The following is a 57,671-nucleotide window of genomic DNA, read 5'->3' as shown; positions in this document are numbered from 1 at the left end:
CAAGGGGATAATTTTAACTGGCAGGAATGGGAAGATCGTCATGAAGCTTTCTATAGTTCTTTGCTCAGCGGATGCTTCTCTAAGAACATGCTCGACTTTTTTAATGACATCATCAGACAAGTCAAACGCTATCGCCGCATCTCACTAAGTCACTCACCTAAAGCTTTCTCTGAGCTGTTTAACCTTGAAGAGCACGAGAAGATGATGAAGCTGACCCTCGATAAAGACATCGACGGAGCTCGTCAGCAACTGACCCAATATCTCAATGATATGATGAAAGACATCGAACCAACGGTCAGCGAAATCGAAATGAATTAAACAAAAAATCGGGGCTAGCCCCGATTTTTACCATCCAAAGAATTCTTTGTGATGCGTGTTGAGCAGAAGCACCATAGGCAAAAAGTATAATGCGCTCAACTTGATGCCCAGTACGACCAAAGCGCCGACGGTGAGCCTTACCAAAAAGTGATTGTACATAACAAACCTCTATCACCTAACTCATTGACATCCAAGTGAATACTGTCCAATCAAAAGTAAATTCCATTCTTGAGGAAGGAGAAAATGTGAACCCAAAAGTGTGACCTTACTCCAAGAACGCCTAGTTTACTGATTACACTTAACAGGTCAAGTTTTAATCAGCATTAGACTAAAGTCTAATACAGTGGCACGTTTTTTACACGTCTCAAAAGCAAGAAGACAGTCGCTGTTAGCGATAAGATGAGAAAAAGGTAAGGTGTTAGAGGTACAAAAAAGCCGCATATCAATGCGGCTTTTTGCTATTTGACTACACGAAGACTTGGTCGCCCTTTTGGTTTAGGCGGTTCATCATCTCCGTTAGGCTCTTCACTGCTTAGCTCTGGCTGCTCAGTTTCTGCGGCCACGGACAAACCGGTCACCACTTCTGGCTCTGAGATGTCTTCTTCCTCAATAGAAAGATACGCATCTTCAGGTTCGAACATAGTGCCTGCACCGTTTTCACGAGCATAAATCGCTTGTACCGAATACAAAGGAGCAATCACAGAGTGCGGCTTACCACCAAATCGAGCATGAAACGTAATCGCTTCATTACCCAACTCAAGCTGGCCGACCGCTCTTGGAGCAATATTAAGAATGATCTGACCATCTTGCACGAATTCTAAAGGAACTCGCACACCCGGCATATTTGCATCAACAACAATATGCGGGGTTAAATCATTCTCGACTAGCCAATCATAAAATGCACGAAGCATATATGGTCGGCGAGGTGTCATTTTTTCAATATCCATCGTCTCGAGAGAAACCTATAAGGACTAGCGAACCAAACGCATCTCACGCTCAGCTTCTGTTAGAGAAGCTAGGAATGAATCACGTTCAAATACACGGTTCATATACACTTTGATTTCTTTTGAGCCAGGACCAACAAGCTCGATGCCCATCTCTGGCAAACGCCATAATAATGGAGCTAGGTAGCAATCAATTAGGCTGAACTCTTCGCTCATGAAGTACTCGTACTCAGCAAAAATAGGCGCGAGAGTCAGTAGGTCGTTACGAAGTTTGTTACGTGCCGCTTCTGATTCTTCTGCAGAACCCTTCATTACCTTCTCTGCAAGCGAGTACCAGTTACGCTCAATGCGATAAATCATTAAGCGGCTGTTACCACGAGCTACCGGATATACTGGCATTAGTGGTGGATGAGGGAAACGCTCATCTAGGTATTCCATGATGATCTTTGAGTCGTAAAGGGCTAGCTCACGATCGACCAAAGTTGGAACAGTCTTGTATGGGTTTAGCTCAGCAAGCTCAGCTGGGATGTTCACGTCATCCACTAACTCGACTTCAACACTAACCCCTTTTTCCGCAAGAACGATTCGAACCTGGTGGCTATATAAATCAGTAGCACTGGAAAAAAGAGTCATCACAGAACGTTTATTGGCAGCTACAGCCATGGAGCCCTCCGGGATACTTACAAAAAACAATGGAGGCAAGGCCTCCATTGTGAACAAATTGGAATTAACGCGCTATTATAGCACAATTAGTGAACATCACGCCAATACTCTTTCTTGAGCAGCACTACAACGATAGTGAAGATGACTAGGAACGCCATCACCCACCAACCTAGTGCATGACGCTCGAGTTTCACAGGGTCACCTGAGTACTCAAGGAAGTTAACTAGGTCACGTACCGCATCGTCATATTCGCTTGAACTGAGTTCACCACGACCATCAGTTTCAGTACCAACAATCACCTGAACTTCTTCACCATCAACCACTTTCGTTTCGAATATCGGCGTTGGGATACCTTGTAGCTCTTCAAGAACATGCGGCATACCAACATTTGGGAATGTGGTGTTGTTCACACCAAACGGACGACTTGGATCGGCGTAGAACGTACGTAGATAAGTATATAACCAGTCCACACCACGAACACGAGCAACCAAAGTAAGATCTGGTGGCGCAGCACCAAACCAAGCTGCTGCTTGTTTCTGAGGCATTGCGTTAACCATCAGGTCACCGATCTTTGCTTCTGGATCGAAAACTAGGTTTTCTTTAGCGAGATCAACAGGGATACCCAAGTCAGTTGCTACACGTTCATAGCGCTGATACTGCGTCGAGTGACACGCAAAGCAGTAGTTCATAAACAGCTTAGCACCGTTTTGAAGCGACGCTTTATCCGTCAAATCATTATTTGCTTTATCAAGATTTACATTACCACCAGCGGCTAGTGCTAGAGATGGCAGCAATGCGAAAAGTACTACAATCCACTTTTTCATTTGAATGTCACCCTCTCTGGCAATGGCTTGGTGTTTTCATTCTTACTGTAGAAGAACAGCAGAACGAAGAACATGAAGTAACCTAAACTGAAGATCTGAGCCAGTAGCGTGTACGTTGGCGTCGCTGGTAGCGCACCAAGAATACCCAAAGCAATAAAGCTAATGGTGAACTGGATGATGTTGATTAGGTGAATCTTACTTCTGTAGCGATAAGAGCGAACTTTACAACGGTCGAACCAAGGAAGTAGGAACAGGAATACAATCGATAGTCCCATTGCAACAACACCAAGTAGCTTGTCTGGTACCGCACGCAAAATCGCGTAGAACGGAGTGAAGTACCATACTGGAGCAATGTGCTCAGGTGTCTTCAGCGGGTTCGCAGCTTCAAAGTTAGGTGGCTCAAGGAAGTAACCGCCCATCTCTGGGTTAAAGAACAACACATAACAGAACAGGAAGAAGAAGCCAGCTACACCAACGAGATCTTTTACCGTACCGTAAGGGTGGAAAGGAATCGAATCGATGATGTCGTATTTCTTGCTGTAGTAGTCGTGGAACTTGAACTGCGTCTTGTAGTCATCGCCCATGCTGCCTTTCGGAAGCTTAGTCTCAATACCATCTGGGTTGTTTGAACCCACTTCGTGTAGAGCGAGTACGTGCAGCACAATCAGCAGTAGTAGCACGATTGGTAGCGCTATCACGTGCAGTGCGAAGAAACGGTTTAGCGTTGCACCAGAGATGATGTAGTCACCACGGATCCAAAGCGTTAGGTCATCACCGATAACTGGAATCGCACCAAATAGCGAGATGATTACCTGTGCACCCCAGTAAGACATTTGTCCCCAAGGCAGTAGGTAACCCATGAATGCTTCTGCCATCAACACAAGGAAGATCAGCATGCCGAACACCCAAAGCAGCTCACGCGGCTTCTGATAAGAACCATAGATAAGACCACGGAACATATGTAGGTAGACAACAACGAAAAAGGCCGAGGCACCCGTTGAGTGCATATAGCGGAGTAGCCACCCGTATTCCACATCACGCATGATGTATTCAACAGAGGCAAATGCACCTTCACCAGAAGGTACGTAGTTCATTGTCAGCCAAATGCCGGTTAGGATTTGGTTGACCAACACTAGCATCGCTAGTGAACCAAACAGGTACCAAAAGTTAAAGTTTTTTGGCATTGGGTATTCGGATAGATGCTTTTTATAAGCATTCATCGCAGGTAGACGTTTTTCTACCCAATCAAGTAACGCTTGCATTATGCATCCCCCTCATCAACACCAATAAGGATTCTGGTATCACTCAAGTACATGTGTTTAGGAATGACTAGGTTGAGTGGTGCTGGTACGTTCTGGAAAACACGACCAGCCATATCAAACTTAGAGCCATGACATGGGCAGAAGAAACCCGATTTCACACCCTGAACTTGTTCACTAAAGGAATCAGCAAGATAGGTAGGCGAACAACCTAGGTGGGTACAGAAACCAACAGCGACAAAGTACTCCGGTTTAATGGAGCGGTACACGTTTTGTGCATACTCTGGTTGCTGTTCTTCCCCTGAGTCTGGGTCTCGCAATTGAGCGGCTAGGTTATTTAGGTTGTCCAAAACAGACTGTGCGCGGCGCACAACCCATACCGGCTTACCCTGCCATTCAACACGAACCATTTGACCTTCTTCAAGCTTGCTGACGTCCACTTCAACAGGGGCACCAGCGGCTTTCGCTTTGGCACTTGGGTTCCAAGATTTAATAAAAGGAACGGCGACTGCAGCTGCTCCCAAACCACCGACAACCGCAGTTGTCGCAGTAAGGAAACGCCTGCGACCGTTATTTAAAGGCGCATTGCTCATCCAACATTTCTCCCATTTGCTCCTTTGGGTCAATACTGAGCGAATCCAAGTTGCTCTTTTAGATGGAATAACCCATTGGGGAACCATTCCTTGGGCTATTTTCCTTCAAATTGAACGAGCCAATAGTACTAATTATTTTTGGCTACTTGAGTCTGCTCAGACATCGATTCCGACCAGTAGAGCATGGCTAACAAAATACGAATTTTAGTTGTATTTATTTGATAGCAAATGATAAAGAAAACCCTACTTTTTGACAAGATAAAGCTACCTTTTCGTAACATCTATAGCAGGAATTCGCTTGCTAGTTCACAAAAGGAGGGAAAAGGAGAGAGTGAAGATCAGAGTTTCTGAATTTAGTAGGGTTATTGGACGTATAAAAACAAAAAAGCCCAGCCGGAGCTGAGCTTTTTGAATCCACATTCCAACATAAAGTTGGAAAGCATAATCTTCTCGGTAAGGAGAAAATTAACGCTTAGAGAACTGTGGACGACGACGTGCTTTACGTAGACCAACTTTCTTACGTTCAACGCAACGAGCGTCACGCGTAACGTAGCCAGCTGCACGTAGAGCAGGACGTAGAGTTTCATCGTATTCCATTAGCGCGCGAGTGATACCGTGACGGATAGCACCTGCTTGACCAGAAATACCGCCACCTTTTACAGTAACGAATAGGTCTAGCTTCTCAGTTAGTTCAGTTAGCTCTAGAGGCTGACGAACTACCATGCAAGAAGTTTCGCGACCGAAGTATACTTCTAGTTCACGCTTGTTAACTACGATATTGCCAGTGCCTGGTTTGATGAAAACACGAGCAGCTGAGCTTTTGCGACGGCCAGTGCCGTAGTATTGATTCTCTGCCATTTTCGAAATCCCCGATTAGATGTCTAGTACTTGTGGTTGTTGAGCAACATGGTTGTGCTCAGCGCCAGCGTAAACTTTAAGCTTACGGTACATAGCACGGCCTAGAGGACCACGTGGTAGCATACCTTTAACCGCTAGCTCAAGAGCCATTTCAGGCTTACGATCGATCAGCTTTTCAAAAGTGATTGATTTTAGGCCGCCTGGGAACTCAGAGTGACGGTAGTAAACTTTGTTCTTAGCCTTGTTACCAGTTACAGTAACTTTCTCAGCGTTAACAACGATGATGTAATCACCAGTGTCAGTGTGCGGAGTGTATTCAGCTTTGTGTTTGCCACGTAGGCGAGATGCAATTTCACTTGCTAGACGGCCAAGAGTTTTACCTTCAGCGTCTACAACGTACCAGTCGCGTTTTACAGTTTCTGGTTTAGCAACGAAAGTTTTCATGCTAATAATAACCCGTTAATTTAATTTACACTTAAGGAGCTTTCGCTCCCACTGTCTAAGAGCCCATACATCACCCCTTCGAGTGTTGAAACTCTCGGCATCGTTCCTCAAAAAGTTTGAAGAAACTCGCCTGCAGTAACGGTGGGTCGCAGGATTATAGAGAAGCTCGCGGAAAAAATCATCTATTTTTTGGACAAATTGGCCAAAAACATCAAGGGAGGTGCTCAGAAGCCAAATAGTCGTGACTTTGCATCTCGGTGAGTCGCGAAATACAGCGCTTAAACTCAAACTCCAATTGACCGTGAGTGTACAACTCCTCTAGAGCGACTTCGGCTGAAATGATCAGTTTTACCCGTCTTTCATAAAATTCATCCACTAACGCGATAAAGCGCCTAGCGGCATCATCCAGTTTAGCATCCATCTGCTTTACATCAGCCAGCAGCACCGTGTGATAAATTCTAGACATCTCTATATAGTCGTTTTGACTACGCATGGTTTGACACAACTGTGCGAAACTTGCGAACAAGACATCGTCAGCGGCGGCAAACACGTCAATATCACGGTGATTAATCTCAATACTAGCCTCATGAACGCGGTCGTCCATTACCAACTGATTGAAATAGCGCTCAAGGTTTTGGTTAGCCGCCTCGTCGAGTGGGAAATGGTAAATCTCTGCCTGCTCAAGCGTTCGTAGTCTATAATCAATACCGCTGTCAACATTTAGCACCACACACTGACTTTGAATCAGCGAAATGGCCGGCATAAATCGGGCACGCTGCAAGCCGTTGCGATACAAATTTTCCGGCGGGATATTGGACGTTGCGACAAGAACAACCCCACGCTTAAACAGCTCTTGTAGCAAGGTCGCTAGAATCATCGCATCCGTAATATCAGAGACAAAAAACTCATCGAAGCAAATAATTTTAGCTTCGGACTCAAAGATGTCTGCGACTTTCTCTAACGGGTTTTCAACGTCTCCGAGTCGTTTTAGTTCATCATGTACGCGATACATGAAGCGGTGGAAGTGGACTCGCATTTTTCTCGATGTCGGCAAACTATCAAAAAATGCGTCCATCAAATAGGTTTTTCCTCGCCCTACTCCACCCCAGAAATACAGCCCCTTCGGAGGTACTGCTTGTTCTGGCTTCTTTCCTAGCAGCTTTTGCATCATTGAAAGCGGAGGCGCTTCAAATTTTAAATAGTCACTAAATTGATGGTGTAATTTGTCTAAGGCTTCCACTGCAGTGCGTTGGGCAGGGTCTGCCTGGAAACCATTTGTTTCAATATCGTGTTCATATCTTTCTATGGGCGTCATGGATTACTCGCAACACTGATCCAAGGGCTAAAGAGCGCGTATTTTTGCTTTATTGGCTCGAAATCTCATAGTAACATGGCTATACGACGTGTGTAACCACTTGGTAACGTACATGTTAATTATCATTATAAAGGAGCTGTTATGCCTTGGATATATGCCATTGTCGGCTTGCTAGTTGGTGCTATTCTAGGAATTGTGATTTCCCGACTGACTACTCCACAATACAAGAAACAAAAGACGCTACAAAAAGACCTCGAGTCCGCTAAGTTTGCATTAGAACAGCAAAGACAAGAACTGTCGGATCATTTTGCGCAAACCGCAGAAATGCTCGACACGCTGGGCAAAGACTACACTAAGCTTTATCAGCACATGGCTAAAACCTCCACAGAGCTAATGCCTAACCTGCCTGAGCAAGATAATCCATTTGTGAAGAAAATTGCTGAACACAACGTAGAAGTCATTGACGCCAACGATTCTGCCGATCAGCCACCTAAAGATTATGTTAACGGTGCAACCGGTCTGTTGAGAGAAGAGAAAAAAGAAGTGGTCGAAGCCCCTTCGGCAATCGCTCAAGAGCCCGCAACCACAGCCAAAGCTTCTTAATTAGAAACCTCATAATCGGCCAGCCATTGAATCTATTGCTGGCCGTTTTTGTATTAAGGCTGAACTTTACCACAATCGTTGAGTCATAAACCTTACTGATCCTATGAGGAGTTTTATGATGAAAAAACCCGTACTTGCGTTAACTGTTCTTTCGTTAAGCCTAAGTGCAATCATCGCCCCACTACCTGCGACGGCCGCTTTACCATTGTCTGTTAATGGCGAGCAACTACCAAGCCTTGCACCTATGCTAGAAAAGGTCACCCCAGCGGTGGTCAGCATCGCTGTAGAGGGGACTCAAGTTTCTCGACAACAACTGCCAGACCAGTTTCGCTTTTTCTTTGGTCCTGACTTCCCTACTGAACAGCTTCAAGAGCGCCCATTTCGTGGGCTAGGCTCCGGTGTCGTTATTGACGCTAAGAAAGGCTACATCGTGACGAACTATCACGTCATCAATGGCGCAGAAGAAATCCGCATCAAACTTGGTGATGGACGTGAGTTCGATGCTGAACTCGTTGGCGGCGATGAAATGTCTGACGTAGCACTGCTAAAAGTAGATGGCGCTAAGAACCTTACAGAAATTAAAGTGGCTGATTCAGACGGGCTTCGTGTCGGTGACTTTACCGTCGCGATTGGTAACCCATTTGGTCTAGGACAAACTGTTACTTCCGGTATTGTATCCGCGCTAGGGCGAAGTGGCCTCAACATTGAAAACTTTGAAAACTTCATTCAGACCGATGCGGCTATTAACAGCGGTAACTCTGGTGGTGCCTTGGTAAACCTCAACGGTGAGCTTATTGGTATCAACACTGCCATCTTAGGACCAAATGGTGGCAACGTTGGTATTGGTTTCGCCATCCCATCGAACATGATGACCAACCTTACCGGTCAAATCATTGAGTTTGGTGAGGTGAAACGTGGCATGCTGGGCGTTCAAGGTGGCGAAGTCACCTCAGAGCTTGCAGAAGCACTCGGCTATGATTCAAGCAAAGGTGCGTTTGTCAGCCAAGTCGTACCTGATAGTGCAGCAGACAAAGCTGGGCTGGAAGCTGGCGATATCATCGTCTCGGTAAATGGTAAGAAAATCTCCACCTTTAGCGAGCTACGTGCCAAAGTCGCCACTCTCGGGGCGGGCAAAACGGTCACGCTTGGCGTGGTTCGTGATGGCAAAGAAAAGTCTTTCGAAGCGACGCTGAAAGAGTCCACACAATCAGCAACTAAAGCGGACAAGCTTCATGAAGGACTCACTGGAGCAGAGTTTGCCAACACGACCAGCAGTGATGCCATTGAAGGGGTCAAGGTGACATCGGTTGCAGAAGGCTCTCCTGCCGCTCAATACGAGCTGCAAAAAGATGACATCATCATCGGCGTGAACCGTACTCGAGTGAAAAACGTCGCACAGCTGCGTAAGCTGCTTGAGAAAAAACCTGGTGTATTAGCACTGAACATTCAGCGCGGAGACAGAACCATCTACCTAGTCGTTCGATAATCACGACTCAACTTGGTTAATTTTGTGTCATAGAGCAGCCCTATTGAGGCTGCTCTTTTATTCTCAGCGGTATAAATGATATCCTTTCGAACTCTGCTGTACGTCTTTTACTTTTTCGGTTGATTTCAAAAAATCATCTCGTTTTGCGAGTTAGTTAATACTAACTTAACAAGGTAACCGTTTGCTAAGTCTGACATTGCGGCTATATTTTCGATTCAACTCGAGGGAAAAATGCTGAACTTTTTAATCCGCTCTGTATCTATGGGTCTTATTACAGCGCTCTTAGTGCTACTAGCGGTACCTTCCCTCAGACAAAACGTCATACCGAATAATATCGTCTCGCAACCTGAATACGACCAATCTCAGCAAGTCTCATTTAATCAAGCGGTACGCAAGGCGGCGCCTGCAGTCGTCAATATTTACAGTCGTCAGTATAAAGAGAGCGATCGCACCACACTGTCAACACAAGGTCTAGGCTCAGGCGTAATCGTCAGTGATAAAGGCTACATCATTACCAATTATCACGTCGTCGCCAATGCTGACCAGATCATTGTCGCACTGCAAGATGGGCGCGTTGCTGCTGCCCAGCTTGTTGGTAAAGATCAGCGCACCGACATTGCGGTACTGCGCATTGAAGGGGGGAACCTCCCTGTAATCCCACTCAATCCAAATTACTCACCAAAAGTTGGCGATGTGGTACTGGCGATTGGTAATCCATACAACTTAGGACAGACCACCACCTTCGGCATCATCTCTGCCACTGGACGCTCATCCATTAGCGCTGGCGGTATTCAAGCCTTCATCCAAACCGACGCAGCTATCAACCAAGGTAACTCAGGGGGTGCATTGGTAAATACGCTTGGTGAGCTTGTTGGTATTAACACCGCCTCATTCCAGCAAGCAACTGATTTAGAAACCTACGGTATTTCATTTGCTATTCCTTATCAGTTGGCAAGTAAAATCATGGAAAAAATCATCGCTGATGGACGCGTTATCCGCGGCTACATTGGCATTGATGGCCAAGATATTAACTCCGTCACTGCTCGCCTACTCGGCAATGAACACATTGGTGGCATCATAGTGCTAGGGCTTGATCCTGAAGGGCCGGCCGCCAAAGCAGGTATTGAAGTGCAAGACATCGTCCTAATGATTGACGGCAATAAACTGAATGGCCGTCAAGGCGTTTTGGATTTAGTTACCGACCTGAGACCCGGCACTACGGTTGACGTGAAACTGCTGCGGGACGGCAAGGAGCTTATCTTACCGGTCACTGTGGGTGAAGACAGCCGAGACTAGCGCATCGCTAGACTTAGTACTTTACAGCAGATATAAAAAAACCTCCGACACTGTCGGAGGTTTTTTTTTATTCGCTTACTCTTCTTCGATAGCAGCTTCTGGTGCGTTACCAGTATCTACCTCAATACGAGTCACACGCTGAAGACCTCTTGGTAGTAGCCCGCCACGACGCCCACGCTCACCACGGAAGTTATCCAGATCACTCGCTTTCAGTCCAAGCTTGCGCTTACCCGCATAAAGGGTAATGGATACACCTTGTGGCAATGCCATCAAGTGAGAGACAAACTCCTCACGCGCTTTAGCCTTAGCCGATGGAATGTTGATGATCTTGTTCCCTTTACCTTTGCCTAACTGCGGCAAATCTTTAATCGGGAACAGTAGCATACGGCCTTGGTTGGTGATCGCTAAGATTTCGTCTGACTCAAGATCGCCAACCGTTGCTGGCGTCATCACTTCAGAAGCTTGTGGCAGAGTCACCAACGCTTTACCGCTGCGGTTCTTCGATAGCAGATCACTACCTTTACACACAAAACCATAACCCGCATCTGAGCCAATCAACCATAGCTGATCTTCTTCACCCATCACGACTTGGCGCACTGTTGAGCCAGCACTGATGTTGAGTCGACCTGTAATTGGTTCACCTTGGCTACGAGCCGATGGCAAAGAGTGTGACTCTAACGAGTAACTACGACCATCACTGCCAAGGAATACCGCTGGCTGACTACTCTTACCTTTAGCGGAGGCTAAGAATTTATCACCCGCTTTGTAGTTGAGCCCGCTCGCATCCACATCGTGGCCTTTCGCGTGACGGATCCAACCTTTCTCCGAAAGCACAACAGTGATTGGTTCGCTTGGTACCAAGTCACGCTCGGTCATCGCTTTCGCTTCTGCACGCTCAACGATTGGAGAGCGGCGATCGTCACCGTATTTCTCAGCGTCAGCTTGGATTTCTTTCTTCAATAGCGTGTTCATACGACGCTCAGAGCCAAGTAGCTTTTCAAGCTTCTCACGCTCTTTCTCAAGCTCGTCTTGTTCACCGCGGATCTTCATTTCTTCCAGCTTCGCAAGGTGGCGAAGTTTGGTGTCCAGAATCGCATCCGCTTGAATATCCGTGATGCCGAAGCGCGCCATCAGTACGGCTTTTGGTTCGTCCTCAGTACGGATAATCTCAATCACTTCATCAAGGTTGAGGTACGCCACCAACAAACCTTCAAGGATGTGCAAACGAGCAAGGATCTTGTCTAGACGATACTGAAGACGCTTGCGCACTGTCTCACGGCGATACTCAATCCACTCTGTTAAGATCTGTATCAGACCTTTCACTTGTGGACGGTTATCGAGACCAATCATGTTGAGGTTCACACGGAAGTTCTTCTCAAGATCGGTCGATGCGAACAAATGATTCATAAGCTGGTCGCAATCAATGCGGTTTGAGCGCGGCACCACAACGATACGCGTTGGGTTTTCGTGATCAGACTCATCACGAAGATCGTCTACCATAGGCAGCTTCTTCGCTCGCATCTGGTTTGCAATCTGCTCCAAAAGCTTAGCGCCAGAAACCTGATGTGGCAGCGCAGTGATCACAATCTCCGAGCCCTCTTTGTGCCACACTGCACGCATCTTCACGCTACCACGACCCGTACGATAGATTTTCTCTAGGTCGGCTTGCGGTGAAATGATTTCAGCTTCAGTCGGGTAATCCGGCCCTTTAACAAACCCCATCACCTCAGCAAGCTCAGATTTTGGCTTATCAATAAGATGAATTGTCGCGTCGGCAATCTCACGCATATTATGCGGTGGGATATCAGTAGCCATACCAACTGCGATACCCGTAATGCCATTAAGCAAGATATGGGGCAATCGTGCCGGTAAGATCTTCGGCTCTTTCATCGTGCCGTCAAAGTTTGGCTGCCACTCAACCGTGCCTTGGCCAACTTCACCCAGCAAAACTTCTGCAAACTTAGACAGCTTGGCTTCGGTATAACGCATTGCCGCGAACGATTTAGGATCATCTGGGGCACCCCAGTTACCTTGACCGTCCACCAATGGGTAGCGATATGAGAATGGCTGAGCCATCAATACCATGGCTTCATAACACGCAGAGTCGCCGTGTGGGTGATATTTACCCAACACATCACCAACGGTACGTGCAGATTTTTTGTATTTCGCCGATGCGGACAGACCCAGCTCAGACATCGCATAGATAATGCGGCGTTGCACGGGTTTTAATCCATCACCGATGTAAGGCAATGCACGATCCATAATCACGTACATTGAGTAATTCAGATAGGCGTCTTCAGTGAACTTTCGCAGAGGCAGCTGTTCTACACCATCAAAAGACATTTCAGTCGACATTGTTATACCTCAGCCATGTCACCGTTGTTTTGTAGCCAGCTACGACGATCGTCAGCACGCTTTTTACCAAGCAGCATATCCATCATCTCATTGGTGGCTTCGTCATCATCAATGGTCAACTGCACCAAGCGACGGGTATTTGGATCCATCGTGGTTTCACGCAGCTGCAATGGGTTCATCTCACCCAGACCTTTAAATCGTTGGACGTTGATCTTCGCTTTTTTCTTACTCAGACGTTCAAGCACGCCATCTTTTTCATCGTCATCAAGAGCGTAGAACACCTCTTTACCACAATCGATGCGATACAGTGGTGGCATTGCGACATAGACGTGCCCGGCGGCAACCAATGAACGGAAGTGTTTAGTAAATAGCGCACATAGCAGCGTCGCAATGTGCAGACCATCCGAGTCCGCATCGGCAAGGATACAGACTTTACCGTAGCGAAGACCATCAAGGTTTTCGGTATCTGGGTCAATACCCAAAGCCACGGAGATGTCGTGTACTTCTTGCGACGCCAAAACTTGGTCTGCCGATACTTCCCATGTATTGAGGATTTTACCACGCAATGGCATCACTGCTTGGAACTCACGATCGCGTGCCTGCTTGGCACTGCCACCCGCCGAGTCACCCTCCACGAAGAAAATTTCGGTGCGGTTAAGATCTTGTTGTGAACAATCCGTCAGCTTACCCGGTAGTGCAGGACCAGAAGCTACCTTCTTACGCACCACTTTTTTGCTGGCACGCATACGACGATGCGCGTTGGCAATACAGACTTCTGCCAATTGCTCAGCAAGCTGAGGCTTTTCATTTAGCCATAGGCTAAACGCATCTTTAACCACGCCAGAAACAAACGCAGCACACTGACGAGAAGAGAGGCGCTCTTTAGTTTGTCCTGCAAACTGCGGATCTTGCATCTTAATAGACAGTACGTATGAGCATCGCTCAAATACGTCATCACCGGTTAGCTTAACGCCACGAGGAAGCAAATTACGGAACTCACAGAACTCGCGCATCGCATCCAGTAAGCCTTGACGCAGACCATTAACGTGCGTACCGCCTTGAGCTGTTGGGATCAAGTTAACATAGCTTTCGGTGATCATCTCACCGCCTTCTGGCTGCCAGATCACAGCCCAGGTTGCCGCTTCAGTCTCTGCGGTAAATTCGCCGGTAAATGGTGCTTCAGGTAGGACTGCGTAACCTTTTACGCCTTCCGCTAGATAGTCTTTTAGACCATCTTCGTAGTACCAGTTATAGTCTTTGCCATTTACCTTATCGGTAAAGGTAATTTCCAGACCCGGACACAACACCGCTTTCGCACGCAGGTTGTTCACCAGACGAGTGACCGAGAAGTTCGCCGAGTCAAAATAGCTCACATCAGGCCAGAAATGAACGCTGGTACCGCGATTACGGCGACCACAAGTGCCAGTGACTGTCAGCTCCTGAACTTTATTACCGTGCTCAAAGGCCATTTCATACACTTGGCCGTCGCGACGCACTGCAACTTCAACGCGTTTCGAAAGTGCGTTAACCACGGAGATACCAACCCCGTGCAAACCGCCGGAGAATTGATAGTTTTTGTTCGAGAACTTGCCACCCGCGTGGAGCTTACAGAAAATAAGCTCAACACCTGAAATCTTCTCTTCAGGGTGGATATCGACTGGCATACCACGACCATCATCAATCACTTCTAGCGATTGGTCGGCATGCAGAATGACTTGTACCTTAGAGGCATGTCCGGCTAGCGCTTCATCGACACTGTTATCGATAACTTCTTGGCCCAAATGGTTTGGGCGCGCTGTATCCGTATACATCCCTGGTCGGCGACGTACTGGCTCAAGACCATTGAGAACCTCAATGGCTCCAGCATTATATTGTTCTGTCATAATACGGAAATTTTACTCAAATAATGATTGATACTTAGCAGCAAAAATAGAGATTGCGACTTAAAGTCGCTGGCCCGTTTGTTCAGTCGTGCATGGTTGACTAGTGCACCACTGCGGGCTACGCGTAAGTACAGACACATCATAGTCTGGCCCAACGCAGGTGTTGTCAAGTTTCACGCAGAAGTTGGAGGGAAAATTATGACTGTCTCCTCAAGGGGAGACGAAAAAAGCGACGATTACAGGCCTAAGAAGCGGATAATCTGTTCAGGGAATCGTTCAAAACCGACAAAGCTATGATCGCCATTTTCCTCGACGGTTTGCATGCATTGGCGATACTTGTCGACTGCCTGGCGATAATCTAGAACTTCATCGCCCTCTTGCTGCAACAGCCAAAAATCATCAGGTGATTGAATGGTCTCGACATCGAGTGCTTTTAGATCATCAATGTGTTTCGCTTCCAACGTGTAACGTTCGTTAGTATACGGGTTTTGCTGTTCACCGAGGAAGTCGAGCAATAACTCGTAAGGTTTAACCGCTGGGTTTATCAATACGGCTTTAAAGCCATAATGATGATTGAGCCAGGTTGACAAGTATCCCCCCAGTGAGCTCCCAACCAGTGCTATCTGGTAGTCCGCTTGGTATTGCGTCACGATCTGCTCAAGGTAACGGGCAGCCTGCTCTGGAAAGCACGGCATTTGCGGTACGACAACTTTGATATCGGGTCTCGCCTGCTGACAATACGCCAACATGGCTTGCGCCTTAAACGACTTGGGTGAGCTGTTAAAGCCGTGGATATAAAGAAGCAGTGGACGCTTTGCGCTCATTAGTAACCTTCCGCGTTAAAGTCAGGACGAAATGCGCCATGCGGCAGCCTTTTTACCGTTGTTTTTACCTCTCCATCAGCACAAAGCTCTAACTCGCGCCAACCTGGTGAGCAAGTATCAAGCGCAAACTCATTAGAGTTTGGTTTAAACTGCACACACGTTGATGGTGTTGCAAGCACGCGAACATCATTGCGAAGGTGATCCAACTCTTGATGGATATGGCCACACAATACAGCGCGTACATTGTTGTGCTTTTCAACTACCTGCCAAAACTCGTGCGCATCTTTGAGCGAGTGTTGGTCAAGCCATGCACTATTCACAAGCATCGGGTGGTGATGCAATAGCACTAATGTATGTCTGTCGCTGTGCTCGGTCAGTTTACGATCTAAAAAGTCCAACTGACTGTCACTGAGCCTACCGTGAGGCACACCAACCACTTGCGAATCAAGCAACAATACTTGCCAATGCTCACCGAGCAATGCGTAAGTCACATCTTGAATAAGCGGTGCGCTCACGACACTGTTCATGCACGGCTTATAGTCATGGTTGCCAGGCAGCCAATAACAAGGCAAGCCCAACGGTTCGATACCATCGACAAATTTTTGATACGACGCTTCGGTATGATCCTGAGAAATATCGCCCGTCGCAAGCAAGGCATCAAACGGTATGCCTTGCTGCATAACTTCCGCTACGACGGCGTGAAAACTATCTTGGGTATTAACACTCAGTAAGCAACCATCATCAGGCGCAAACAGATGCGTGTCCGTTAATTGCAGCAACCTAACGCTACTTAACTGAGATTCATCACTGGGTGTTGTGTTCAAAATATTAAAAACCTGAAATTATAATTCTTGTTAGCTGCGATACATGATCGGAGCTCGACTAATGCCATTTTTTAAACAGAACGTCAGCCAATCACTTAAAAACTGATTAAACTGAAATTTTTCGTCCTTTTGATGCATTTTTGCGTTGGGGTAATCGTACCTTGCTTGGACACGAGACGCGTTTTCACAATCACTTACCTCTGCCACTTTTGCATCGTGATAGAGCCTAACGGTCATTTTAGGCAATGGGAAAACAGGAAGCTCATCATCTTGGAAAATTTCAACCAATGTTGTGTACTTCGTCACTTCTCGCACTTCTAACTGGTAAGTCAGTGAGCCCGCTTGATAACAGCGTACATCCCCAACTTCTGGCTGTGTCGGGATCAAGCGATTGAGCTTAGCGTAGTTGGTTTCATAGACACGCATTAACTCAGCAAGATCAACATGATACGTATTAGTATCGACAACGCGAGCCATAAAAAATTCCCTCTACCATTGCTGCTTGAGCTTTTGGTAATTCAGTTGTAGCCATTGTAAGGCGATAATGGAGGCGCCATTTTCAATCTCGCCACTCTCCACCATTTGGTATGCACGTTCGCGAGATACCACGCTTACGCGAATATCTTCACCTTCACTTTCCAGACCATGTACGCCAGACGCTTGCGTCGCATCAACATGGCCAACAAACACGGAAATACGCTCATTACAGCCACCTGAAGATGGGTAATAGCGCGTGATCGGCACCAATTGCTTTACATCAACGCCCGCTTCTTCCACTGCTTCACGGCAAACCAGCTCTTCGATACTCTCTTGCTTATCGACAATGCCGGCAACAATTTCTATTTGCCACGGATTAGGATGCTCGAGAGCGCCAACACGGATTTGTTCAATAAGCACGACTTGGTCAGTAATCGGATCATAAGGCAGCATAGCGGCTGCATCACCACGAACAAACATTTCTCGGTCAATTAATGCACTCCAGCCCCCTTCAAAGCGCTTATGCTTGAAGCGAAACTGAACCATTTCAAAAAAACCTTTAAATACGGTTTGTTTTGACACAACCTCTACGTCTTGCGACGTATACTGTTCGTTTGGCTGTAATCCGTCTTTCATCATCGACCTCTGGCTTCCGTGAACCTTATAGTTTACTCAAGTAATAGAGCGACTACCAAGGACACGGCTCAATTTTTCACGTAAAAATTCAAAATTAATTTGATTCTGGTTAATTATTTGTCTCAACTTTTGGTGAGCTTGCGTAAAAAAGTGCAAAGTTTCGAGTGAATTACGGCCAATTTAAGTTAAACTGTGAATCATACCTTTATTAGTATTAGGCAGGATTAGGACAAATGAAAAAACTGCTTCCACTCTTTATTACAGCTGCATTAGGAAGCGTAAGTGCAGCGGCATGGGCCGACTCCCTAACCGAGATCTACGATCAAGCAAAGCAAAACGATCCTCAGTTGCTGCGTGCAGCTGCTCAGCGTGATCGTGCATTTGAAGCGATCAATTCTGCTCGTGCAACACTTCTACCACAAATTAATCTTACTGCTGGGTATAACGCGGTAAGAAGTGACGTTGATACTGCTGATAGTGATCGACTAAGCGCTGGTATCGGTTTCTCGCAAGAGCTTTACAACCGTACTAGCTGGATTACGCTTGATTCTGCTGAGAAAACAGCGCGTCAGGCAGACTCTATCTATGCAGCGGCGCAACAATCCCTAATCCTTCGTACCGCGCAAGCATACTTTGAAGTACTGCGTTCTAAAGATGCTCTTGAATCGGTTCGCGCCAACAAGGCCGCGGTAGCTCGTCAGCTAGAGCAAACCAAACAGCGTTTTGAAGTAGGTCTTTCAGCAATTACTGACGTACACGATGCGCAAGCTCAGTATGACCGAGTACTTGCCGATGAAGTGGTTGCAGAAAACAACCTATTGAACCAATACGAAGCACTGCGTGAAATCACGGGTCAAGAGCACAATAATATTGATGTCCTTGATACAGACCGTTTCGCTGCGGCTCGCCCAGAACAAGGCGTTAACGTCTTCCTAGAAGAAGCTCAAACTAAAAACTTAGACTTGTTATCAGCGCGTATCGGTCAAGATATTGCAAAAGACAACATTACATTGGCAAGCTCTGGTCACCTACCAAAATTGACTTTGGATGGTGGTTATAACTATGGCAATGAACGTAATCAAAATAACCCATCAAGCGTTTTTGATTCCAACAATGCGTTTAACGCTGGTATTAACCTCTCAGTGCCTCTATACACTGGTGGTAACATTACCTCACAAACCAAACAAGCAGAATTTGCGTACGTTGAAGCAAGTGAGCAGCTAGAGCAAACATACCGTTCGGTAGTTCGTAACGTTCGCGCAAATAACAACAACATCAACTCTTCTATCGGTGCAATCCGTGCATTTGAGCAGACAGTAATTTCTGCTGAATCGGCACTGGAAGCAACCAAAGCAGGTTTCGATGTGGGTACGCGTACTATCGTTGACGTACTAGAAGCAACTCAGGCGCTGTACGACGCAGAAAGCAACCTTTCTGATGCTCGTTACGACTACATTGTGAGTGTTCTAAACCTACGTCAATCCGTAGGTACATTGAGTGAGCAAGATATCGTTGATATCAATGCTGGTCTTAAAAAAGCAAACTAACTCGCAGTGAGCAATCACGAAAAAGGGACGCCTCGGCGTCCCTTTTGTTTATCTTGTTATGGAAAGACCTACATTAGCCTCTGCCACCTTTAATCGCTTCAATGATTTCTGTGGTTGAGCAGCCATCCTCGAAGTTAAGCACCTTCACTTCACCGCCCGCAGCAATCACTTCCTTACCACCAGCAATCTCTTCTGGTTTGTAGTCGCCGCCTTTCACTAAAAGTGTAGGCAATACTTCAGAAATCAAACGACGTGGCGTCTCTTCTGAAAACGGAACCACCCAATCCACGGCACCGAGACCTGCAAGTACTGCCATACGGCGATCGGTTGGATTCACCGGGCGACCTGGGCCTTTCAGTTCACGCACAGATTCATCAGTATTCACCGCGACAATCAAGCGATCGCCAAGCTCTGCTGCGTGATTCAGATAAGAAACATGGCCAGCGTGTAAGATATCAAAGCAGCCATTGGTCATGACTACTTTCTCGCCTTTCGCGCGCGCTTTAGCAACCGCTTCGATAAGTGCTTGCTCACTAATCACGCCATAGTCGGTATCTTGACTACCGTGAATAGCTTCCGCAAGCTCAATAGTTGAAAGCGTTGACGTACCCAGTTTACCCACAACCACACCTGCCGCTGCGTTAGCAAGTGCACACGCTTCATCCATCGGTTTACCTGCTGCAACCGATGCCGCCAATACTGATATTACCGTATCGCCTGCGCCTGTTACGTCATAGACTTCTTTAGCCTGGGTCGGTAGATGGAATGGCTCTTGGCCACGGCGCAGTAAGGTCATACCGTGCTCGCTTCGCGTCACCAATAGCGCCTCAAAGTCGAACTGTTCGATAAGTGCATTACCTTTTTCAATCAACTCTTGTTCGTTTTTCACCTTGCCGACAACATGCTCAAACTCTGTCATGTTTGGTGTCAGCAACGTTGCGCCGCGATAGCGTTCAAAATCCGCACCTTTCGGATCAATAAATACTGGAACGCCGGCTGCTTTAGCTTTTTGAATATAGCGCTGAACGTGTTCTAGTGCGCCTTTGGCATAATCCGATAAGATCACGGCGCGAACATCAGGTAACGCTTGTTCCATTTTCGCCAGTACCAACTCTGGATCCGTGTTCTCAAATTTGTCTTCGAAATCAAGACGGATAAGCTGTTGACCACGGCTCAATACACGCAATTTGGTGATGGTTGGGTAGTCTGGCAAAGCAACAAAGTCACATTTCACTTTCAGTGAAGTCAAAGTCTCGGTCAGCACTTTCGCTGGTTCATCCATACCCACTAAACCAATAGTGTGAGCATGACCACCAAGAGAAGCGATGTTCATAGCCACGTTCGCAGCACCGCCCGGACGCTCTTCGTTGTTTTCTACTTTCACTACAGGTACTGGCGCTTCTGGTGAGATACGCCCTGTTGGGCCATACCAATAGCGATCAAGCATCACATCGCCAACAATTAATACGCCAGAGTCGCTGTAATTCGGTAGGATGGGTTTCATTTCTGTACTCCACATAGTGACAAAGAAGATGCCATAGCATCTTCTTATCATAATTTACTTTGGCTTTATCTCAGTAAGCCTTTGATGGGATAGTAGCACAACTCATCGCTGCACTACTAAAACAAGCCATGCTTTTCGCTAGCGGGTTCCAAGCCAGGCATTCCATGCTTCGACCACAATAGCTTTTTCCGGTTCAAACTTTTCTTCGGCCACATCCGCATCCAAATTGAGAAGGTTACGGTGATGGATCTCATCTCGTAATGTGGTGTAAGCACAAGTCAGTGCCATCGCCTGCCCTTCTTCCATCACCCCTTGTCCCATCATCGACTCAAAGATACGCACATTATCAGACCAACGCGTCAGTTTCGGTTTGTCATGGCTGTATTGCAGCACCAAGTACTGAGCCAAAAACTCAATATCAGTGATACCACCAGGATCTTGCTTAAGCATAAAGCGCCCCGCTTTCTTACCGCCCAAATGGTCACGCATTTTCTCACGCATATCGACCACTTGCTCGATCAGAGCACCCTTATCGCGAGACTTACACAAAATATTGTGGCGAGTAGCACCAAACGCTTGCTCCAATTGAGCGTCCCCATAAATCATTCGTGCTCGTACTAATGCCTGATGCTCCCAAGTCCAAGCATCGTTGTGCTGATAGTCATCAAACGCATCAGTTGGACTTACCAGTAGCCCTGACGCACCAGATGGGCGCAGTCTAGTATCTACTTCATACAGGATGCCCGATGCGGTGCGTGTCGAGAAGATATGTATGATGCGCTGCGCTAAACGCAGGTAGAACTGACGACCATCAATCTCTTTCTTACCGTCGGTATACACACTCACAGGGCAGTCATGCATAAATACGATATCCAAGTCTGAATTATAGCCAAGCTCCCAGCCGCCAACTTTGCCATAGCCAATAACAGCAAACCCTTTGCTGCCACGGTCTTTTAGATGCGTTGGTTCACCATACTTGGCTACCATTTGCTGCCAAGCTTGGTTAATACCCGCCTCGACAATCGCCTCAGCTAGGTAAGTTAAGTGATCGCTTACCTTCATCACTGGCAGTACGCCCGCAATATCGGCAGCGGCAATTCGAAGGATACAGGTTTGTTTAAACTGCCTTAGCGCCTCCATCTGCTGCTCCATATCCTCTTCAGGGATACGAGCTAGGTAGTCACGCAGTTCAGTTTTATAGGACTCCAAAGGCACTGGGTTATAAAGATGAGCAGGATCGAGAAGCTCATCTAAAAGAATTGGATAGCGCCCCAACTGCTCTGAAATCATCGGACTAGCGGTACACAATCGTACAAGCTGAGTCAGTGCTGCTGGGTGCTCATCGAGCAGCTCCAGGTATGTCGTACGAGTGACAATGCGGTGCAGAACATGCAACACACGCGGCAAACCGAACTCAGCGTCTTTGTGACTATAAATGGCACTAAAGACTTTTGGCATCAATCGATTGAGCACCTCACGTCCTCTTGGACCTAAGGTCTTTTTAGCCAGATCGGCTTTGAATTGCTGAATAGTCGCACACTTGTCGTGTGCATTTTCCACATTGAGGTCATGCTGCAAAATGTGTTCGATGACTTCTGCACGGCCAACCATGTCCCATAGTTCATGAAAGTGCTTGGCGATTGGATTAGCGTCTTCGTCTTCCTCATCTTCACCAATCAGATTAGCAAACACATTATGGATGTTGAGCATATGCTGCTCAGTGGCGCTCAGCATACTCTGCCAGTCGTCAAAGCCCATAGCAAAGGCAAGCTTACGCTGTTCAGGCTCGTTGTCTGGCAGAGTTTGAGTCTGTTTATCGGCCATCGCTTGCAGAAGGTTTTCTTGACGGCGCAAGAAACAATATCCGTCTCTTAGTTGATCGACTTCGCCTAGCTCAAGCAGCTTCAATGTTTCAATGGCGTCCAATGTCTCCAGCAAGCCTCGGCCACGAAGACTTGGCTCACGGCCACCGCGGATCAACTGAAACACCTGAGCAATAAACTCGACCTCTCGAATGCCACCGGCTCCGAGTTTGATGTTGTTGCCTAGGCCACGACGTCTTACCTCGCTGCTGATCATCGACTTCATTCGGCGCAAAGATTGGATGGCGCTAAAGTCGATGTAACGACGGAACACAAAGGGGCGCAGCATCTGTCTAAGCTCCTGGTATTCAGGGTACATCTCACGCCCCATCACCCGAGCTTTCACCATGGCGTAACGCTCCCAGTCACGCCCCTGCTCTTGATAATAATCTTCCAGTGCTGCGTAACTCATTACCAAAGGGCCACTTTCCCCAAATGGTCTTAGACGCATATCTACGCGATAACAGAAGCCATCAAAAGTTTGCTGATCAAGCGCCTTTATGATGCGCTGACCGAGGCGAGTGAAGAACTGGGCATTGGCGATCGAGCGGCGAGCACCTTGAGTTTCACCATTTTCTGGATAGGTAAAGATAAGGTCGATGTCGGAGGAGAAGTTAAGCTCGCCACCGCCAAGCTTACCCATACCGATGATCAGCATTGGCTGCGCTTCGCCTTCAGCATTACAAGGCGTGCCCCACTCCTTACAACAAGCTTGGTATTGCCATTGGTAAGTCTCAACAATCATCGCTTCAGCCAGCATCGACAAATGACTTAGGCTCTCTTCCAGCGTCCAGTCATTGAGGAAATCTCGCCAAGCGATATACACCATTTCCCGATTTCGGAAGCGGCGCAACACACGGTGACCATCGACTTCTTGTTCACACACAGCCAGTAAAGCCGCCAAGCGTTCTCGATACGCCTCCTCGCGGCTTGGTTCACCGAGCATCACTGGCAGTTGTTCAAACAGCGTTTGATCTTGTTGCAGCGCTTCAGTGACAAACTTGCTCATTGCCGTCACTTGTTGAAGCTGAGTTAGTCTCTCTTGAGGCCACTGGGAGAAATCGGAATAGGTGTCTTTGAGTTGCGCTAACGCCTTATCAGCGTCTTGTTGTAATTCGGGAGGCAGTTGCATTTGTCGTCCTTGTCTCGACTCATAACAAAAGTGGTGACCGAGGCCACCACTTGTTTCATTCGCTTGTCGCTGTGATCATTTGGAACTTGCTAAAAAGCCTTAGCTTCTCAAGCCAATTCCCTTGGTCACTAAATGATGGGCTACACCATAAAGTACCACGATAAACGCTAAGAGTACGCCAAAAGATGTCACAATCCCTACATCGGACACACCCAAAAATCCGTAGCGGAACGCGTTGACCATGTAGACAATAGGATTGATTTTCGACACGCCCTGCCAAAAATCAGGCAGCAAGCTTATGGAATAGAATACGCCGCCAAGGTAAGTCAGTGGGGTCAGCACAAACGTTGGAATAATAGAGATATCATCGAATGTCTTAGCAAACACGGCGTTAATGAGACCGCCCAGTGAAAATACTACCGAGGTTAAAAATACCGTCGCAATAATGATGCCCCAGTGCTCTACGCGCAGATCGACAAACAGCAGCGATACAATCGTCACTATGGTACCTACGAGTAACCCACGCACTACGCCGCCCATCACAAAGCCGGCAATGATGATGTAGTTTGGCACCGGTGCGACGAGCAACTCCTCAATATTGCGCTGAAACTTAGCGCTGAAGAATGACGATGCCACGTTAGAGTAAGAGTTAGTAATTACCGACATCATGATAAGACCCGGCACAATGTACTCCATGTAACTAAAGCCGTTCATCTCGCCGATGCGTGAGCCGATAAGGCTGCCAAAGATAATAAAGTACAGCGTCATGGTGATCGCTGGCGGTACCAGAGTTTGCACCCAAATACGTGTGAAGCGATTGATCTCTTTGGTCAGTAAGCTCTTAAAAGCCGTCCAATACAAACCATACATGTTCATTATTTTGTCTCCGTTTGTTCACGAACAATGGAGACAAACAGCTCTTCAAGTCGGTTCGCTTTGTTTCTCATTGATAATACTTTAATGCCAGAAGCCGATAGCTGACTGAAGATATGGTTAAGCCCCTGAGTCTTCTCAATTTCAATCTCTAAAGAGCCATTGACCAGATGCTGCGCATTCACACCCTCAAGCTCAGGGATATCTGCATCACCTTCGATATCAAGAATGAAGGTCTCGACATGCAGTTTATTCAGCAGCGCTTTCATCGACGTGTTCTCAATCAGCTCACCGCGCTGAATAATACCGATGTTACGACACAGCAGCTCCGCTTCTTCAAGGTAGTGAGTCGTCAAAATAATAGTAATACCTTGACGATTGATCTCTTTAAGAAAATCCCACATGGAGCGGCGCAGTTCAATATCCACCCCTGCGGTTGGTTCATCCAAGATCAGCAGTTTAGGCTCATGCATCAAGGCGCGAGCAATCATCAGACGACGTTTCATCCCACCCGACAAATGACGAGCACGCTCGCTGCGCTTTTCCCACAAATCAAGCTGAGATAGGTACTTCTGTGCTCTTTGTTTAGCGACATCTTTCGGTACACCGTAGTAACCCGCTTGCTGGAGGACAATTTGCTCCACCGTTTCAAACTGGTTGAAGTTGAACTCTTGCGGCACTAAACCTAGTTGCTGCTTCGCGAGCTCTAGCTCTTTATCGATATCATGACCAAACACGCTCACTTTGCCTGAGGTTTTGTTAACCAATGAAGTGATAATGCCGATGGTGGTCGACTTCCCCGCTCCGTTAGGCCCAAGCAATGCGTAGAAGTCACCTTGCTCAACGGTCAGGCTCACACCTTTAAGCGCTTCAAAGCCACCGGCGTATGTTTTTTTTAGCTGTTCTATTTCTAATGCGACCATAGCTTGTTTCCAAAATCTGCCTTGATAGAAACTGGAATATTTCCATCAATATCGAAAAGTTATCTGATGGTACTACACATGATGATTGCTGCACCAGTTTTCAAGTCAATTAGCAAAAATGAATATAAAAAAGCGAGTGTGGATAAATCCGCACTCGCTTTTCGGTAAAGTTATCGGTCTCTATGCCGTAGCCACATGTGCCGCCTCTAAAGCCGCCTCACGTTCAATGAAGATATTGTCATCCGGCACCAAATCAACAACGTGGAATTTATCAAGTTGTTGACGGATCTTATCGTGTGGGCAGAGTAAGTAGACATGACAGTGAGCATCTTGTGCATCTTTAATCGCATTTTCCAATGCCAACCCGACCGTTACGTCGATCATAGGAACATCAGTCAAATCGAGGATCATTGCTTGGTAATCAGCAATGCTCGAGTGCTGCCTAGAAATCGCTTTCGATACACTGAAGATCATCGGTCCCGACAAATAGAAAAACAGTACTTTACCTTGCGACTTGTCGAGCAGTGCTTTTTCCGCATCCGTTAATGGTACATCGTCATCATCGGCATCACTGATGGCTTTTACCTGCCTTGCTTGCTCACGGCTCAAACGCTCGATAATAATAATGTTTGAGATAAATACCCCAAGTCCGACCGCGACAATCAAGTCGACAAACACCGTCAGAAGCATCACACCATACATGATGGCCATACCCGGGATACTGACTTTGTGAGCTCGTTGAATGAAGCTCCAATCCAAAATATTGAAACCGACATACACTGCGATACCTGCCAGTACCGCCATTGGGATCGGTTCTGTTAAACCACTGGCGACCAATACCACCAGCATGAGCACCAAAGCGCGAACCACGCCAGAAAGAGGTGAACGAGCTCCAACTTGAATGTTGGTCACTGTCCCCATGGTCGCACCTGCACCTGGTAGTGCGCCAAATAAACCCGCCAGTAAATTCGCAAGCCCTTGACCACGCAGTTCTTTGTCTGAATCGTGCTCTTTACGAGTCAATGAGTCACCGATAACCGCGGTAAGCAGTGTATCGATACAGCCCAGCGTGCCTAAAACTAGAGCATCAATCACCATCTCTGTGAACATTTCTGCATTAAAATGCGGCATCACCAGTGAAGGTAGACCTGCTGGAATTTCACCAATGCGGCGAATGGATTCATTGTCAAACAGCAGTACCGACAGCAGCGTCACTGCCACCAGTGCAACAAGCTGCGGCGGCACATGTTGACGATACTTCTTAGGTAAAAGAAACAAAATTGCGAGTGTTAACACACCTAAAAACAGCTCCGCTACATCTATGTTCGCCAACATATCTGGCAACGCTGTTAAGGTACCAATCACTCCACCGGATGGTGCGGCTTGCCCAAGCAGTGGCGCTAACTGGAGTATGATAAGAATAACGCCAATCCCTGACATGAAGCCCGACACCACACTGTATGGCATTAAGGTGACGTATTTCCCTAGCTTTAATGTACCAAGCAATATCTGAAACACACCCGCCATCATGACGACGGTAAAGGTCATCGCCAGACCAGTTTCTGGGTATTTGGCCATCATACTGGTTAACACGGCCGTCATGATAACGGTCATCGGGCCGGTCGGCTCAGAGATCAAAGTGGATGAACCGCCGAATAGCGCGGCGAACAAGCCAACCATGATCGCACCCCATAATCCCGCTTCCGCGCCAGCTCCAGAGGCAACACCAAATGCGAGCGCAAGTGGCAAAGAGATAATCGCGGTGGTCACACCACCAAACAGATCTCCTTTTAGGTTAATATCTTCAAAACGACGTCCTAACTTCATTACTATCCCTGAAAAATAACCAAAAAATTGATTCAGGTTAACAAATGTGACGATGAGTTAATATTTATTAAATACTGCTCATTCGACATAAGTTATGACAGTTTGTCACGCAATCGTTAAATATCTGATTTTACGTGCAAGAACACGTCAGATGAGTGAATTTGTGACACTTTTTAACGAGATTCAATTTGTAACATTGTGTATAGTGTGGCGAATCATTGAAGGGAAGTACCATGCCGGAAATCAAACAACTTTTTGACAACAACTCAAAATGGTCGCAAGAGATCACCTCTCAGCGCCCTGAGTATTTCGCTAAGCTTGAAGAGGGACAAAGCCCGGGCTTTCTTTGGATCGGTTGTTCCGATAGCCGAGTCCCAGCAGAGCGACTCACAGGCCTCTATTCAGGTGAGCTTTTTGTTCATAGAAACGTGGCTAACCAAGTCATTCATACCGACCTGAACTGCTTGTCCGTGGTGCAATACGCGGTTGACGTTCTCAAAGTGAAGCACATTATTGTATGTGGCCACTACGGCTGCGGCGGTGTAAATGCGGCTATCGACAATCCTCAACTAGGTCTTATCAATAACTGGCTTCTGCATATTCGCGATTTGTACCTCAAGCACCGTAAGTTCTTAAATGATTTACCGCGTGAGACGTGGGGTGACAAGCTATGCGAGATCAACGTTGCTGAACAGGTTTATAACCTTGGCAACTCAACGATTCTGCAAAATGCGTGGGAAAGAGGCCAAGACGTAGAAGTGCATGGTGTGGTTTATGGTATTGGTGATGGCAAACTTGAAGATTTAGGTGTTCGTTGCTCAAGCCGTGAAACATTGGAAGCAAACTACCAAACGGCAATGCAGACAATCCTTGGCGCTGAGTAATAAGCCCACACAGAATCAAAAAAAGCCCACTTGTGGGCTTTTTTATTACTCGAGAGATTACTCTTGAGGCACTACCTTGCCAATATATGGCAGGTGACGATATTTCTGAGCGTAATCGATACCCACGCCCACAACAAACTCGTCTGGGATCTCAAAACCAATCCACTTTACATCAACGTCAACTTCACGGCGAGAAGGCTTATCCAGTAAAGTACAAATCTCGATAGACTTAGGCTCGCGCAGCGACAAAATCTCTTTCACTTTGTTTAGCGTGTTACCTGTATCAATAATGTCTTCTACTAGCAGTACGTCTTTACCTTTAATGTCATCATCAAGATCTTTAAGAATGCGCACATCGCGAGAGCTTTTCATCGTGTTGCCGTAGCTAGAAGCGGTCATGAAGTCCACGCAGTGGGTCAAATCAATCGCACGAGCCAAATCCGCCATAAACACAAATGAGCCACGAAGCAGACCGACCATTACTAGATCTTCGCTGCCTTGGTAATGTTCGGTGATGGCTTTGCCTAACACTTGTACGCGCTCATGAACTTCTTGCTCAGAGATCATGACTTCTACAGTATGTTTCATATCTATCTCGATGTTGGTATATGGGTAGAACAAACGCAGCCATGACCGCGCACCTTGATAGAGTATAAAACATCAAGATAAAGTCGCTCGCCTAGGCATGCCTGTCAATTTGCGCGCAATAGTATCACTTTATACCGTCCGATAAAAACCCGCAGCACGCTCATAGTCCTTGGTAACAACTACAATAACCGCCCCACTGTTAACGACTTCTGTTGAAATATTTTATTAATTTCACAACAAAATGTGATACGCAGATAAATTACTCTTAATTATGATAATTATCAGTGTATGACTATTGACCATTAACATATGCACCATTACACTTATTTGGAATTAGAAAAATAGGAGCAGTTAATTTCCATTTTGGAAATAACCCTACAAAGACTGGTATAACGTCATCGGTCAAAGGGTTTATGTGGTTTTCCGTCATGTGAAATGGCTGACTCATAATAAACGAGGAATAAGGCGACTAATAAAAAGTCACCACCTCGACAATCGTTGGCAAGGAAAAACAATATGGACTCTATAGTAAAAAGACCTAGGACTCGTCTGTCTCCACAAAAGCGTAAACTACAGCTTATGGAGATAGCGCTTGAAGTATTTGCAAAGCGTGGCATTGGACGCGGGGGACACGCCGATATCGCTGAAATCGCACAGGTCTCAGTGGCAACAGTATTCAACTATTTCCCAACTCGTGAAGACTTGGTGGATGAAGTACTCAATCACGTCGTATGCCAGTACTCAAACTTTCTATCTAACACGATTGATCTTGATGTGAACATCAAAGACAACTTGGCGAACATCCTAGATGGTGTGGTCGACATGGTGGTCGAAGATTGTCACTGGAATAAAGTCTGGTTTGAGTGGAGCACATCGACACGTGATGAAGTTTGGCCGCTGTTTGTTAGCTCAAACAAAACCAGCCAAGCTTTGATTGAAAACATGTTCATTAAAGCTATTGAACGCGGTGAAGTGTGCCCACACCACAATCCAAAACACTTAACTAGCCTATTCCATGGCCTTTGCTACTCACTATTTGTAGAAGCAATGCGCACTAACGATAGCGATACCGTAAAATCACTCACTGATTGTTATATGGACATGGTGTGTATTTACAACAACGGTGAAGCGCACGCATCTTAGTTTGCTCATCGCGACTAGAACCTCGCTAGCTACTTGCCTCGCGCAAATAGAAGTGACAATTCAAAGCGATAAATCAAAACCATAAAAAACGGCCAGTATTGCTACTGGCCGTTTTTCTTTATTCAGAACTTACTTCTTTTTCTTCGCTTTCGCATTTGGAAGGTCAGTGATTGTGCCTTCAAATACTTCTGCTGCAAGACCTACAGATTCGTGTAGTGTTGGGTGAGCGTGGATAGTCAGAGCGATATCTTCTGCATCACAACCCATCTCGATCGCTAGACCGATTTCACCAAGCAGTTCACCACCATTAGTACCAACGATAGCGCCACCAATAACACGGTGAGACTCTTTATCAAAGATAAGCTTAGTCATACCATCAGCACAGTCAGACGCGATAGCACGGCCTGATGCTGCCCATGGGAATGTCGCCACTTCGTAGTTAATGCCTTCCGCTTTCGCTTCTTTTTCTGTCTTACCAACCCATGCCACTTCTGGCTCAGTGTAAGCAATTGAAGGAATCACTTTCGGGTCAAAGTAGTGCTTCTTACCAGAGATAACCTCAGCCGCTACGTGACCTTCATGCACACCTTTGTGAGCAAGCATTGGCTGACCAACGATGTCACCGATAGCATGAATGTGTGGAACGTTAGTACGCATTTGCTTATCAACATTGATAAAGCCGCGCTCATCCACTTCAATACCCGCTTTCTCGGCATCAAGAAGCAGACCGTTTGGCACGCGACCGATAGCAACAAGAACTGCATCGTAACGCTCAGCTTCAGCAGGGGCTTTCTTGCCTTCCATTGAAACATAAATACCGTCTTCTTTCGCTTCAACGGCCGTTACTTTGGTCTCAAGCATCAAGTTGAACTTGTTCTTAATACGCTTGGTGTAAACCTTAACCATATCTTTATCCGCTGCTGGGATAAGCTGGTCAAACATCTCAACCACGTCAACTTTAGAACCTAGAGAGTGGTATACCGTAGCCATTTCTAGACCGATGATACCACCACCCATAATAAGCAGTTTTCCTGGTACTTCTTTTAGCTCAAGAGCATCAGTAGAGTCCCAGATACGTGGATCTTCGTGTGGAATGAATGGCAGTTTGATTGGGCGAGAGCCTGCTGCGATGATAGCGTTGTCAAACGTTACTGTTGTTGACTCGCCTTCACCTTCAACAAGGATCGAGTTAGGGCCAGTGAACTTACCGTAACCGTTAACGATGTTAACTTTACGCATCTTAGCCATACCGCCAAGACCACCAGTTAGCTGGTTTACAACCTTCTCTTTCCAGATACGGATCTTGTTGATGTCTGTTTGTGGCTCACCGAAAACAACACCATGTTCAGCCATTGCTTTGGCTTCTTCGATAACTTTTGAAACGTGAAGAAGCGCTTTAGATGGGATACAACCCACATTCAGACACACACCACCTAAGGTGCTATAACGTTCGATAAGAACAGTTTCAAGACCTAGGTCTGCACAGCGGAATGCGGCAGAGTAACCAGCAGGACCAGAACCAAGTACAACAACTTGGGCTTTAATTTCTTTGCTCATTTTGACCTCTTGTAGTCATTATCCCTAACAGGCTGAGTGGGTATTGATTTTCTTTTTTATAAACTTCGCTCAAACGCCTTATGACAACGTTTATAGCGTAATGAGTTTAAATATTTATGATTTCAGACCGCCAACATTTTACAGAGATGTTAATGGTGTGAAAAGTAAATCAATTTAGCCTGTGAGCTAGACGACAATTCACGGGGAATTGTTGTATGAATTTGGTTTTTTTACCCCTCCTAGCCTCCCCTTATTAAGGGGAGGAACTTAGGCTCGCTGCGCATCGCTTGTTTGAAAAGGCGATGCAACTTCAGTAACGAGCCGTCGGTTCTCCCCCTTTATAACGCGGCGCGCAGCCGGGGGAGCTAGAGGGGGTCAGCTACCTTAAAGTACCAAGCGACGAATATCGCTCAAGCAGCTGTTTAGATAAGTAATGAAACGTGCACCTTCCGCACCGTCAATCACACGGTGATCGTACGATAGTGAAAGTGGCAGCTGTAGGCGCGGTTCAAATTCTTTACCGTTCCATACTGGCTTCATTTCAGACTTAGACACACCAAGAATACCAACTTCAGGTGCATTTACGATAGGAGTAAATGCAGTACCACCGATGCCACCTAGGCTTGAGATAGTGAAACAGCCACCTTGCATATCTGCAGCAGTTAGCTTGCCAGAACGTGCTTTCTTAGAGATAACCATTAGCTCTTCCGATAGCTCGTAGATGCCCTTCTTGTTCACGTCTTTAAATACAGGAACAACAAGACCGTTTGGTGTATCCACTGCGATACCAACGTTTACGTACTTCTTAAGAATGATGCTCTCGCCATCTTCAGATAGAGAAGAGTTAAACGCTGGGAAGGCTTCAAGTGCTTTCGCAACAGCTTTCATGATGAACACTAGTGGCGTGATCTTCATACCTGAATCTTTCTTCGCTTCGATAGCGTTCTGCTCTTTACGGAACGCTTCTAGCGCTGTGATATCCGCATTATCCCACTGTGTAACGTGCGGGATCATTACCCAGTTACGGTGTAGGTTAGCACCAGAGATCTTCTTGATCTTAGAAAGCTTCTGAACTTCAGTCTCACCAAACTTGCTGAAGTCAACCTTCGGCCAAGGTAGTAGGCCAAGAGCAGAGCCGTCACCGCCTTTGCCAGATGCCGCAGCACCAGATTCAAGACGCTTAAGTGCATCTTTAACGTAAGACTGAACGTCTTCTTTAAGGATACGGCTCTTACGGCCAGTACCTTTAACCTTAGATAGGTTAACGCCAAATTCGCGAGCTAGACGACGAACAACAGGAGACGCGTGTGCGTAGTCGTTGTTTTCTTGGAAGTCGTTCGCTTGCGGTGCTGCATCCGCTTTCGCTGCTGGAGCCGGAGCTGCTGCCGCAGGTGCCGCCGCTTGAACAGGAGCTGCTACTGGAGCTGGAGCTGCGCCAGCCACCGGAGTGCCGGCCACCTCAAATACCATGATTAAAGAGCCAGTTGTTACTGAATCACCTTCAGCAATCTTGATCTCTTTAACTGTGCCAGCGAATGGTGCTGGTACTTCCATAGAAGCTTTGTCGCCTTCTACAGTGATAAGAGATTGCTCTTCTTCTACTGTATCGCCAACTTTCACCATGATCTCAGTAACTTCTACTTCGTCGCCGCCGATATCCGGTACGTTTACTTCTTTTTCAGAAGATGCCGCTGGAGCCACCGCTGGTGCTACCGGAGCTTCTGCAACAGGAGCAGCTGCTCCTGAACCGGCAGCCGGAGCTCCGGACAGTTCAAATACCATAACAAGAGAACCAGTCGTTACTGAATCACCTTCAGCAATCTTGATCTCTTTAACCGTACCTGCAAATGGAGCTGGTACTTCCATAGAAGCTTTGTCGCCTTCTACAGTTAGGAGAGATTGCTCTTCTTCCACTGTATCGCCAACTTTAACCATGATTTCAGTAACTTCTACTTCGTCGCCACCGATATCTGGAACGTGAACTTCTTTAAGTTCACTCGCAGCTGAAGGGGCCGCAGCTGCTGGAGCTGGAGCCGCTGCTGGAGCCGCTTCTGCCGCAGGAGCAGCAGTTGCACCTTCAGCTTCGAAAATCATAATTAGAGAACCAGTAGTAACAGAATCGCCTTCCGCTACTTTGATTTCTTTAACGATACCTGCTTGAGACGCTGGAACTTCCATAGAAGCCTTGTCGCCTTCAACCGTGATAAGAGACTGCTCTTCTTCCACCTTGTCGCCAACGCTTACAAGAATCTCAGTAACTTCAACCTCATCCGCACCGATGTCAGGTACATTAATTTCGATTGCCATTGCTTATTTACCTTCTAATTAAGCGCTGTATTAAGCGTAAAGTGGGTTAGTCTTGTCAGTGTCGATGTTGAACTTAGCGATTGCTTCAGCCACAACAGACTTCTCAACATCACCGCGCTTCGCTAGTTCAGTTAGCGCTGCAACTACCACGTAGCCTGCGTTAACTTCGAAGTGACGACGTAGGTTTTCACGGCTGTCTGAACGGCCGTAACCATCGGTACCAAGTACTTTGTAAGACTCAGTAGGCATGAATGCGCGTACTTGCTCAGCGTAGTTCTTCATGTAGTCGGTCGCAGCGATTGCTGGCTCGTTACCTAGAACTGTTGTGATGTAAGGTACTTTCGCCTCTGCTTCTGGGTGAAGCATGTTGTAACGCTCTACGTTTTGACCGTCACGAGTTAGCTCGTTGAACGATGTTACAGAGAACACGTCAGACGCAACACCGTACTCTTCGCTCAGGATAGTCGCTGCTTTACGTACTTCGTTCATGATAGTACCAGAGCTCATTAGCTGAACTTTACCCTTAGCAGCCTGTTCGCCTTGAGGAAGGTGAGACTCAAGCTTGTAGATACCTTTACGGATGCCTTCTTCAGCGCCTTCTGGCATTGCTGGCATTGCGTAGTTTTCATTCATTACTGTTAGGTAGTAGTAAATATTTTCTTGCTCAGGACCGTACATACGACGGATACCATCTTGCATGATTACTGCTAGCTCGTAAGCGAATGTTGGGTCGTAAGAGATACAGTTAGGGATAGTGTTCGCTTGAATGTGCGAGTGGCCATCTTCGTGCTGTAGACCTTCACCGTTCAGTGTTGTACGACCAGCTGTAGCACCTAGTAGGAAGCCACGAGCTTGTTGGTCACCTGCTAGCCATGCCATGTCACCAATACGTTGGAAACCGAACATTGAGTAGTAGATGTAGAACGGAATCATTGGCAGATCGTTTGTGCTGTATGAAGTAGCAGCAGCAACCCAAGATGCCATTGAACCTAGTTCGTTGATACCTTCTTGAAGAACTTGGCCTGATGTTGCTTCTTTGTAGTAAGAAACGATGCCTTTATCTTCAGGTGTGTATTCTTGACCGTCTGGGTTGTAGATACCAACCTGACGGAATAGACCTTCCATACCGAACGTACGCGCTTCATCACAGATGATAGGAACGATGTTCTTACCGATGTTCTTGTCTTTAAGAAGAATGTTCAACGTACGTACATAAGCCATTGTCGTTGAAATTTCACGCTTCTGAGCACCTAGTAGAGGAGCAAACTCTTCTAGCTCTGGTACTTTGAACTCTTGAGTGAACTTAGGTAGACGCTGTGGCGTGTAGCCTTTCAGAGCTTTACGACGAGCATGTAGGTATTCGTACTCAGCAGAACCTTCTTCCAGTTTTAGGTAAGGCAGTTCAGCCACTTTCTCATCAGAAAGAAGGTCTTGTAGACCTAGACGATCACGTAGGTATTGAACGTGAGTCATGTCCATCTTCTTAACACCGTGAGCGATGTTCTTACCTTCAGCCGCTTCACCCATGCCGTAACCTTTAACAGTCTTAGCTAGGATTACCGTTGGCTTGCCGTTGGTTTCTTTTGCATTGTTGAACGCAGCAAACAGCTTAGAAGAATCGTGACCACCACGCTTCAATTCGAAGATTTGGTCGTCAGTCATATCTGCAACAAGTGCAGCTGTTTCTGGGTACTTACCAAAGAAGTGCTCACGTACGTATGCGCCATCTTTAGATTTGAATGTTTGGTAGTCGCCATCGATCGTTTCGTTCATAAGCTGTAGTAGCTTACCCGTCGTATCTTTAGCTAGCAGTGCGTCCCAGTTGTTACCCCAGATAACTTTCACTACGTTCCAGCCAGCACCTTTGAATAGACCTTCAAGCTCTTGAATGATCTTGCCGTTACCCATTACAGGGCCGTCTAGACGCTGTAGGTTACAGTTGATTAGGAAACATAGGTTGTCTAGCTTCTCACGCGCAGCGAAAGAAATAGCACCACGTGATTCTGGCTCATCCATCTCACCGTCACCTAGGAAGGCGTAAACACGTTGGGCTGTCGTGTCTTTCAGACCACGGCCGTTTAGGTACTTAAGGAAACGCGCTTGGTAGATCGCAGAAATTGGACCTAGACCCATAGATACTGTCGGGAACTGCCAGAACTCAGGCATCAGTTTAGGGTGTGGGTAAGAAGGAACACCTTTACCGTCTACTTCTTGACGGAAATTGTCTAGCTGCTCTTCAGTTAGACGGCCTTCAACGAATGCACGCGAGTAGATACCTGGAGAGATGTGACCTTGGTAGTAAACTAGATCGCCACCGTCTGTGTCGTTAGGAGCACGGAAGAAGTGGTTGAAGCACACTTCGTAGAATGCTGCAGCAGACTGGTAAGAAGCCATGTGACCACCAAGGTCTAGGTCTTTCTTAGACGCACGCAACACGATCATGATTGCGTTCCAGCGAATAATCGAACGAATACGACGCTCAAGCGTGGTATCACCAGGGTAAGCTGGTTCTTGTGCTGCTGGGATGGTGTTGATGTAGTTAGTGTTGATACCTGTTGGCATATCAACGCCATCTAAACGCGCTTTCTCTAGAACGGTTTCTAGTAGAAATTGAGCACGTTCTACACCTTCTTCACGAACAACTGATTCAAGTGCTTGTAGCCAATCTTGAGTTTCCAGTGCATCTACGTCATGCTTCATGTCAGACATGGCGATCTATCCTTCTGTTGGTTGGATCTACTTAATTAAAGTAAGCGTTTCTAGTTTTAAGAATCACTATCTTGTTGAATTCGTCTCAAAGAACGCTCACGACGAGACGCTTCTCGAGTCAAATCTAACAATGTTTCTTCGATGTAAGCTAAATGCGAATGCGACATCTCACGCGCCTTTTCTGGCTGACCAGCGACGATCGCTTCAACGATATTAGCTCGGTGTTTACTGACTTTCTCCACCACCTCAGAGCGGCGGTGTAATAGCTCTAAATTCTGTAGAATATTTTGCTCAAGCAATGGAGCTAAGCTTCTCACGATATGCAGTAACACAACGTTGTGTGCCGCTTCCGTAAGTGCCACCAGAAATGCCATGACTGCAGAGGCTTCGGCTTCCACATCATCCGCTTTCTGAGCAATACGAATATTGCTTAAGCAAGTCTCGATTTGAGCAAAATCTTCATCAGTGCCACGCAAAGCGGCAAAGTAAGCAGAGATACCTTCCATAGCATGACGAGCCTCGAGCAAATCTAGCTGAGTCTCGTTATGAGAAGATAGAAGGTCTAACAAGGGATCCGAGAAACTTTTCCAGATGTTCTCGCTAACGAACGTGCCACCGCCTTGACGGCGAGTCAGAAGCTTTTTCGCTTCGAGTCGCTGAATGGCTTCTCGAATAGAAGGTCGAGAAACATCAAATTGCTTTGCCAGCTCGCGTTCAGGTGGAAGCTGCTGCCCTGCTGAAAGTGTCCCTTCAACAATCAAGCGCTCCAATTCTTGCTCGATAACATCCGAAAGTTTCGGCTGACGGATCCTTTGATAAGCCATAACTATTATTCTTTTTTCTTCTACTTGCTTGAGCTGTTAATTGGTATTACCAATTTATAAGTTGGGGTAAAAATTAACACATTTAAAACGCCAATGTCTAGTTAAAAATTGATTCACATCATAGAACTGGCCTTGCGTTAACCTTGCTGAAACATTTATAGATTAAAACATCAACACTCATGGTCAGACCAATTACATACGAGAAACTTATAGGGTAATTTACGTGCTATAAAAATCCTTATAAATCAATAACAAAGAACCTTATTTGTCAGACAAAGGAAATTGACCAATATCAAGAAAGAAAGGAATAACCGCATCACTGGTTATTAATAATTTGAATAACAAAATATTTCGTGGCGCGGCAATACGGCCACGAAAGCAACATTGGGAGGTGGAGTGAATCTTTTATGACAGAGAATTTTTGAAACGACGCCAATCAAAAACGAGACCAGGGTCACTTTTCCTAAGCGGTGCAATGTATTGATGCCCCGTGATGCGTTCACGAGTTATCTCGGGATAACGAGCCAAAAGAGAAAGCGTTAAGCACTGCAAGCTTTGATATTGAGCTTCGGTGTACGCCACATAATCAGTGCCTTCAAGCTCAATACCTATCGAATAATCATTACATCTCGCTCGTCCGGCAAAACTCGACATACCGGCATGCCATGCTCGAGCACCAAACGGAACAAATTGCACGACTTCACCGTCTCGCTTAATCAAACAGTGTGCCGAGACACGCATGTCCTTAATCACCTGAAAAAACGGGTGAACAGACACCTCCAGCTTACCAAGAAAAAAGTCTTCTATATAACAACCGCCAAATTGACCTGGAGGAAGGCTAATATTGTGCACCACCAACAGGGACACATCCTCTTTATCCGGTCTAGCATCAAAGTGGGGAGAAGGTACCTTTCTCGCTCTAGGGTACCAACCCTGCTCATCGATCGCCTCGGACACCACTTCTGATGTTTCCCCTGTCAGGGCGGCTTGATTGATATCGTTTCTATCTTGGTTTTGCATATATTTTGAGCTCATCTACATCGCTATCGCTTTGATTTTATCCGACGGCCAATAAAATGCGAGATTTGATGCTGAAATTCCGCACAAGCAAGAGTATCATGCCCACTTCGTTCCCCCACTAAACACGTTAAGCGATGAAAAACACACATAACAGCCAAGAACGTCTTGAATATCTAAAGCAGCAACTTCCTTCAGAAATCACACGTGCCGTGGCCGACACGCTTCGTGAAGATCTGGGCGGAACACTGGATGTCACTACAGATATCACGGCAAGCCTGATCCCAGCCGATGTTCAAAACGTAGCGACGATCATCACTCGTGAGCATGGCGTATTCTGCGGACAGATGTGGGCTGATGAAGTGTTTAAACAGCTTGGCGGCGAAGTCAGCATTGAGTGGCACGTACAAGATGGCGACAAGGTTGAACCAAATCAGGTGCTTTGCACGCTAACAGGCCCTGCTCGCACGCTATTGACTGGTGAGCGTAACGCGATGAACTTTATCCAAACGCTATCAGGCTGTGCGACAGTGACAGCAGAGTACGCGGCAAAAATCGCTCATACTGAATGTCGTTTACTTGATACTCGTAAAACCATCCCAGGTCTACGTAGCGCACTAAAGTACGCCGTCGCGTGTGGTGGCGGTTTCAACCACCGCATCGGTGTGTTTGATGCTTACTTAATTAAAGAGAACCACATCATCGCATGTGGCGGCATCACTAAAGCTATTGAAACCGCTAAGCAGCTAAACCCAGGCAAGCCGGTTGAAGTAGAAACCGAATCTCTAGAAGAGCTACAACAAGCAATCGATGCTGGCGCAGACATCATCATGCTCGACAACTTCACCACCGATATGATGCGCAAAGCGGTTGAAATCAACGCTGGCCGCGCTGCACTTGAAAACTCAGGTAACGTTACTCTAGAGACTATCGCTGAGTTTGCTGAAACAGGCGTCGATTACATTTCTGTAGGTGCGCTGACTAAGCATCTTAAGGCGATGGATTTGTCGATGAGGTTTAAAGATTAAGAATCGGTCCTTGGTCCTTGGTCCTTGAGGATAAGAGCCAGAAAATCGATAGAAAAGCGAAGCAAACAGCTTCGCTTTTTTGATCCCCTCATTTCGTTACCTATTGCTTTTACTGACTATTTCTCAGCCAGTGCTAGTCCTATCACTTCAATATCACTCGCATTCAAACTGCAACCTACTGCAACACCTCTTCATTTTTTAGAACCGTCTCTAGCGCGCTAAGTCATTAACTTTATTGGGGTAAACCTCAGGAGTATGTTTTTCTTGTGCAACTAATTTATTAAGGATAACAAATGAAAAAAACAACAAAGCAGCAAGGTTTTACCTTGATTGAGTTGATGATTGTGGTGGCGGTGATTGGAGTGTTGGCTGCGGTGGCGTTGCCACAATATCAAAAATATGTGGCGAAGAGTGAGGCGGCTTCCGCTCTTGCTACTTTATCTGGTTTGAGAACCAATATTGAAACTTACACGCTAGAAGAGGGAGTATTTCCTAACTCCAAAAGCGGATCGGTAGCATCTAGACTTGGGTTCCCAAATACTATTAGTAACGCAATAGAAGCTACTGCAACAAATGCCGTCAGTGGCGCAGGAAAACTAGTACTAGACTTTAGTCTGGTTAGCAACGCTAGCCCATCGATCAAATCAACTAAAATTGGACTTGTTCGAGATACGAGTGGTTCATGGGTGTGTCAAAGCACTGCTGGCGCTGACTCTGGCGTAATTCCAAAAGGGTGCTCTTCTGTAGGCAAAGGCAATTTATAATGCATTCAACTCTGCATAATGTACTGATAAACCTGGGACATATTGAAACAACTTCCTTTGAATCAATAGAAACGTGGGTTAAGTCAACAGGGTATTCGTATGCAGAGGCAATAACACAGTTAGGTTATTTCAATGGAAATGACCTAACTGCCAATCTAGGTACAATTTTTGGTCTTGAAGTGATCAACCTTCAAAACACTTCTTACACCGACTTATGTAAAAAGCTTGGTCTTCGTGAGTTAATACTAAATTATCACGCAATACCTGTAACACTCGAAGAAACTCTACTAACTATTGCTGTTGCTGACCCTACATTGGTTCAGTTAGAAAATGAATTTCGCTTCGCTACAGGATTACAAACCGAGATAGTTGTTACAAACTGCCTAGATATCAGAGCTGCCATACGCAAACTCTACGGCGATAACAACTTAGATTCCAAATCAAACACCAAACAACTCACCTCAGACGATCTCGCCAACCTAGTCCAAGTCAGTGACGCCGAGCTCGACAACATCGAAGATCTCTCCCAAGATGATTCCCCAGTCAGTCGCTTTATCCACCAAGTCCTCATGGATGCGGTACGTAAAAAAGCCTCAGATATCCATTTCGAGCCCTATGAACATCTATACCGCATTCGACTGCGCTGTGATGGGATCTTGATTGAAACCCACCAACCTGCCACTCAGTTGAGTCGACGTTTAGCGGCAAGGATCAAGATCCTTGCGAAATTGGATATCGCTGAGCGTCGATTGCCGCAGGATGGGCGTTTGAAATTGAGGCTATCGGAAACTGCTTCGATTGATATGCGCGTATCGACCTTACCTACTATGTGGGGTGAGAAGATCGTATTGCGTCTGTTGGATGGCGATTCTGCTAATCTCGATATCGATCAACTGGGTTATAGCGCATTGCAAAAATCCCTCTACCTTGCAGCACTGAAAAAGCCGCAAGGGATGATCTTAATGACCGGACCAACAGGAAGCGGAAAAACCGTTTCTTTGTATACTGGACTCAATATCCTCAATACCGCTGAGCGCAACGTATCTACCGCGGAAGATCCGGTTGAGATCCATCTTGATGGGATCAATCAGGTGCAAATCAATCCAAAGATCGGCTTTGATTTTTCGACCGCGCTGCGATCGTTTCTACGTCAAGATCCGGATGTGGTGATGCTGGGAGAGATCCGTGATATTGAAACGGCGGAGATCGCGGTGAAAGCAGCGCAAACCGGCCACTTAGTGCTTTCTACTCTGCACACCAACTCAGCGGCAGAGACGGTGATGCGACTTAAAAATATGGGCGTTGAAAGCATTAACCTCGCCTCTTCACTCTCACTCATCATTGCTCAGCGCCTAGCCCGCAAGCTGTGTCAGCATTGTAAGGTTATCGACCCTATGTTACCGCCACTGCGTCACTCCCTCGCCATTAGTGACGATGAACTTATCTATCAAGCCAGCGAGCAGGGCTGCAATCATTGTAACTATGGCTATTTGGGGCGTACAGGCATTTATGAAGTGATGAAGTGTACCCACGAAATCGCCAATGCTTTGCTTACCGGTGCAAGCATGCAAGAGATAGAAGCATTGGCACAATCTCAAGGGATGACCACTCTCAAACAATCGGGCATTGAAAAGCTGCGAGATGGCGTGACCAGCTATCAAGAGTTGCAGCGCGTGCTCTATTTCTAATCATGGGTTAAGCAGTATGGGTAAAAAGCTCGAACCAACGCTCAAAGCGTTTCACTGGAAAGGTGTAAACAGCCAAGGTAAGAAAGTCTCAGGTCAAACATTAGCACTGACCGAGCCAGAGGCGCGGGAAACCCTCAAGCAGCAGCATATTCAAGTTCGCAAGCTTAAAAAACGCAGTATCTCGACTTGGACTAAGCTGACTCAGCGTATCAAAGGCAAAGACATCACTATCCTTACTCGCCAGCTTGCCACCATGCTTAGCACAGGTATTCCCATTGTTCATGCCATCAAATTGATAGCTGACAATCAGGCCAAGGCAGAGATGAAATCGATACTGTCGCAAATCAGCAAAGGACTGGAAGCCGGTACACCCATTTCACGCGTAATGCAGGTGGCTAGCCGCCACTTTGATAGCTTTTATGTCGATATGGTCGCCACCGGAGAAAACTCAGGTAACTTAGCGGGTGTGTTTGAGCGCTTAGCGGACTATCGCGAGAAGCAAGAGATGCTGCGCTCCAAAGTGGTTAAAGCGCTGATTTATCCAGTCATGATCTTATTGGTGTCACTTGGCGTTACCTACCTGATGCTCACCACCGTAGTGCCTGAGTTTGAATCGATGTTTCGCGGCTTTAATGCCGATCTTCCTTGGTTTACTCAGCAAGTGCTCAATCTTTCAGCGTGGTTTCAACAGAATGGTTTTCTGAGTATTAACCTGTTTATTCTTGCCACGTTTGGCTTAAAGGTCGCTCGTCAGCGCAGTTTTAGTGTGCGGCTTTACACCAGCCGCCTTGTATTGCGAATACCTATCATAGGCCAAGTGATCACTAAAGCCTCCATTGCTAAGTTCAGTCGTACCCTGTCCACCAGCTTTAGCGCCGGAATACCGATACTATCGAGCATACAAGCCAGCGCGAAAACCGCTGATAACCTCTATTACCAGCAAGTCATTCAGTCTATCCACTCCGATATTGTCGCCGGTACGCCTATCCATCTGGCAATGCGTCAAGCGGATGCCTTTCCCGAAATGGTGCTGCAAATGGTAATGATTGGTGAAGAGTCCGGCACCCTTGATGACATGCTCAATCGCGTGGCGGCCATCTATGAAGCGGAAGTCGATAATACCGTTGATAATCTGGGTAAGATCCTCGAGCCATTTATCATTGTTTTTCTAGGAACCCTCGTTGGTGGGCTTGTGGTCGCAATGTACCTTCCTATCTTTAACTTAATGACCGTAATAGGCTAACATAGACATTAACTTATTGATTTATTTCCTGTGTAGCCGCAAATGGACGTGTTGATTTATTACCCTTGGTTGTTTGTTATATTCGCAGCCATTCTTGGCCTAATTGTCGGAAGCTTTCTCAATGTGGTGATCCACCGATTGCCCATCATGATGGAGCGCGGCTGGCGCGAAGAGTGTGCAGAAGCCTTCCCTGAATACAAGATTACGCCACCAGAAGGACGCTTTGATCTCAGCATTCCAAGAAGCAGCTGCCCATCGTGCAATACGCCGATTCGCATTGTCGACAACATCCCGCTGTTAAGCTGGCTGTTGCTCAAAGGTCGCTGCCGTCACTGTGACAACAGAATCAGCATCCGCTATCCACTAGTCGAGCTGCTAACCGCCGTCCTTAGCGCCACTGTCGCTTGGCAACTAGGCTTTAGCTTCTACAGTGTGGCGCTGATTGCCATGACGTTTGTGCTCATAGCAGCAACCTTTATCGACCTAGATACTATGCTGCTACCCGACCAACTAACTCTACCGCTACTCTGGACAGGTATAGCCCTTGCGCTATTCGGCATCTCACCAATTACACTGCAAGATTCCGTGATTGGCGCTATCGCCGGTTACCTATGTTTATGGTCTGTCTATTGGCTATTTAAGCTAGTGACGGGTAAAGAAGGTATGGGCTATGGCGATTTCAAGCTGCTCGCGGCTCTGGGCGCTTGGCTTGGCTGGGCACATCTGCCAATGATTATTTTACTTTCCTCAGTTGTTGGCGTTGTGTTTGGTTTGATTCAGCTTAGAATGCAAAACAAAGGTTTAGATGTGGCGTTTCCTTTTGGTCCTTACCTAGCAATTGCAGGCTGGGTTAGCGCTCTATGGGGTGATGCCATCACGCACTTCTATTTGGCGACGGTAACGGGAGTATACTAGTGGGATTTGTAGTCGGCTTAACGGGTGGCATTGCGAGCGGAAAAACTACCGTGGCTAATCTGTTTCATCATGAGTTTGGCATCGAGCTGGTCGATGCTGACGTGGTAGCCCGCGATGTAGTTGAGGTTGGCTCAGAGAGTCTAAACGCATTAGCACTGCATTTTGGTAGTGATATTTTGCAAACTGACGGCTCGCTGGATCGCGCTGCACTTAGGGCGCGCATCTTTGCCAATGATGAAGAAAAACAGTGGGTAAACAACTTACTGCATCCGATGATCCGCCAGCAGATGCAGCAGCGTCTTAATGCCTCAACCAGCCCATATACCTTACTCGTGGTACCGCTGCTTATCGAGAACGGCTTGCAGAGCATGGCTGATCGCGTGCTTGTGGTCGATGTTGCCGCTGACACACAAATTTACCGAACAATGACACGTGACGGGGTGCCCGAACAACAGGTGCGTTCTATACTCAAAGCACAAGTCGATAGAGATACCCGACTAATGCATGCAGATGATGTGATTGATAATAATACTGATAACGCTCAACTTTTGTCCCAAGTCACACAATTGCACCAAAAGTACCTAGCATTATGCGGTAAAAATCGGTGAAAATAGCAAGGAAGCGTTTAAAGGCTAGCACATGATCACAAATAGATTCGAACACCCTCTTAACGAAAAAACCAGAATATATCTAAGAGTTGAATCTCTACTGAGACAGCTACAGCATTCCTCGTCTTTTTCAGATAACTACCAGCACCAGATCTTCTTTAAATCTCTGTTTGATTTATTAGAGATTTTTGAGCAGATCCAGCTTAAAAGCGAGCTGGCTAAGGATCTTGAAAAGCAGAGGCAAACCTATCGAGCCTGGCTCAACATCGACGATGTCGATCAAGAGATGCTTGGGTCGATCCTAGGCGATCTCGATAGCGTTCACCGCGAACTGATGGGCGCAGAACGTTTCGGTCAGTCTTTCAAAGAAGACCGATTCTTAAGTGCGATTCGTCAGCGTTTTGGTCTGCCAGGCGGCGCCTGCTGTTTTGATTTGCCAACACTGCACCATTGGCTGCACTTGCCTATCGACAAGCGTATGCATGATGCTGAAATGTGGCTGACATCACTCAAGCCACTGATGAACGCACTGCACTTGTGGCTAAAACTCACTCGCGAAACCGGCCGCTTTAAACCGCAAATAGCGCGTTCAGGCCTGCTTCAAAGTGAAGCTGAAGAGGCGAATATCATCAGACTCAATATTCCAATGCATTACGGCGTTTACCCAATGGTATCAGGCCATAAGAGCCGCTTTACGGTGAAGTTTATTGCTTTTGAGTCTGGGCAAGCCTACCCTAACGATGTTGAATTTGAATTAGCGATTTGCAGTTAACTGCCCACTCATTTAACTGCAAACTCAGTGAACTGTCACACTCAGGAATTATTATGAGTAAACCAACTGTTGTCCCATGCCCACAATGTCAAACAGACGTGGTATGGGGTGAAGAGAGCCCGTTTCGTCCATTCTGCTCTAAGCAGTGCCAAATGATTGATTTTGGTGAATGGGCGGATGAAGAGAACACCATTCCGGGTGCTCCCGATATGTCGGACAGCGATGGCTGGTCAGAAGACAATTACTAACCACGTGGGATGCCTTGTCCCAATTAGAGCTATCGTAATCCCTACCAACCTATAGTCATCCCGACCTAAATTATCGTCATCCCTGCGTAGGCAGGGATCTTATTAAAGCATTCACCAAGCCTTAAGTAGATTCCTACCTGCGCAGGAATGACACACATTGTGAGCACAATAACTCAAAATTATCGGCATCCCTGCGTAGGCAGGGATCTTATTGAAGCGTTCACCAAGCCTTAAGTAGATTCCTGCCTGCGTAAGCGCACGGCCAGTGGAATGACGACTGTTGGGCGTACGTGCAGTCAATAAAAGACACAACATTAACGTTCTTCCTTTACTTCAAACACAAAAAAAGCGGAGTCCAAGGACTCCGCTTAATATTTGAGAACGCTAGTAAAATAGCATTACTTCTTAGCAAGTTTCTCTTTGATACGAGCAGACTTACCAGAACGCTCACGTAGGTAGTACAACTTGGCACGACGTACTGCACCACGGCGTTTAACTTCGATGCTATCAACCATTGGAGAGTGAGTTTGGAACGTACGCTCAACACCTTCGCCGTTCGAGATCTTACGAACAGTGAAAGCAGAGTGAAGACCACGGTTACGGATAGCGATTACAACGCCTTCGTAAGCCTGTAGACGCTCACGGTCACCTTCTTTTACTTTAACCTGAACTACAACAGTGTCACCTGGTGCAAATTTAGGTAGGCCTGATTTCATTTGCTCTTCTTCAAGAGCCTTGATGATGTTACTCATGTTCTTAAATTCCTAGAATAAACTGATACTAAATTAAATAGGTTACTTGCTGTTATTTCGAGTTTCTTTAATGAACTCGGCAAGTAATTGTTCCTGTTCGTCAGTCAGAGCTAGGTTTTCCAGGAGCTCCGGTCTTCTTAGCCAAGTACGGCCTAACGACTGTTTTAGTCGCCAGCGACGAATATCCTTGTGGTTACCAGACTTGAGGACACTTGGTACCTCTAAATCTTCTAACACTTCAGGGCGCGTAAAGTGCGGACAATCGAGCAAGCCATTAGCAAAAGAATCTTCTTCTGCTGAAGCAAAATCGCCTAGTACTCCCGGAACAAACCGTGAGACTGAGTCGATTAGCGTCATGGCTGGGATTTCCCCACCTGTCATCACAAAATCTCCGATTGACCATTCTTCGTCAACTTCAGTTTGGATGATGCGCTCATCTACCCCTTCGTAGCGTCCACAAATCAACACAAGGTTGTCGTTTTTCGCTAGTTCTTCTACCCCAGCTTGGTCGAGTTTACGACCTTGAGGAGAAAGGTAAATGACTTTCGTCTTACCCGGTGATGCCTGTTTGGCTGCGTGAATGGCATCGCGCAATGGCTGAACCATCATCAACATGCCAGGACCACCACCGTAAGGTCTATCATCGACAGTGCGATGTTTGTCGTGAGTGAAATCACGAGGATTCCATGTCTCAATCGACAGTAGACCTTTTTTAACCGCTTGACCTGTTACTCCATAATCAGTAACGCTGCGGAACATGTCTGGAAACAGGCTAATTACGCCAACCCACATCTGTTCTCTCGCTCTATTAAGTTACTAAAAATGAATTAGAATCCAGGATCCCAGTCAACTTCGATCCGTTGAGCTTCGCGATCAACATTCTTGATCACTTGCTCTTCAAGGTACGGTACTAACCGTTCCTTTTGCCCAAAAGCATCTTTCAGATTTGCTTTCACAACCAAAACATCGTTCGAACCAGTTTCCATGATGTCAGTTACTTCCCCGAGGTCATAACCTTTCGTGGTCACTACTTTCATTCCGAACAATTCGCGCCAGTAGAATTCATCTTCTGACAGCTCTGGTAGCACAGCTGGGTCGATTGCAATCTCAAAGTTGGTCAGTAGGTGAGCTTCTTCACGAATCTCAAGACCTTCTAGTTTACACACCATACCTTTGTTATGGCGCTTCCAACTTTCGACTTTGTACTCTACCCATTCACCCTTTTGGTTAATATACCAAGGGCTGTAATCGAAAATACTTTCAGGATTGTCTGTGTAGGTAAACACCTTAAGCCATCCGCGAATGCCGTAAGTAGAACCAAATTTACCTACAACAATTCTTTCGTCTTGATTGCTCATTGTGTCTTTACCTTTCATCGACGACATACTGCTTACTTAACTAGAATTAAGCCGCTTTTTGAGCGTCTTTAACTAGCTTAGCAACACGGTCAGAAACTGTTGCGCCTTGACCAACCCAGTGGTTAACGCGCTCTAGGTCTAGACGTAGACCTTCTTCTTGACCAGTAGCAGTAGGGTTAAAGAAACCCACTTTCTCGATGAAACGGCCAGTTGCTGCATTGCGGCTGTCCGCTACTACGATTTGATAGAATGGACGCTTCTTAGCGCCGTGACGTGCCAAACGAATGGTAACCATATCGTCCTCTTTGCTTTCTCAATAATAAAAATGACCTCAGAAATGTTTCTCTAATGAGCAACCTGAGGTCTCGTGCCAAAATAAAGCCTCGGAATTTTACTCTTATTCCGAGGCATTGCAAGGGGTTTAGCTATTTTTTCACCAGTTTTCGGGCACTGATGAAGATGTGAGCTGGGTAACAGTTTGAAAGATCAATGAGTTGCTTTCAGTCGCTCTGCTACCCTGCGCGAATCGCAAGACTATCGGCCAAACGGATTACCACCGCCGCCCATACCGCCCATGCCACCCATCATACCCTGCATATTACGCATCATGCCGCGCATGCCACCTTTCTGCATTTTCTTCATCATCTTCTGCATTTGGGTGAATTGCTTAAGCAGACGGTTCACATCTTGTACCTGAGTACCAGAACCTGCCGCGATACGTTTTTTACGAGAGCCTTTGATGAGTTCAGGACGCTGACGCTCTTTCATTGTCATCGAGTTAATGATGGCTTCCATCTGCTTGAACATCTTGTCGTCAACTTTATCTTTGACGTTGTCTGGAAGGTTAGACATGCCTGGAAGCTTGTCCATCATGCCCATCATGCCGCCCATGTTCTGCATCTGACCAAGCTGCTCACGGAAGTCTTCAAGGTCAAAACCTTTCTTCTCCTTGAACTTCTTCGCCATCTTTTCTGCTTTCTCAGTATCGACATTACGCTGAAGGTCTTCGATAAGAGAAAGTACGTCACCCATACCTAGGATACGTGAAGCCACGCGGTCTGGGTGGAACGGTTCTAGTGCGTCGGTCTTCTCACCTACACCCAAGAACTTAATTGGTTTGCCTGTAATATGGCGAACAGACAGTGCCGCACCACCACGAGCATCACCATCCACCTTAGTCAGAACCACACCAGTTAGTGGCAGTGCATCACCAAAAGCTTTGGCTGTGTTCGCCGCATCTTGACCTGTCATGGCATCAACCACGAACAAGGTTTCAACTGGGGTGATTGCCGCATGAAGCTGCTGGATTTCATCCATCATTTCATGGTCAACCGCTAAGCGACCTGCGGTATCAACAATCAGTACGTCGTAGAATTTCTTCTTAGCGTGCTCGATTGCAGCATTAGCAATATCGATAGGCTTTTGATCGGCTGTCGATGGGAAGAAGTCCACACCCACATCACCAGCTAGCGTTTCAAGCTGCTTGATTGCCGCTGGACGGTAAACGTCGGCAGACACAACCAATACTTTCTTTTTCTCGCGCTCGTTTAGAAGCTTAGAGAGCTTGCCCACACTGGTGGTTTTACCGGCACCTTGTAGACCCGCCATAAGAATGACAGCTGGCGGCTGCGCAGCAAGGTCAAGCGCTTCATTCGATTCACCCATGACTTGCTCAAGCTCAGCTTGAACAATCTTGATGAACTCCTGACCTGGCGTAAGTGATTTAGACACCTCAACACCAACAGCGCGCTCTTTAACACCTTTGATAAACTCACGAACAACTGGCAGAGCAACGTCCGCCTCAAGTAGCGCCATACGAACTTCGCGTAGCGTGTCTTTGATGTTGTCTTCGGTCAGACGACCTTTACCGCTGATGTTCTTCAGCGTTTTGGATAGACGATCCGTTAAATTCTCAAACATTTCTTTCTCTTCGCTTCAAACTGGGCGATCAATTGCAGTGAGTATACCTTAGCCAGCAGTGAGAGTCATATCTAACAAGATCAAATACGAGTCAATAGTTTTTACATCTGACGTAGCCCAATAGGACGATGCAGGGTATAATTCGTGCTCTAAGCAATCGATTTTTTAGGAAAAATGGACAGTTTAATCGCAATTGCGGCCGCCATACTTTATGGCTTGGCCATCGCAACAATCATCCCAGGCTTGGTAAATCAGGTCGGGATCCGTACAAAAACTGTTCTGGTTAGTGCTGTTCTCGCGCTGACGTTTCACGCAGTATTGCTCAGCGACTTAATCTTCAGTGGCACCGGCCAGAACCTAAGTATTCTTAACGTCGCTTCACTGATTAGCTTCATCATCTCGCTATTTATGAGCGTTGCGATGGTGAAAACTCGTATTTGGTTCTTGCTTCCTGTGGTCTACAGCTTCGCGGCTATCAACCTAAGCGCAGCTACATTTGTACCGACGGCCTTTATCACGCACCTCGAGCACAACCCGAAACTGTTGATTCACATTTCATTGGCACTGTTCTCTTACTCAACGCTGTCTATTGGCGCACTGTATGCACTGCAACTGGCGTGGCTTGATCACAAGCTTAAAAACAAGAAAGCGCTAACGATCAACCCTAACCTTCCTCCATTAATGATGGTGGAAAGACAACTTTTCAATATCATCTTGATCGGTACCGCCTTATTAACCGCTACCTTGATCACAGGTTTTGTATTTGTCCAAGATATGTTTGCTCAAGGTAAGGCGCATAAAGGCATTTTGTCCTTCATGGCGTGGATTGTTTATTCTGTGCTGCTTTGGGGTCACTATCAAAAAGGCTGGCGCGGCAAAAAAGTCACATGGTTCGCTGTCGCGGGCGCCACACTTCTCACGCTCGCTTATTTTGGCAGCCGCTTTGTAAGAGAGATCATCTTGAACTAAGTCGACCTTAGACGCACTACAACTAAAGGCGCGTTGACAATAGGGATTAAGTAGTTCATAAATTAACCAGCTATTTACTAAAGGAATTCTAGGGCATTGGACGACATTTCGACCGGTATTTTATTTGCAATCCTTGCAGGTCTAATTGTAATTTCCGGCTATTTTTCGGGTTCAGAGACAGGGATGATGTCTTTGAACCGATACAGACTTAAACACTTATCTAAAACAGGCCACAAAGGTGCAAAGCGCGTTGAGAAACTGCTGAGCCGCCCTGACCGACTCATCGGCCTGATCCTAATCGGAAATAACCTAGTTAATATATTGGCGTCTGCAATCGCTACGGTACTTGGCCTGCGTCTATTTGGTGACTTAGGTGTCGCAATCGCAACCGGTGCACTGACCATGGTCATCTTGGTGTTTGCGGAAGTAACACCAAAAACGCTTGCCGCTCTCTATCCAGAGCGAGTGTCGTTTATGAGCAGTATCGTACTCACTATCCTGATGAAGCTGCTTTCGCCTCTGGTTATCTTGGTTAACTTCATTACTAACGGCTTTATCCGCCTGCTCGGGCTTCGGGTCGATCATAACGATGAAGACCATTTGAGCTCGGAAGAGCTGCGCACCGTGGTAAATGAGGCGGGCTCGCTTATCCCTCGTCGTCACCAAGATATGCTGATTTCGATCCTCGATCTTGAGCATGTGACCGTGAATGACATCATGATCCCGCGCAATGAGATCACCGGCATCAACATTAATGATGACTGGAAATCGATAGTTCGCCAGTTAACACACTCTCCTCATGGCCGTGTAGTACTTTATCGTGACCAAATCGACGAAGTGGTAGGGATGATAAGGCTACGTGAGTCCTATCGTTTGATGCTGGAGAAAAACGAGTTCACTAAAGAAACCCTACTTCGCAGTGCTGATGAGGTGTACTTCATTCCAGAAGGGACACCACTCAACGTGCAGATGCTCAAGTTCCAGCGCAACAAAGAACGCATTGGTCTCATTGTTGACGAATATGGCGATATTAACGGTCTAGTGACGCTTGAAGACATTCTGGAAGAGATCGTTGGTGAGTTCACCACATCCATGGCACCAACATTGTCCGATGAAATCACACCGCAAGGTGATGGCAGCTTCCTAATTGAAGGCAGTGCCAACATCCGTGATATCAACAAAGGTCTAAAATGGACGCTACCGACCGACGGACCGCGCACGCTAAATGGCCTAATCTTAGAATACTTAGAAGATATTCCTGAGAGTCACCTAAGTGTGCAAGTTGCTGAGCATCAGATGGAAATTGTTGAGCTAGAAGAGAACCGCATCAAGATGGTAAAGGTTTTCCCAAAAGCGAAAAACAAGAGTTAATCAGCAAACTCAATACCGCTATCAAGACACTATGAACACATAAACAAACGGCACCGAAAGGTGCCGTTTTGCTTTAATTTGCTTGCGAGATATCGAGACTAGTTAATGTTAGGGCCAAGCCACTTCTCAGCTTCTTCTAAGCTCCAACCTTTACGGTCTGCGTAGCTATCTACTTGGTCTTGCTGAATTTGAGCAACCGCAAAGTAGCGAGAATCCGGATGAGAGAAATAGAAGCCAGATACCGACGCCCCAGGCCACATCGCATAGCTAGTCGTTAGCGACATACCAATGGTTTCTTCTACATTGAGTATTTCCCATAGCGAGCCTTTCTCTGTGTGCTCCGGACACGCTGGGTAACCCGGCGCAGGTCGAATGCCTTGGTATTTCTCACGGATAAGGTCGTCATTCGATAGCGCTTCACCCGCAGAGTAGCCCCAGATTTCTTTGCGAACTTTCTCGTGCAGGTACTCAGCAAAAGCTTCCGCCAATCGGTCTGCCACTGCTTGGATCATGATGGCATTGTAGTCATCACCTTGCGCCTTGTATTCATCGGCAAGTTCACGCTCACCAATGCCACCAGTTACCGCAAAGGCGCCAATCCAATCTTGCTTGCCACTCTCCTTCGGCGCAATATAGTCCGATAGACAGTAGTTAAAGCCTTTTGGCTTCTCAGTCTGCTGACGAAGGTTGTGAAGTACAGTGCGAACTTCACTGCGCGTTTCATCTGTGTAGACTTCGATATCGTCATCCACAGAAGCAGCAGGGAAAAGTGCGCACATGCCCGCAGCTTTTAGCAATCCTTCACGTTCAACGCGATCAAGTAGGTCGTTAGCGTCTTGGTACAAACGCTTTGCCTCTTCTCCCACCTCTTCATGTTCTAGAATGGCTGGGTACTTGCCCACCAGCGACCAAGTCATAAAGAATGGTGTCCAGTCGATGTAATTACGCAGTGTCGCAACATCGAAATCTTCAAACACGTGCACGCCTGGCTTAGCCGGCTTTGGCGGCGTGTAGTTTTCCCAGTCGATATCGACCTTATTCTCACGCGCCTTTTCCAGTGTTACTGGCTTAGTGCGCGGCTTCTTGCGGTTGTGCTGGTCACGAACGCGTTCGTAATCGATATCCAGCTTCTCGACAAACGCAGGTTTTAGTTGGTTGGAGAGTAGCGAAGTACACACACCTACCGCACGTGACGCGTTGTTTACGTATACCACAGGCTCGCTGTAGTTCTGCTCAATCTTAACCGCAGTATGCGCTTTTGATGTCGTCGCGCCGCCAATCAGTAACGGAAGATCGAAGCCTTGACGCTCCATCTCTTTGGCAACGTGAACCATTTCATCTAGCGATGGAGTGATTAGACCTGACAAGCCAATAATATCGACGTTTTCTTCTTTGGCGACTTTGAGGATCTTCTCACAAGGCACCATGACGCCAAGGTCGATGATCTCGTAGTTGTTACACTGCAAAACCACGCCAACGATGTTCTTACCGATATCGTGAACGTCACCTTTAACCGTCGCAAGTAGGATCTTACCGTTGGTCGAACCCGCCTGCTTAGAAGCGTTGATATAAGGCTCTAGATGCGCTACCGCCTGCTTCATAACACGTGCCGATTTTACTACCTGAGGAAGGAACATCTTACCTTCACCAAACAGGTCACCGACCACGTTCATGCCATCCATTAGTGGGCCTTCAATTACCTCGAGAGGTTTTGAGGCATTGACGCGCGCTTCTTCGGTATCTTCAACGATGAACTCAGTGATACCTTTCACGAGAGCATGCTCTAGACGCTTCTCTACTGGCCATGTTCGCCACTCTAGCGCACTGGCATCATCTTCTTTACCAACGCCTTTGTTAGCGTATTCAGCCGCAATATCAAGCAGTCGCTCGGTACCATCATCACGACGGTTGAGTACTACATCTTCTACCGCTTCACGTAGTTTGTCAGGAACGTTGTCGTAGATCTCAAGTTGACCGGCGTTAACGATACCCATGTCCATACCGTTCTTAAAGCAGTGGTATAGGAACACGGCATGAATCGCTTCACGTACATAGTTGTTACCACGGAACGAGAAGGAAACGTTGGAGACACCACCAGAGATCATTGCGTGTGGTAGGTCACGTTTGATATCTGCTACCGCTTCAATAAAGTCGACGGCGTAGTTATTGTGCTCTTCAATACCTGTCGCTACCGCGAAGATATTCGGGTCAAAGATGATGTCTTCTGGTGGGAAGCCAACCTCATCAACAAGAATGCGATAAGCCTTAGTACAGATTTCTAGCTTACGCGCGCGAGTTTCCGCCTGCCCCACTTCGTCAAACGCCATCACGATAACCGCTGCGCCATACCGGCGGATCAGCTTCGCTTGCTCAACGAATTTCTCTTTGCCTTCTTTTAGCGAGATTGAGTTAACAATGCCTTTGCCTTGGATACACTTAAGACCCGCTTCAATGACTTCCCACTTAGAAGAGTCAACCATGATAGGTACTTTGGAGATCTCTGGTTCAGAAGCACAAAGATTTAGGAATCGAACCATACAGGCTTCAGCATCAAGCATGCCTTCATCCATGTTGATATCGATGATTTGTGCGCCATTTTCAACCTGCTGACGAGCAACCTCTAACGCTTCATCATACAGTTCTTCTTTGATAAGACGCTTAAAGCGAGCAGAACCAGTTACGTTAGTACGCTCACCAACGTTGATAAATAGGGATTCTTTCTCGATAGTTAGCGGCTCTAGACCGGATAGTCGACAAGCCGTCGTCAGTTCTGGAAGTGGACGAGGCGCCACACCTTCAACAGCCTTTGCCATTTGGCGAATATGCTCAGGCGTGGTACCACAACAGCCACCCACTAGGTTTAGGAAACCGCTTCGTGCCCACTCACCAATATGCTCAGCCATGTCTTCTGGGGAGAGGTCGTATTCACCAAAGGCATTCGGTAGACCGGCGTTCGGGTGAGCAGAAACAAAGCCTTCAGAGATGCGAGACATCTCTTCAACATATTGTCTTAGCTCATCTGGACCGAGTGCACAGTTAAGGCCGAAAGAAAGTGGCCTCACGTGACGCAGGGCATTATAGAAAGCTTCGGTGGTTTGCCCTGAAAGAGTACGACCAGAGGCATCGGTGATGGTACCTGAGATCATGACCGGAAGCTCGATACCTAGCTCTTCAAATACGGATTCAACCGCAAATGAACAGGCCTTTGCATTTAGGGTATCGAAGATGGTTTCAATAAGAATTAAGTCACTGCCACCGCGAATCAGCGCGCGAGTTGACTCAGAGTAAGCTTCCACCAACTCATCAAAGCTTACATTGCGGTAGCCTGGATCATTAACGTCAGGAGAGATTGAACAAGTGCGGTTTGTTGGACCAAGTACACCGGCTACGTAACGAGGGCGTTCTGGCGTTTTTGCCGTCCACTCATCGGCAGCAATTCTAGCAAGCCTAGCCGCTTCGTAGTTAATTTCATCACTCAGAGATTCCATCTCGTAATCGGCCATGGCGATCGTGGTGGCGTTGAAAGTGTTGGTTTCAAGAATATCCGCACCCGCTTCTAGGTAAGCGCTATGGATTTCTTTAATAAGATCTGGCTGAGTTAAAACTAAAAGATCATTGTTGCCTTTAAGATCACACTGCCAATCTGCAAAACGCTCGCCGCGATAGTCATCTTCTTCAAGCTTGTATCCTTGGATCATGGTGCCCATACCACCATCGATCAAAAGAATACGCTGCTTGAGCTGATTTTCTATCTGCGACTTCTTGCCTTGAGCTTTCTTGCCTTGAGCATAGTTGCTTTCAACGTACTTACTGCTTCCCACGATACTGCCTCATTCCTTGCTAATGCTGTCATCGTATCATAGATTTTTTAGAAATCTAGACGTCTAAAAAATCTTTACTGACTTGTTATCCCTCAAACTATCGGACTCTTGAAGCAGAAACAAGTTGTTCATGATCTAGTAAGTCCACGGAACGAATAAAAAACAACGACATCGCCTGAGCCACTCTAAACTATAAAATTGACAAATGATTTCACAAATAGTGATTGATATTCACGAGGGAGAAGAACAAAATCCCATTAACATTTTTTTACACACTTAGGTGAAGTGATGTCCGTCTATCAGACTTTATGCTTTCTGTCCGCAGCAGCTATGTTAATAGCCCTAATAAACAGCAAGATAGGTAAAATGCAAACCACCATCGCGATTACTGCCGGTGCTATGATGCTATCACTACTCATCTTAGTTGCTGGTCAAAACGATTGGTTCCACTTAACTGAGCTGGCAACCGAGACCGTTGCTGATATCGATTTTGAAGACTTCCTACTTCAAGGAATCCTTGGCTTTCTATTGTTTGCCGGCGGTTTAGGCATCAAACTACCCCACCTTAAAGATCAAAAATGGGAGATCACCGTTCTTGCCTTAGGTGCGACGCTTTTTTCCACTTTCTTTATTGGCTTTGTGCTCTATGGTTTCTGTTTACTGATTGGCATTCAGTTTGATCTTATCTACTGTTTGCTGTTTGGCGCACTGATCTCCCCTACCGACCCCATCGCCGTTCTTGCCATTGTGAAAAAGCTCGATGCTCCGCAGCGAGTCTCGACCCAAGTTGAGGGCGAATCGCTATTCAACGACGGTTTTGGTCTGGTTATCTTTGTCACTCTATTTACCATTGCATTTGGCAGTGAAGCACCCACACTTGGCAGCGTAACGGCTCTGTTCCTCCAAGAAGCCATTGGCGGCATTGTTTATGGTTTTGTACTCGGCTTAGTATTCCATTACCTCATCAGCTCCACTGACGATCATTCGATGGAACTGCTACTGACTATCGGTATCCCAACCGCAGGCTACGCCTTTGCTGAGTTCCTGCATGTCTCTGGGCCACTCTCTATGGTGGTATCGGGCATTATGATTGGTAACTGGACACGTTACATTGGCTTTTCAAAACAGTCTGAAGAGCACCTAGACCACTTCTGGGAATTAGTCGATGAGTTTTTGAATGGCGTACTATTTTTGCTTATCGGTATGTCGATGCTGCTATTCCAATTCCACCAAGAAGACTGGATTATGATGGCCGTCTCGGTACCGCTTGTGCTTTGTGCGCGTTATTTGAGTGTAGCGCTGGCCTACGTAGGCTTTAAGCGCTACCGCCGCTACAACCCTTGGTCGGTGCGCATTTTAACGTGGGGTGGCTTACGCGGTGGCCTTGCTCTAGCAATGGCACTCTCTATCCCATCCGGCATCTGGGTGATTGAGGACAAGCTCATTGATGTTAAAGAGATCATCATGGTCATGACCTACTCGGTTGTGGTGTTCTCAATCTTGATTCAAGGCTCAACCATTACACCTATGATTGAGAAGGCTAAATTAGCTGAGAAAGAGATGCAGAAAGAAACGCAGCCTGAGGGCGAGATAAAAGCTCAGCAGGATTAGTAGCAAGATTATTCAAAATAGCCTCGCATAACTTGCGGGGCTTTTTTACAGCTTTGAAATCAGGAGACGTAGAAACGAAAAAAGCCGTACCTTTCGATACGGCTTTTTTCTTAAAGTGGCTCCCCCTGCGGGACTCGTACGCGGGCGGCTAACTCTGCGACATCAAACTTACAAAGCTTGGGAGCATTAAATGCAAAAAGGCCGCATCTTTCGATACGGCCTTCTTTAAAGTGGCTCCCCCTGCGGGACTCGAACCTGCGACATACGGATTAACAGTCCGCCGTTCTACCAACTGAACTAAGGG

At 46.7% G+C, this 57,671-nt stretch carries 49 protein-coding genes (1 of these 49 running past the window's edge); 18 read left to right on the top strand and 31 right to left on the bottom strand.

The features are described from left to right. A protein-coding gene (locus ACVA6Q_RS16330; RefSeq protein WP_353497801.1) for a GntR family transcriptional regulator crosses the window boundary here: on the top strand, positions 1 to 318 show its 3' end. Its footprint begins 354 nt before the window's first position; the window shows 318 of its 672 coding nt (coding positions 355-672); its start codon lies off the left edge, out of view; it ends in the stop codon at positions 316 to 318. A 458-nt stretch (positions 319 to 776) separates the two neighbouring features. Here the strand turns inward: ACVA6Q_RS16330 and sspB are convergent, their stop codons facing one another. From sspB to zapE, 8 genes are all read right to left on the bottom strand, one after another. Continuing rightward, the gene (sspB, locus tag ACVA6Q_RS16325) at positions 777 to 1,265 is read right to left on the bottom strand and encodes a ClpXP protease specificity-enhancing factor (RefSeq protein ID WP_353497800.1); all 489 of its coding nucleotides are present in this window, start codon (positions 1,263 to 1,265) and stop codon (positions 777 to 779) included. 24 nt (positions 1,266 to 1,289) lie between these two features. After that, positions 1,290 to 1,925: a stringent starvation protein SspA gene (gene sspA / locus ACVA6Q_RS16320; protein ID WP_338163482.1), complete on the bottom strand. Its 636-nt coding sequence runs from the start codon at positions 1,923 to 1,925 to the stop codon at positions 1,290 to 1,292. A gap of 86 nt (positions 1,926 to 2,011) precedes the next feature. Then, a complete protein-coding gene (locus ACVA6Q_RS16315) occupies positions 2,012 to 2,749 on the bottom strand; it encodes a cytochrome c1 (RefSeq protein WP_353497799.1) in 738 nt (245 codons plus the stop codon). Then, positions 2,746 to 4,011, bottom strand: coding sequence for a cytochrome b (locus tag ACVA6Q_RS16310; protein WP_353497798.1), 1,266 nt, complete (start codon positions 4,009 to 4,011; stop codon positions 2,746 to 2,748). Before ACVA6Q_RS16310 ends, ACVA6Q_RS16315 begins: the two co-directional genes overlap by 4 nt. Beyond that, positions 4,011 to 4,601, bottom strand: a complete 591-nt coding sequence (gene petA / locus ACVA6Q_RS16305) for a ubiquinol-cytochrome c reductase iron-sulfur subunit (protein ID WP_042501112.1) — start codon at positions 4,599 to 4,601, stop codon at positions 4,011 to 4,013. Before petA ends, ACVA6Q_RS16310 begins: the two co-directional genes overlap by 1 nt. Before the next feature lie 465 nt (positions 4,602 to 5,066). Then, entirely contained in the window at positions 5,067 to 5,459 is a 393-nt protein-coding gene (gene rpsI / locus ACVA6Q_RS16300; protein WP_042501109.1) for a 30S ribosomal protein S9, read from the bottom strand. A 15-nt stretch (positions 5,460 to 5,474) separates the two neighbouring features. Beyond that, on the bottom strand, positions 5,475 to 5,903 hold the full coding sequence (gene rplM, locus ACVA6Q_RS16295) for a 50S ribosomal protein L13 (protein WP_234494550.1): 429 nt from the start codon (positions 5,901 to 5,903) through the stop codon (positions 5,475 to 5,477). A gap of 211 nt (positions 5,904 to 6,114) precedes the next feature. Continuing rightward, entirely contained in the window at positions 6,115 to 7,218 is a 1,104-nt protein-coding gene (gene zapE, locus ACVA6Q_RS16290) for a cell division protein ZapE (protein ID WP_446648187.1), read from the bottom strand. Between the two features lie 141 nt (positions 7,219 to 7,359). On the opposite strand from zapE, the gene zapG reads away from it, so the two are divergent. The 3 genes from zapG (at position 7,360) to degS (ending at position 10,603) form a co-directional block, all read left to right on the top strand. Beyond that, positions 7,360 to 7,821: a Z-ring associated protein ZapG gene (zapG, locus tag ACVA6Q_RS16285; RefSeq protein ID WP_446648186.1), complete on the top strand. Its 462-nt coding sequence runs from the start codon at positions 7,360 to 7,362 to the stop codon at positions 7,819 to 7,821. Positions 7,822 to 7,939: 118 nt separating this feature from the next. Then, positions 7,940 to 9,307, top strand: a complete 1,368-nt coding sequence (locus tag ACVA6Q_RS16280) for a Do family serine endopeptidase (RefSeq protein WP_446648252.1) — start codon at positions 7,940 to 7,942, stop codon at positions 9,305 to 9,307. 231 nt (positions 9,308 to 9,538) lie between these two features. Next, positions 9,539 to 10,603 carry an outer membrane-stress sensor serine endopeptidase DegS gene (gene degS, locus ACVA6Q_RS16275; RefSeq protein ID WP_042501093.1) on the top strand — a complete coding sequence of 355 codons (1,065 nt, stop codon included), beginning with the start codon at positions 9,539 to 9,541 and terminating at the stop codon, positions 10,601 to 10,603. Positions 10,604 to 10,678: 75 nt separating this feature from the next. Here degS and parC read toward each other — a convergent pair whose 3' ends face one another. The 6 genes from parC to nudF all read right to left on the bottom strand — a co-directional run bounded on the left by parC (position 10,679) and on the right by nudF (position 17,602). Next, the gene (gene parC, locus ACVA6Q_RS16270; RefSeq protein WP_446648185.1) at positions 10,679 to 12,958 is read right to left on the bottom strand and encodes a DNA topoisomerase IV subunit A; all 2,280 of its coding nucleotides are present in this window, start codon (positions 12,956 to 12,958) and stop codon (positions 10,679 to 10,681) included. Between the two features lie 2 nt (positions 12,959 to 12,960). Then, complete coding sequence (parE, locus tag ACVA6Q_RS16265; RefSeq protein WP_353497794.1) at positions 12,961 to 14,841, bottom strand: DNA topoisomerase IV subunit B; 1,881 nt, start codon at positions 14,839 to 14,841, stop codon at positions 12,961 to 12,963. A 236-nt stretch (positions 14,842 to 15,077) separates the two neighbouring features. After that, positions 15,078 to 15,665, bottom strand: a complete 588-nt coding sequence (gene yqiA / locus ACVA6Q_RS16260) for an esterase YqiA (protein ID WP_446648184.1) — start codon at positions 15,663 to 15,665, stop codon at positions 15,078 to 15,080. Then, complete coding sequence (gene cpdA, locus ACVA6Q_RS16255) at positions 15,665 to 16,489, bottom strand: 3',5'-cyclic-AMP phosphodiesterase (RefSeq protein ID WP_418641756.1); 825 nt, start codon at positions 16,487 to 16,489, stop codon at positions 15,665 to 15,667. Before cpdA ends, yqiA begins: the two co-directional genes overlap by 1 nt. 30 nt (positions 16,490 to 16,519) lie before the next feature. Then, a complete protein-coding gene (locus ACVA6Q_RS16250) occupies positions 16,520 to 16,966 on the bottom strand; it encodes a DUF1249 family protein (RefSeq protein WP_112459463.1) in 447 nt (148 codons plus the stop codon). A gap of 12 nt (positions 16,967 to 16,978) precedes the next feature. Then, positions 16,979 to 17,602, bottom strand: coding sequence for an ADP-ribose diphosphatase (gene nudF, locus ACVA6Q_RS16245; protein WP_446648251.1), 624 nt, complete (start codon positions 17,600 to 17,602; stop codon positions 16,979 to 16,981). Between the two features lie 233 nt (positions 17,603 to 17,835). On the opposite strand from nudF, the gene tolC reads away from it, so the two are divergent. Next, entirely contained in the window at positions 17,836 to 19,149 is a 1,314-nt protein-coding gene (gene tolC / locus ACVA6Q_RS16240) for an outer membrane channel protein TolC (protein WP_446648183.1), read from the top strand. 73 nt (positions 19,150 to 19,222) lie between these two features. Here the strand turns inward: tolC and hldE are convergent, their stop codons facing one another. From hldE to ACVA6Q_RS16215, 5 genes are all read right to left on the bottom strand, one after another. Further along, positions 19,223 to 20,653, bottom strand: coding sequence for a bifunctional D-glycero-beta-D-manno-heptose-7-phosphate kinase/D-glycero-beta-D-manno-heptose 1-phosphate adenylyltransferase HldE (gene hldE / locus ACVA6Q_RS16235; protein ID WP_446648182.1), 1,431 nt, complete (start codon positions 20,651 to 20,653; stop codon positions 19,223 to 19,225). A gap of 138 nt (positions 20,654 to 20,791) precedes the next feature. After that, complete coding sequence (gene glnE / locus ACVA6Q_RS16230) at positions 20,792 to 23,647, bottom strand: bifunctional [glutamate--ammonia ligase]-adenylyl-L-tyrosine phosphorylase/[glutamate--ammonia-ligase] adenylyltransferase (RefSeq protein WP_446648181.1); 2,856 nt, start codon at positions 23,645 to 23,647, stop codon at positions 20,792 to 20,794. 99 nt (positions 23,648 to 23,746) lie between these two features. Beyond that, positions 23,747 to 24,517 (bottom strand): ABC transporter permease, encoded by a 771-nt coding sequence (locus tag ACVA6Q_RS16225; protein ID WP_112459491.1) that lies wholly within the window; start codon positions 24,515 to 24,517, stop codon positions 23,747 to 23,749. A 5-nt stretch (positions 24,518 to 24,522) separates the two neighbouring features. Further along, positions 24,523 to 25,443 carry an ABC transporter ATP-binding protein gene (locus ACVA6Q_RS16220; RefSeq protein ID WP_112459460.1) on the bottom strand — a complete coding sequence of 307 codons (921 nt, stop codon included), beginning with the start codon at positions 25,441 to 25,443 and terminating at the stop codon, positions 24,523 to 24,525. 180 nt (positions 25,444 to 25,623) lie between these two features. Then, the gene (locus tag ACVA6Q_RS16215; protein ID WP_353497788.1) at positions 25,624 to 27,270 is read right to left on the bottom strand and encodes a SulP family inorganic anion transporter; all 1,647 of its coding nucleotides are present in this window, start codon (positions 27,268 to 27,270) and stop codon (positions 25,624 to 25,626) included. Positions 27,271 to 27,503: 233 nt separating this feature from the next. On the opposite strand from ACVA6Q_RS16215, the gene can reads away from it, so the two are divergent. Further along, positions 27,504 to 28,154 carry a carbonate dehydratase gene (gene can / locus ACVA6Q_RS16210; RefSeq protein WP_353497787.1) on the top strand — a complete coding sequence of 217 codons (651 nt, stop codon included), beginning with the start codon at positions 27,504 to 27,506 and terminating at the stop codon, positions 28,152 to 28,154. Positions 28,155 to 28,211: 57 nt separating this feature from the next. Here the strand turns inward: can and hpt are convergent, their stop codons facing one another. After that, positions 28,212 to 28,742: a hypoxanthine phosphoribosyltransferase gene (gene hpt, locus ACVA6Q_RS16205; RefSeq protein WP_353497786.1), complete on the bottom strand. Its 531-nt coding sequence runs from the start codon at positions 28,740 to 28,742 to the stop codon at positions 28,212 to 28,214. Between the two features lie 516 nt (positions 28,743 to 29,258). On the opposite strand from hpt, the gene ACVA6Q_RS16200 reads away from it, so the two are divergent. After that, positions 29,259 to 29,885, top strand: coding sequence for a LuxR/HapR/OpaR family quorum-sensing transcriptional regulator (locus ACVA6Q_RS16200; protein ID WP_446648180.1), 627 nt, complete (start codon positions 29,259 to 29,261; stop codon positions 29,883 to 29,885). Between the two features lie 129 nt (positions 29,886 to 30,014). On the opposite strand, the gene lpdA is transcribed toward ACVA6Q_RS16200, so the two are convergent. The 5 genes from lpdA to ampD form a co-directional block, all read right to left on the bottom strand. After that, the gene (gene lpdA / locus ACVA6Q_RS16195; RefSeq protein WP_353497784.1) at positions 30,015 to 31,442 is read right to left on the bottom strand and encodes a dihydrolipoyl dehydrogenase; all 1,428 of its coding nucleotides are present in this window, start codon (positions 31,440 to 31,442) and stop codon (positions 30,015 to 30,017) included. 384 nt (positions 31,443 to 31,826) lie between these two features. Beyond that, positions 31,827 to 33,749, bottom strand: coding sequence for a pyruvate dehydrogenase complex dihydrolipoyllysine-residue acetyltransferase (gene aceF, locus ACVA6Q_RS16190; protein ID WP_446648179.1), 1,923 nt, complete (start codon positions 33,747 to 33,749; stop codon positions 31,827 to 31,829). A 30-nt stretch (positions 33,750 to 33,779) separates the two neighbouring features. Then, positions 33,780 to 36,458 (bottom strand): pyruvate dehydrogenase (acetyl-transferring), homodimeric type, encoded by a 2,679-nt coding sequence (aceE, locus tag ACVA6Q_RS16185; protein WP_446648178.1) that lies wholly within the window; start codon positions 36,456 to 36,458, stop codon positions 33,780 to 33,782. 56 nt (positions 36,459 to 36,514) lie between these two features. Then, on the bottom strand, positions 36,515 to 37,282 hold the full coding sequence (gene pdhR / locus ACVA6Q_RS16180) for a pyruvate dehydrogenase complex transcriptional repressor PdhR (RefSeq protein WP_446648177.1): 768 nt from the start codon (positions 37,280 to 37,282) through the stop codon (positions 36,515 to 36,517). 405 nt (positions 37,283 to 37,687) lie between these two features. Beyond that, entirely contained in the window at positions 37,688 to 38,317 is a 630-nt protein-coding gene (gene ampD / locus ACVA6Q_RS16175) for a 1,6-anhydro-N-acetylmuramyl-L-alanine amidase AmpD (protein ID WP_446648176.1), read from the bottom strand. A 119-nt stretch (positions 38,318 to 38,436) separates the two neighbouring features. Between ampD and nadC the strand changes: the two genes are divergently transcribed. The 8 genes from nadC to yacG all read left to right on the top strand — a co-directional run bounded on the left by nadC (position 38,437) and on the right by yacG (position 45,565). Continuing rightward, positions 38,437 to 39,327, top strand: coding sequence for a carboxylating nicotinate-nucleotide diphosphorylase (nadC, locus tag ACVA6Q_RS16170; RefSeq protein WP_446648175.1), 891 nt, complete (start codon positions 38,437 to 38,439; stop codon positions 39,325 to 39,327). A gap of 293 nt (positions 39,328 to 39,620) precedes the next feature. Continuing rightward, complete coding sequence (locus ACVA6Q_RS16165; RefSeq protein ID WP_446648174.1) at positions 39,621 to 40,091, top strand: pilin; 471 nt, start codon at positions 39,621 to 39,623, stop codon at positions 40,089 to 40,091. Further along, the gene (gene pilB / locus ACVA6Q_RS16160) at positions 40,091 to 41,779 is read left to right on the top strand and encodes a type IV-A pilus assembly ATPase PilB (protein WP_446648173.1); all 1,689 of its coding nucleotides are present in this window, start codon (positions 40,091 to 40,093) and stop codon (positions 41,777 to 41,779) included. Before ACVA6Q_RS16165 ends, pilB begins: the two co-directional genes overlap by 1 nt. A gap of 16 nt (positions 41,780 to 41,795) precedes the next feature. After that, positions 41,796 to 43,022: a type II secretion system F family protein gene (locus ACVA6Q_RS16155; protein ID WP_446648172.1), complete on the top strand. Its 1,227-nt coding sequence runs from the start codon at positions 41,796 to 41,798 to the stop codon at positions 43,020 to 43,022. 42 nt (positions 43,023 to 43,064) lie between these two features. Beyond that, positions 43,065 to 43,937, top strand: coding sequence for a prepilin peptidase (locus ACVA6Q_RS16150; RefSeq protein WP_446648171.1), 873 nt, complete (start codon positions 43,065 to 43,067; stop codon positions 43,935 to 43,937). Then, complete coding sequence (gene coaE, locus ACVA6Q_RS16145) at positions 43,937 to 44,545, top strand: dephospho-CoA kinase (RefSeq protein WP_446648170.1); 609 nt, start codon at positions 43,937 to 43,939, stop codon at positions 44,543 to 44,545. The genes ACVA6Q_RS16150 and coaE overlap by 1 nt, the downstream gene beginning before the upstream one ends. A gap of 31 nt (positions 44,546 to 44,576) precedes the next feature. After that, complete coding sequence (gene zapD / locus ACVA6Q_RS16140; RefSeq protein WP_338163453.1) at positions 44,577 to 45,317, top strand: cell division protein ZapD; 741 nt, start codon at positions 44,577 to 44,579, stop codon at positions 45,315 to 45,317. A 53-nt stretch (positions 45,318 to 45,370) separates the two neighbouring features. Further along, entirely contained in the window at positions 45,371 to 45,565 is a 195-nt protein-coding gene (yacG, locus tag ACVA6Q_RS16135; RefSeq protein ID WP_353497776.1) for a DNA gyrase inhibitor YacG, read from the top strand. A gap of 398 nt (positions 45,566 to 45,963) precedes the next feature. On the opposite strand, the gene rplS is transcribed toward yacG, so the two are convergent. The 5 genes from rplS to ffh form a co-directional block, all read right to left on the bottom strand. After that, a complete protein-coding gene (gene rplS / locus ACVA6Q_RS16130) occupies positions 45,964 to 46,317 on the bottom strand; it encodes a 50S ribosomal protein L19 (RefSeq protein ID WP_006074418.1) in 354 nt (117 codons plus the stop codon). Positions 46,318 to 46,359: 42 nt separating this feature from the next. Next, positions 46,360 to 47,109: a tRNA (guanosine(37)-N1)-methyltransferase TrmD gene (trmD, locus tag ACVA6Q_RS16125; protein ID WP_446648169.1), complete on the bottom strand. Its 750-nt coding sequence runs from the start codon at positions 47,107 to 47,109 to the stop codon at positions 46,360 to 46,362. Positions 47,110 to 47,144: 35 nt separating this feature from the next. Then, complete coding sequence (gene rimM, locus ACVA6Q_RS16120; protein ID WP_353498648.1) at positions 47,145 to 47,675, bottom strand: ribosome maturation factor RimM; 531 nt, start codon at positions 47,673 to 47,675, stop codon at positions 47,145 to 47,147. Between the two features lie 46 nt (positions 47,676 to 47,721). Beyond that, the gene (rpsP, locus tag ACVA6Q_RS16115) at positions 47,722 to 47,970 is read right to left on the bottom strand and encodes a 30S ribosomal protein S16 (protein ID WP_031494887.1); all 249 of its coding nucleotides are present in this window, start codon (positions 47,968 to 47,970) and stop codon (positions 47,722 to 47,724) included. 239 nt (positions 47,971 to 48,209) lie between these two features. Then, positions 48,210 to 49,595 carry a signal recognition particle protein gene (gene ffh / locus ACVA6Q_RS16110; protein ID WP_418641765.1) on the bottom strand — a complete coding sequence of 462 codons (1,386 nt, stop codon included), beginning with the start codon at positions 49,593 to 49,595 and terminating at the stop codon, positions 48,210 to 48,212. Between the two features lie 174 nt (positions 49,596 to 49,769). On the opposite strand from ffh, the gene ACVA6Q_RS16105 reads away from it, so the two are divergent. Together ACVA6Q_RS16105 and ACVA6Q_RS16100 are read left to right on the top strand one after the other, a co-directional pair. Then, on the top strand, positions 49,770 to 50,564 hold the full coding sequence (locus ACVA6Q_RS16105) for a cytochrome C assembly family protein (protein ID WP_353497773.1): 795 nt from the start codon (positions 49,770 to 49,772) through the stop codon (positions 50,562 to 50,564). Between the two features lie 96 nt (positions 50,565 to 50,660). Beyond that, the gene (locus tag ACVA6Q_RS16100) at positions 50,661 to 51,935 is read left to right on the top strand and encodes an HlyC/CorC family transporter (protein ID WP_353497772.1); all 1,275 of its coding nucleotides are present in this window, start codon (positions 50,661 to 50,663) and stop codon (positions 51,933 to 51,935) included. Between the two features lie 98 nt (positions 51,936 to 52,033). Here the strand turns inward: ACVA6Q_RS16100 and metH are convergent, their stop codons facing one another. Further along, positions 52,034 to 55,756 carry a methionine synthase gene (gene metH / locus ACVA6Q_RS16095; protein WP_446648168.1) on the bottom strand — a complete coding sequence of 1,241 codons (3,723 nt, stop codon included), beginning with the start codon at positions 55,754 to 55,756 and terminating at the stop codon, positions 52,034 to 52,036. A 288-nt stretch (positions 55,757 to 56,044) separates the two neighbouring features. On the opposite strand from metH, the gene ACVA6Q_RS16090 reads away from it, so the two are divergent. Then, on the top strand, positions 56,045 to 57,367 hold the full coding sequence (locus tag ACVA6Q_RS16090) for a cation:proton antiporter (RefSeq protein ID WP_353497770.1): 1,323 nt from the start codon (positions 56,045 to 56,047) through the stop codon (positions 57,365 to 57,367). Positions 57,368 to 57,671 lie beyond the last annotated feature (304 nt).

This window comes from Vibrio sp. DNB22_10_4, assembly GCF_052879755.1.
This window is presented reverse-complemented; position numbering and strand designations above follow the sequence as displayed.

What these genes read in the sequence shown, in the direction of transcription:
- ACVA6Q_RS16200 (WP_446648180.1), top strand. Translation starts at nt 29,259, where the DNA reads ATGGACTCTATAGTAAAAAGACCTAGGACTCGTCTGTCTCCACAAAAG.
- parE (WP_353497794.1), bottom strand. Translation starts at nt 14,841, where the DNA reads ATGACAGAACAATATAATGCTGGAGCCATTGAGGTTCTCAATGGTCTT.
- tolC (WP_446648183.1), top strand. Translation starts at nt 17,836, where the DNA reads ATGAAAAAACTGCTTCCACTCTTTATTACAGCTGCATTAGGAAGCGTA.
- rplM (WP_234494550.1), bottom strand. Translation starts at nt 5,903, where the DNA reads ATGAAAACTTTCGTTGCTAAACCAGAAACTGTAAAACGCGACTGGTAC.
- rplS (WP_006074418.1), bottom strand. Translation starts at nt 46,317, where the DNA reads ATGAGTAACATCATCAAGGCTCTTGAAGAAGAGCAAATGAAATCAGGC.
- ffh (WP_418641765.1), bottom strand. Translation starts at nt 49,595, where the DNA reads ATGTTTGAGAATTTAACGGATCGTCTATCCAAAACGCTGAAGAACATC.
- sspA (WP_338163482.1), bottom strand. Translation starts at nt 1,925, where the DNA reads ATGGCTGTAGCTGCCAATAAACGTTCTGTGATGACTCTTTTTTCCAGT.
- zapE (WP_446648187.1), bottom strand. Translation starts at nt 7,218, where the DNA reads ATGACGCCCATAGAAAGATATGAACACGATATTGAAACAAATGGTTTC.
- glnE (WP_446648181.1), bottom strand. Translation starts at nt 23,647, where the DNA reads ATGCAACTGCCTCCCGAATTACAACAAGACGCTGATAAGGCGTTAGCG.
- can (WP_353497787.1), top strand. Translation starts at nt 27,504, where the DNA reads ATGCCGGAAATCAAACAACTTTTTGACAACAACTCAAAATGGTCGCAA.
- nudF (WP_446648251.1), bottom strand. Translation starts at nt 17,602, where the DNA reads ATGAAAGACGGATTACAGCCAAACGAACAGTATACGTCGCAAGACGTA.
- pilB (WP_446648173.1), top strand. Translation starts at nt 40,091, where the DNA reads ATGCATTCAACTCTGCATAATGTACTGATAAACCTGGGACATATTGAA.
- rpsP (WP_031494887.1), bottom strand. Translation starts at nt 47,970, where the DNA reads ATGGTTACCATTCGTTTGGCACGTCACGGCGCTAAGAAGCGTCCATTC.
- petA (WP_042501112.1), bottom strand. Translation starts at nt 4,601, where the DNA reads ATGAGCAATGCGCCTTTAAATAACGGTCGCAGGCGTTTCCTTACTGCG.
- hpt (WP_353497786.1), bottom strand. Translation starts at nt 28,742, where the DNA reads ATGAAACATACTGTAGAAGTCATGATCTCTGAGCAAGAAGTTCATGAG.
- sspB (WP_353497800.1), bottom strand. Translation starts at nt 1,265, where the DNA reads ATGGATATTGAAAAAATGACACCTCGCCGACCATATATGCTTCGTGCA.
- yqiA (WP_446648184.1), bottom strand. Translation starts at nt 15,665, where the DNA reads ATGAGCGCAAAGCGTCCACTGCTTCTTTATATCCACGGCTTTAACAGC.
- ACVA6Q_RS16090 (WP_353497770.1), top strand. Translation starts at nt 56,045, where the DNA reads ATGTCCGTCTATCAGACTTTATGCTTTCTGTCCGCAGCAGCTATGTTA.
- ACVA6Q_RS16165 (WP_446648174.1), top strand. Translation starts at nt 39,621, where the DNA reads ATGAAAAAAACAACAAAGCAGCAAGGTTTTACCTTGATTGAGTTGATG.
- ACVA6Q_RS16150 (WP_446648171.1), top strand. Translation starts at nt 43,065, where the DNA reads ATGGACGTGTTGATTTATTACCCTTGGTTGTTTGTTATATTCGCAGCC.
- ACVA6Q_RS16215 (WP_353497788.1), bottom strand. Translation starts at nt 27,270, where the DNA reads ATGAAGTTAGGACGTCGTTTTGAAGATATTAACCTAAAAGGAGATCTG.
- ACVA6Q_RS16225 (WP_112459491.1), bottom strand. Translation starts at nt 24,517, where the DNA reads ATGTATGGTTTGTATTGGACGGCTTTTAAGAGCTTACTGACCAAAGAG.
- ampD (WP_446648176.1), bottom strand. Translation starts at nt 38,317, where the DNA reads ATGAGCTCAAAATATATGCAAAACCAAGATAGAAACGATATCAATCAA.
- lpdA (WP_353497784.1), bottom strand. Translation starts at nt 31,442, where the DNA reads ATGAGCAAAGAAATTAAAGCCCAAGTTGTTGTACTTGGTTCTGGTCCT.
- trmD (WP_446648169.1), bottom strand. Translation starts at nt 47,109, where the DNA reads ATGTGGGTTGGCGTAATTAGCCTGTTTCCAGACATGTTCCGCAGCGTT.
- nadC (WP_446648175.1), top strand. Translation starts at nt 38,437, where the DNA reads ATGAAAAACACACATAACAGCCAAGAACGTCTTGAATATCTAAAGCAG.
- aceE (WP_446648178.1), bottom strand. Translation starts at nt 36,458, where the DNA reads ATGTCTGACATGAAGCATGACGTAGATGCACTGGAAACTCAAGATTGG.
- ACVA6Q_RS16250 (WP_112459463.1), bottom strand. Translation starts at nt 16,966, where the DNA reads ATGGCTCGCGTTGTCGATACTAATACGTATCATGTTGATCTTGCTGAG.
- yacG (WP_353497776.1), top strand. Translation starts at nt 45,371, where the DNA reads ATGAGTAAACCAACTGTTGTCCCATGCCCACAATGTCAAACAGACGTG.
- ACVA6Q_RS16280 (WP_446648252.1), top strand. Translation starts at nt 7,940, where the DNA reads ATGAAAAAACCCGTACTTGCGTTAACTGTTCTTTCGTTAAGCCTAAGT.
- rimM (WP_353498648.1), bottom strand. Translation starts at nt 47,675, where the DNA reads ATGAGCAATCAAGACGAAAGAATTGTTGTAGGTAAATTTGGTTCTACT.
- zapD (WP_338163453.1), top strand. Translation starts at nt 44,577, where the DNA reads ATGATCACAAATAGATTCGAACACCCTCTTAACGAAAAAACCAGAATA.
- pdhR (WP_446648177.1), bottom strand. Translation starts at nt 37,282, where the DNA reads ATGGCTTATCAAAGGATCCGTCAGCCGAAACTTTCGGATGTTATCGAG.
- degS (WP_042501093.1), top strand. Translation starts at nt 9,539, where the DNA reads ATGCTGAACTTTTTAATCCGCTCTGTATCTATGGGTCTTATTACAGCG.
- aceF (WP_446648179.1), bottom strand. Translation starts at nt 33,749, where the DNA reads ATGGCAATCGAAATTAATGTACCTGACATCGGTGCGGATGAGGTTGAA.
- rpsI (WP_042501109.1), bottom strand. Translation starts at nt 5,459, where the DNA reads ATGGCAGAGAATCAATACTACGGCACTGGCCGTCGCAAAAGCTCAGCT.
- hldE (WP_446648182.1), bottom strand. Translation starts at nt 20,653, where the DNA reads ATGAAACCCATCCTACCGAATTACAGCGACTCTGGCGTATTAATTGTT.
- ACVA6Q_RS16310 (WP_353497798.1), bottom strand. Translation starts at nt 4,011, where the DNA reads ATGCAAGCGTTACTTGATTGGGTAGAAAAACGTCTACCTGCGATGAAT.
- ACVA6Q_RS16155 (WP_446648172.1), top strand. Translation starts at nt 41,796, where the DNA reads ATGGGTAAAAAGCTCGAACCAACGCTCAAAGCGTTTCACTGGAAAGGT.
- ACVA6Q_RS16315 (WP_353497799.1), bottom strand. Translation starts at nt 2,749, where the DNA reads ATGAAAAAGTGGATTGTAGTACTTTTCGCATTGCTGCCATCTCTAGCA.
- parC (WP_446648185.1), bottom strand. Translation starts at nt 12,958, where the DNA reads ATGTCGACTGAAATGTCTTTTGATGGTGTAGAACAGCTGCCTCTGCGA.
- zapG (WP_446648186.1), top strand. Translation starts at nt 7,360, where the DNA reads ATGCCTTGGATATATGCCATTGTCGGCTTGCTAGTTGGTGCTATTCTA.
- ACVA6Q_RS16220 (WP_112459460.1), bottom strand. Translation starts at nt 25,443, where the DNA reads ATGGTCGCATTAGAAATAGAACAGCTAAAAAAAACATACGCCGGTGGC.
- ACVA6Q_RS16105 (WP_353497773.1), top strand. Translation starts at nt 49,770, where the DNA reads ATGGACAGTTTAATCGCAATTGCGGCCGCCATACTTTATGGCTTGGCC.